The following is a 56,413-nucleotide window of genomic DNA, read 5'->3' on the forward strand; positions in this document are numbered from 1 at the left end:
AACGACCCGCGTCGCGATGGTGGCTTCACCATCTTCTACATGGGCATCAACCTCGGGGCCTTCGCCGCCCCGCTGGTGATCGGCACCGTCGGCCAGAGCGTCAACTGGCACCTCGGCTTCGCCCTCGCGGGCATCGGCATGGCGCTCGGCCTGTCCCAGTTCCTGCTGGGCACCCGCCACCTGAGCGCCAAGAGCGACGTGGTGACCTCGCCGATCTCGCCCGCCGAGAAGAGCGTCATCCTGCGCAAGGCCGGCCTGTGGCTGGCCGCCGCCGTGGTCTTCTACGGCGTGGTCGTGCTGACCGGTCACTTCACCATCAACTGGGCGATCTGGCCGCTGTCCATCGCCGGTATCGCGATCCCCGTGTTCGTCTTCGCCAAGGTGAAGCGCGACAAGGACCTCGACTCCGCCGAGCAGTCCAAGATGAGCGGCTACATCTGGTTCTTCGTCGCGGCCGCCGCGTTCTGGATGATCTACGACCAGTCCGGCTCCACGCTGAGCGTCTTCGCCGACGAGAACACCGCCTCCACGCTGTTCGGGATCGACTTCCCGTCCAGCTGGTTCCAGTCGCTGAACCCGCTCTACATCATGGCGCTGGCCCCGGTCTTCGCCTGGCTCTGGGTCTGGCTCTCGCGCCGCGGGAAGAACCCCAGCACCACCATGAAGTTCGCCTTCGGCCTGCTCATGGTCGGCGGTTCCTTCCTGGTCATGATGATGGCGATGGCCGCGGCCGGCGGCGGCGTCAAGGTCACGCCGCTCTGGCTGGCGATGGTCTACCTGGTCCAGACCGTCGGTGAGCTGACGCTCTCCCCGGTCGGCCTCTCCGTCACCACCAAGCTGGCCCCGGCGAAGTACGCCAGCCAGATGATGGGCGTCTGGTTCCTCGCCGTCACGGCGGGCGACTGCGTCGCCGCGATCATCCAGCTGGGCCTGGGCGACGCCACCGGCAGCACCTGGTACTTCGCCTTCCAGGGCGTACTGGCGATCATCGCCGGTCTCGCGCTGGCGATGTACCGCAAGAAGGTCGTCAGGCTCATGGGCGACGTGCACTGACACTCGCGCACTGACACCGCTCACGCCCGCGGCCCGGTACCGATCACTCGATCGGTACCGGGCCGCGGGCGTCGGGCGCTGCCTGCCCGGGACCTCAGACCTCCCGGACCCCGGCGCGCCAGACGGCGGCGGTGAGCGGGACGCCCGGGCGGTAGGCGAGGTGGACGTGCGAGGGGGCGTCCAACAGCAGCAGGTCGGCCCGGGCCCCGGGAGCGATCCAGCCAACGTCGGTACGGCGCAGGGCCCGGGCGCCGCCGGCGGTGGCGGCGTGCACGGCCTCGTCGGGGGTCATACCCATCTCCCGGACGGCGACGGCCACGCAGAAGGCCATCGAGCTGGTGAAGCTGGAGCCCGGGTTACAGTCGGTGGAGAGCGCGACGGTGGCGCCCACGTCGATCAGCCGGCGGGCGTCCGGATAGGGGGCGCGCGTGGAGAACTCCGCGCCGGGCAGCAGGGTGGCGACCGTCTCCGAGCCGGCCAGCGCCGCCACGTCCTCGTCGGTCAGGTGGGTGCAGTGGTCGGCCGAGGCCGCGCCGAGCTCGACGGCGAGCTGCACACCGGGGCCGTACGACAGCTGGTTGGCGTGCACCCGGGGGGTCAGCCCGCGCTTGACGCCGGCCGTCAGGATCGCCCTGGCCTGGTCGCCGTCGAAGGCGCCGTTCTCGCAGAAGACGTCCACCCAGCGGGCGTGCGGGGCGCAGGCGTCGAGCATCTCGCCGGTGACCAGCGCGACGTAGCCCGCCGGGTCGTCGGCGTACTCGGGGGCGACCACGTGCGCGCCGAGGTAGGTGGTCTCGGGCGTGTGCGCCGCGGCGATCCGCAGGGCGCGGGCCTCGTCCTCGACGGTCAGGCCGTAGCCGGACTTGCACTCGATGGTGGTGGTGCCCTGGCGCAGCGCCTCGCCGACGAACCGGGCCAGGTTGGCGTCCAGCTGCTCGTCGGTGGCGGCGCGGGTGGCGGCGACGGTGGTCCGGATGCCGCCGGCGGTGTAGGCCTGGCCGGACATCCGGGCGTTGAACTCGGCGGTGCGGTCGCCCGCGAAGACCAGGTGGGAGTGCGAGTCGACGAAGCCGGGCAGCAGCGCGCGGCCCGCGGCGTCGTGGCGGTCGTCGGCGGCGGGCGCGTCGACGGCCCGGCCGACCCAGGCGATCACGCCGCCGTCCACGATCACGGCCGCGTCGGTGAGCAGGCCGAGCGGGCCGCTGCCGTGGGCCGGGTCATTGGTGACCAGGCTGCCGATGTCGGTGATCAGGGTGCTCAACGGGGGCCCTCTCGGTGGATGTCACGGGTCGCTACGGGGGTGCCCCGGCCGAAGACGGGGGTGTGGCCGGACCGGTGTGGCCGGACGGGTGTCGGCGGCACGGGTGCGGCCGGACGGCCCGGGGGCCGCGGGCGGCGGGATCAGCCCCCGCGCCCACGGCCCCCCGGGGGCTTCAGGCGTTCAGCGCGGCGATCGAGTCGCGCAGCGCCGCGGGGACGTCGGACACCAGCTGGTGCACCCCGTCCCTGACGACCTGCCGGCCGCCGACCACCACGTGCCGGACGTCGGCGGCGGAGGCGGCGAAGACCGCGATCTCCGCGCCGAGCCGGAACGCCGGGCCGGCCGTGCGGACGCTGTCCAGGGCGAGCACGGTGAAGTCGGCGAGCGAGCCGGCCTCGATCCGCCCGGCCTCCGGCCAGCCCAGCGAGGCGTGGCCGTCCACGGTGCCGGCCCGCAGCAGCGCGTTGGCCGTCCAGTGGCCGCGGGTACGGGTGCGCAGCCGCTCGTCCAGCTCCAGCGCGCGGGCCTCCTCGAACGGGTCGATCACCGCGTGGCTGTCGCTGCCGAGCGTGATCGGGCAGCCGGCCGAGGCGAGCCGCCGGGCGGGGCCGATGCCGTCGGCGAGGTCCCGCTCGGTGGTGGGGCACATGCAGATGGTGGTGGAGGAGTCGGTGAGGAGCTTGACGTCCTCGTCGGTGAGATGGGTGGCGTGCACGGCCGAGGTGCGCGGGCCGAGCGCGCCGTGGTCGGCGAGCAGCCGGGTGGGGGTGACACCGTGCGCGGTGAGGCAGGCGTCGTTCTCCGCCGTCTGCTCGGAGAGGTGGACGTGCAGCGGCGCCTTGCGCATCGCCGCCCAGTGCGCGACGGTGCCCAGCTGGTCGGCCGGGACGGCACGCACGGAGTGGATCGCCGCGCCGATCCGGGCGTGCTCACGCGGCTTCAGCTCGCAGACCCGGGCGGCCCAGGCATCGGCGTCGCCGTCGCTGAACCGCCGCTGGGGCTTGGTCGGCTCGGCGCCGAAGCCGGAGGAGAGGTAGCAGGTGTCCAGCAGGGTGATCCGGATGCCGGCCCGCCCGGCCGCCTCGATCAGGGCCTCGCCCATCGCGTTGGCGTCGTTGTAGCGGGCGCCGCCGGGCGCGTGGTGCAAGTAGTGGAACTCCCCGACCGCGGTGATGCCGGCCAGCGCCATCTCCGCGTACACGGCGGTGGCGAGCGCCAGGTAGCTGTCCGGGTCCAGTGCGCCGGCGAACCGGTACATGGTGTCGCGCCAGGTCCAGAAAGTGCCGGAGCCGACCTGGACGTGGCCGCGCAGCGCGCGGTGGAAGGCGTGCGAGTGGGCGTTCGCCTGGCCGGGGACGAGCAGCCCCTCCAGCCGGACGGCCCCGGGCGGGCAGGGCCCGCTGTCCGGGGTGACCTTGGCGATCTTGCCACCGGCTCCGGTACCGATCAGCACGTCCTGCTCGACCACCGGCCCGTTGGCGTGCGGCAGCCAGGCGTACTGCGCCCAGTAGGTCACTGACACGCCAGATCCTCCAGTACGTCGGCCAGGGCGGCGACGCCCGCCAGGCAGTCGGCCTCCTCGGCGTGCTCGGCCGGGGAGTGCGAGACACCGCTCGGGTTACGTACGAACAGCATGGCGGTCGGAACGGCCGATGCCAGGATTCCGGCGTCGTGTCCCGCGCCGGTGGGCAGCACCGGCACCCCGCCGAGCCGCTTGGCGAGGCGGTCGCGCAGCGGGCCGTCGAAGTCCACCACCGGCGTGTACGACTCGCGGGTCAGCTCGACCCGGACGCCGTCGCGCTCGCCGCGCTCGTACGCGGCCTGGCGGATCTCCTCGACCAGCGCCGTCAGGGTCGGCTCGTCGGCCGCCCGGGAGTCCAGCCAGCCGCGGATCAGCGAGGCGATCGCGTTGGTGCCGTTGGGCTCCACGGCGACCTTGCCGAAGGTGGCCAGCGCCCCGGCCAGCTTCGCCCGCTTGCGGGCGGAGAGCACCGTGTTGGCGAAGGTCAGCATCGGGTCGCGGCGGTCCTCGATCCGGGTCGTGCCGGCGTGGTTGGCCTCGCCGTGGAAGTCGAAGCGCCAACGGCCGTGCGGCCAGATCGCGCTGGCCACGCCGACCGGGTGCTGCTCGGTCAGGTAGCGGCCCTGCTCGACGTGCAGCTCGACGAAGGCGCCGATCCGGGCGAGCCGCTCGTCGTCCGCGCCGATGGCGGCCGGGTCGTAGCCGGCCTTCTCCATCGCGTCGGGCAGCCGGACACCGTCGGCGTCGCGCAGCTCGTACGCCTGCTCGGGCGAGAGCACGCCGGCGGTGAGGCGGGAGCCGATGCAGGCGACGCCGAACCGGGCGCCCTCCTCGTCACCGAAGTTGACGATCGCCAGCGGCTTGTCGAACTCGGCGCCGCGGGCGCGCAGTTCGTCCAGCGCGGCGAAGGAGGAGACCACGCCGAGCGGCCCGTCGTAGGCACCGCCGTCCGGGACGGAGTCCAGGTGCGAGCCGGTGACGATGGCACCGGGGGCGGTCGGGTCGCCGAGCCAGGCCCACTGGTTGCCGTTGCGGTCCAGCTCGTACGTCAGGCCGCGGGCGCGGGCCTGCTCCTCGAACCAGGCGCGGCACTCGGCGTCGGCGGAGTTCCAGGCGAAGCGGCGGTAGCCCCCGGAGGAGGCGGAGCGGCCCACGGGGAGCAGCTCCGCCCACATCCGCTGGAAACCATCGGTGGACGGCACAGTGGTCACAGCTCACCCATGGGGACGCGCACCCCGCGCTCGGCCGCGACCTCGGTGGCGATGTCGTAGCCGGCGTCGACGTGGCGGATGACGCCCATGCCCGGGTCGTTGGTGAGCACGCGGCGGATCTTCTCGCCCGCGAGCGCCGTACCGTCGGCGACGGTGACCTGGCCGGCGTGGATGGAGCGGCCGATGCCGACACCGCCGCCGTGGTGGATGGAGACCCAGGACGCGCCGGAGGCGACGTTGACCATGGCGTTGAGCAGCGGCCAGTCCGCGATCGCGTCCGAGCCGTCCAGCATGGCCTCGGTCTCGCGGTACGGGGAGGCGACCGAGCCGCAGTCCAGGTGGTCACGGCCGATCACCAGCGGCGCGGACAGCTCGCCACTGGCCACCATGTCGTTGAAGCGCTCGCCGGCCTTGTCGCGCTCGCCGTAGCCGAGCCAGCAGATCCGCGCCGGCAGGCCCTGGAAGTGCACCTTCTCCTGGGCCATCTTGATCCAGCGGTGCAGCGACTCGTTCTCGGGGAACAGGTCGAGCACGGCCTTGTCGGTCTTGTAGATGTCCTGTGCGTCGCCGGAGAGCGCGGCCCAGCGGAACGGGCCCTTGCCCTCGCAGAACAGCGGCCGGATGTACGCGGGGACGAAGCCGGGGAAGTCGAAGGCGCGGGTGTAGCCGGCCAGCTGGGCCTCGCCGCGGATCGAGTTGCCGTAGTCGAAGACCTCGGCGCCCTTGTCCAGGAAGCCGACCATGGCCTCGACGTGCTTGGCCATCGACTCGCGCGAGCGCTGGGTGAACTCGGCCGGCTTGGCGGCCGCGTAGTCCGCCATGTCCTCGAAGGCGACGCCGATCGGCAGGTAGCTCAGCGGGTCGTGGGCGCTGGTCTGGTCGGTGACGATGTCGATCGGCGCGTCCATCGCCAGCAGCTGCGGGAAGAGCTCCGCGGCGTTGCCGAGCAGGCCGATGGAGAGCGGCTGCTTCTTGTCGCGGGCGTCGGTGGCCAGCTCCAGGGCGTGGGCGAGGCTGGTGGCCTCGACGTCCAGGTAGCGGTGCTCGATCCGGCGGGCGATCCGGGACGGGTCGCAGTCGATGCAGATCGCCACGCCGCCGTTCATGGTGACGGCCAGCGGCTGGGCGCCGCCCATGCCACCGAGACCGGCGGTGAGGGTGATGGTGCCCTCAAGGGTGTTGTTGACCAACTTCCCCATGGAGTGCAGCTTGGTGGCGACGGCGCCGAAGGTCTCGTAGGTGCCCTGGAGGATGCCCTGGGTGCCGATGTAGATCCACGAGCCGGCGGTCATCTGGCCGTACATGGTGAGCCCGAGGCTCTCCAGGCGGCGGAACTCCTCCCAGTTGGCCCAGTCGCCGACCAGGTTGGAGTTGGCGATCAGGACGCGCGGCGCCCACTCGTGGGTCTGCATGACGCCGACCGGCCGGCCGGACTGGACGAGCATCGTCTCGTCCTGCTTGAGCGTCTGCAGGGTGCGCACCATGGCGTCGTACGAGCGCCAGTCGCGCGCGGCCTTGCCGGTGCCGCCGTAGACGACCAGCTTGGACGGGTGCTCGGCAACCTCGGGGTCGAGGTTGTTCATGAGCATCCGCAGTGCGGCCTCCTGCTGCCAGCCCTGCGCCGTCAGCTTCGTCCCGCGCGCCGCGCGGACCTCGCGCGGGCCGCTGCCCGTCTGCTGCTGCACCATGTTCCCGGCCTCTCTGCGGATGGATTCATTCAGTGTTCGACACTCTGAATATATCCAATCAGTCCGCCTGCGGCCAGACCTGCGCGGCACGGCTTTGAACCGTTACCCGGGGATGCCCGCGCGCAACGGGCGCGACGGCTGCGCTCACGGGGTCGGCGGCGGCGGGGCACCGCCGTGCAGGGCGGCCAGCCTCAGCCGGTAGTCGTCGACGTCGATCTCGCCCCTGGCCAGCCGTTCCGCGAGCACCTGCTCGGGGGTGGGCGTGGGTGGCGGCGGCGCTGCGGGCCGGCCCCACACGGGCGCCGCACCCGGGCCGGCGGTCCGGTGGGCGAGCGTGCGCCACAGCAGGACCAGGACGGCGATCAGCAGCAGACCGAACAGCAGCATGGTGATTCCGGGCACGATCCACGTCCATGCCTCGTGGTACCCGTCATGCCAGTAGTGCCTCATCTTGCTCACCTGTCACAGACCGTGGGTCAGGTGGATATCCGCACGCTCCAGTGTCCCCCCGGTGCGCTCTGATCCGTATAAGCAGGACGACGGCGCGGCGGGCAGGCCCCGGCCGCCCGGGAGGCCGGACGCCGCTACGCGGCCGCGTCGCCGTCCCAGTCGATGCCGATCTCGGCCAGCCAGCGGCGGTCGTCCGCGTCCGCCTCGGCCGGGGCGGACGGGGTCGACGGGGCGGACGGGCGCGGTGGGCGGGGCACGTCCTGGACGGGGCCGAGTCCGTACCGCTCCGCGGCCTCGGCGGCGGACCGGGAGGCCTGCGGGTCGATCACACCGACGTGCACCGCGCCCTCGTCACCCGGATCGAGGACGGTCAGCTCGGGCTCGGGCAGCCGCCGCAGGGTGACCCGGCGGCCGCAGGTGGGGCAGGACCACTCGTCGGCGCCCGAGGCGAGCCGGCCGACCAGCTTCATTTCGTGGATCACTCGCATGCCGGACACCCCCGTCCGGCCCCCCGACAGGGCCTACCGGTGGGATGCCCGCAACGCGGACCGCTACTCCAGGAACAGGCCGCGAGCTGCCGCGGACTGCTCGATCGCCTCCAGCCTGGCCTCCGCGCCGGGCATCTCGTCGCACATGGTCTGCAGCAGCACCCGTCCGAGCATCATCGGCGCACAGGCGGTGTCGAAGACCAGCCCGGTGCCGACGGCCGCCGGCAGCAACAGATCGGAGAGCTTGGCGACCGGCGCGAAGGCGCTGTCCGCGACCGTCAGGACCGTCAACCCGCACTCCCTGGCGACCACCAGAGCGTCCATCAGCTCTCGCGGGTAGCGCGGCAGCGCGAAGCACAGCAGCGCGCTGGCGCCCGCCGCGGCGGCCTGCTCCAGCCGGTCGGCGAGCATGCTGCCGCCCTCGTCCAGCAGCCGGATGTCCGGGTGCACCTTGGCCGCGAAGTACGCGAAGCCACGCGCCTGGGCGGAGGCCGCGCGCAGGCCGAGCACCGGCAGCGGGCGGGAGGCGGCGAGCAGCCGGGCCGCGCGGACGATCGGCTCGGGGTCGGCGAGCAGCTCGGCGAGGTGGCGCAGATGGGCGATCTCGGCGAGCACCGCCTGCTGGTGCTCGTTGCGTACGGCGTCGTCGGGCGTCTCGGGGGCCGCGGGCTCCCCCGCGCCGAGTTCGCGCAGCTGCTTGCGCAGCGCCGGGTAGCCGTCGTAGCCGAGCGCGACGGCGAAGCGGGTGACGGAGGGCTGGCTGACGCCGGCGAGTTCGGCGACCTCGACGCTGGAGAGGAACGGCGCCTCCGGGGCGTGCCGGACCAGCGAGTGCGCGATCCGGCGCTGGGTCGGGGTCAGCCGGTGGCCCTCGAACAGGTGGAGCAGCCGGGCGGAGGGGCCGACGGCGGCGTCGTCCGCACCGGTGTCGCCCGCGCCGGTGCCGTCGGTGGCGGTGCCGTCGGCGGGGGTTCGATCGGTCGCGGTCATCGGTGGGATTCCTCCGGGTTCGGGCTGTGCGGACGACTGTGCAGCAGTCCCGCCCGGACGGGCAATGACGTCTCGTACGCCGGGACGGCCGGCCGCCGGGTGGTGCGGCCTCGGGGTGACCCCTGATTTCCCCCTGAGCCGCCCCGGAGATCACCGCGAAGCGGTGGACCGGGCACCCGGGCGGGGCGCAGGGTGGACAGCATGGAAACACGCCAGGACGAATTGAGGCGAGACCTCGACGCCGCCGTGCAGGCCCGCAAGGAGCTCGGCAAGGAGTACGAGTCGGAGCTCGTCGACTCGTTCCTGGCCCGGCTGGACTCCCGCCTGGACGCCCGGGTCGAGCAGCGGGTGTCCGAGCGGCCGGCGCCACCCGGGTACGGGCTCGGCCGCGAGCGGGGCGGACGCCGTGGCCGGGGCGCCCGGTTGCAGGTGTTCTCGCTGGTGATGGGCGTTCCGCTGTCGGGCATCGCGGCCGGCACCTCGGGCCTGATGGGCCTGGTGGTGTGCTGGGCCGGGATCGTCGGCGTCAACTTCTCCGCCGTGATGGCCGATCGGCGTGAGGAGCGCGGCAGCGGGAGCGAGCGCGGCAGGAGCGCCTGGGACTGACGCCCCTTCACTCCTGCCGCGCTCATGTCCGCCCCGGTCAGGCCAGCGGGCCGGTGACCCGCTCGACCGCGTGCAGCAGCTCGCCGGAGGCGACCAGCTCGGCGGCGGCCTCCAGGTCGGGCGCCAGGAAGCGGTCCCGGCCGGCCCCGCCGACCCCGGCCGCGCGGGCGGCGGCCATTGCGGCGGCGGTGGCCGGGGCGAGCGGGCCGCTGCCGTCGGGCTGCTGGCGGATCTCCAGGGCGCGGGCCGAGGCGGTCAGCTCGACGGCGAGGATCCGGCCGAGGTTCTCCACCGCCTGGCGGAGCTTGCGGGCCGCGGACCACCCCATCGAGACGTGGTCCTCCTGCATCGCGGAGGACGGGATGGAGTCCACCGAGGCCGGGACGGCGAGCCGCTTGTTCTCGCTGACCAGGGCGGCCTGGGTGTACTGGGCGATCATCAGACCGGAGTCCACGCCCGGGTCGTCCGCCAGGAAGGCCGGCAGGCCGTGCGAGCGGGCCTTGTCCAGCAGCCGGTCGGTCCGGCGCTCGGAGATCGAGCCGAGGTCGGCGGCGGCGATGGCGAGGAAGTCCAGCACGTACGCCACCGGCGCGCCGTGGAAGTTGCCGTTGGACTCCACCCGGCCGTCGGGCAGCACCACCGGGTTGTCGACCGAGGCGGCGAGCTCGCGCGAGGCGACCAGCCGGGCGTGCGCGAGGGTGTCGCGCCCGGCGCCGGCCACCTGCGGGGCGCAGCGGATGGAGTAGGCGTCCTGGACGCGCGGGGCGTCGTCCTGGTGGTGGCCGGTCAGGCCGGAGCCCTTGAGGACGGCCAGCATGTTGGCGGCGCTCAGCGCCTGGCCCGGGTGCGGACGGATCGGCGCGTGCAGCTCGGGGGCGAGCACCTTCTCGCTGCCGAGCAGGGCCTCCAGCGACATCGCGGCGGTGATGTCGGCGGTGGTGAACAGGCGGGCCAGGTCGGCGATGGCCATCACCAGCATGCCGAGCATGCCGTCGGTGCCGTTGATGAGGGCCAGGCCCTCCTTCTCCAGCAGCTCGACCGGCTCGATGCCGGCCCGGGCCAGCAGCTCACCGGCGTCGTGCTCGGCGCCGTCCGGGCCGTACGCGACGCCCTCGCCCATCAGCACCAGCGCGCAGTGCGAGAGCGGCGCCAGGTCGCCGGAGCAGCCGAGCGAGCCGAACTCGCGGACGACGGGGGTGATGCCGGCGTTGAGCAGGGCGGCCATCGTCTGGGCCACCAGCGGGCGCACCCCGGTACGGCCGGAGGCGAGGGTCTTCATCCGCAGGAACATCAGTGCGCGGACCACCTCGCGCTCCACGGCCGGGCCCATGCCGGCGGCGTGCGAGCGGACCAGCGAGCGCTGGAGCTGGGCGCGCAGCTCCGGACTGATGTGCCGGACGGCGAGGGCGCCGAAGCCGGTGGAGACCCCGTAGACGGGGCGCGGTTCGGCGGCGAGGGCATCGATCCGGGCGCGGGCGGACGCCATCTCGGCGAGGGCGTCGGGGCCGATCTCGACCCGGGCGTTGCCACGCGCGACGGCGAGCACGTCCTCGGCGCTGACGTCGGCCTTGCCGACCAGGACGAGGGGCGCGTCGGGGGCCACAGCACTGTGCATATCCATATACACAATCACACCAGGTGAATGAAGATATGACAACCGCCGGAGGCCTACCGGTCTCAGGAGATCGGCGCCGGCTCCATCATGACCACGGTCGGCCGCGGCCGCCGCCCGAGCCGCCCGGCACCCGGCACCCGGCACCCGGCACCCGGCACCCGGCACCCGGCACCGATTTCCGCTCCGGCGGCCCGATGGCGCACGCTGGGTGGCCAGGACAGTGAGTGGGAGGCGGCCGGGGATGGCGCGAGCGACGGCACGGCGCCGGGTGGTACGGCTGAGCGGCGGCGAGCGGGGCGCCCGGCCGGACGCACTGGCGGCCGAGGAGCCGCTGGAGATCAGGGTCGGCGGCGAGGCGCTCACCGTCACCATGCGCACCCCCGGACAGGACTTCGACCTGGTGGCCGGCTTCCTGGTGGGTGAAGGGCTGGTCCACTCGGCCGACGGCCTGGCCGCGCTGCGCTACTGCGCCGGGACGGACGCGGACGGCACCAACACCTACAACGTGGTGGACGCGACGCTGCGCGGCGGCGGCGCGCTGCCGCTCTCCGCGCACCGGAACCTGCTCACCACCAGCGCCTGCGGCCTCTGCGGCCGCGACACCGTCGACGCCGTCCGCACCCATGTGCGGTGGCCGGTCTCCGCCGACCCGCTGCGGGTCGAGCCCGCGGTGCTGTACGGGCTGAGCGAGCGGCTGCGCGCCGCCCAGCGCACCTTCGACTCCACCGGCGGGCTGCACGCCGCCGGCCTGTTCGACGCGGCGGGAGAGCTGCTCTGCGCCCGCGAGGACGTCGGGCGGCACAACGCGGTGGACAAGGTGATCGGCTGGGCGCTGCGGGAGGGCCGGCTGCCGCTGACCGGGCACCTGCTGCTGGTCAGCGGCCGGGCCTCGTTCGAGCTGACGCAGAAGGCGGCACTGGCGGGCATCCCACTGCTGGCGGCCGTCTCCGCGCCGTCCTCACTGGCGGCGGACCTGGCGGAGGAGCTGGGCCTGACCCTGGTCGGGTTCCTGCGCGGCGAGAGCGCCAACGTCTACACCCGTCCGGACCGCGTGCGCTGAGGCGGCGGCCGACGGGCCGACGGGCCGTCGTTCGTCACGGCGGGCCGGCGGCGCGCCCGCGCGGTCGCGCGGTCGCCGCCGGGGGCCGTCAGTCGCGGGTGCGGCGGCGGACGGCCAGCACGATCAGCACCACGACGACGATCAGGACGACCACCACCACCGCGCCGACGATGAGGCCGATGGCCTTGCTGAAGAAGCCCTTCTTCTTCTTGGACTTCTTCTTGTCCTTGGATGCGGCCAGCTGGGTGGCGTGCTCGGCCGCCGAGGCGCTCGTACCGCTCGCGGCAGCCGGCGCCGCGGCCGGCGCGACGGGCGCGGCCTGGGCAGCCTGGGCCGGCGACGCGCCCTGAGCGGTCGTCACGACGTAGGCGTGCGGTGCGGCCGCCTGCGCCGGGCCGGCGGCCAGCGCGGCACCCCCGCCCGCCAGCAACAGGGACAGGAACAGGCCCGTCAGACGCGTTCTCATCGACTCAACCCCCGATCCGGCCCGGCCCCGGTGGCCGCAGACCGGGGCCTACTGTCCCATGCGGGCCGCTGCCGCAACAGCCTGGGGGCGGCCTGTTCCCCGACCGCTACCACCCCGGAACCAAGCGGTCACCGAACCCGCACACCCCACCCCCGGACCAGCACCACCAGCACGATCAGCGCGAGCGGCCACCCGGCCGGCCCGGGTCGGCGGCCGTCAGGTGGGCGGCGGCGAGGCGGGCCCGGACAGGGCCACGGCGACGAGCGCCCGCAGCGGGGAGGCGACCTGGCCGAGCGGCAGGGTGGCGTCGTCGGCGAAGAGCTCCACCAGCCAGCCGCCGGCCGCGTTCTGACCGCCCGCCGCGACCATGCCGCGGTAGCCGCTGACCACCAGCACGGCCTCCTCCGCCGGGTCGTTGCCGGCCGCACCGGCCCGCAGCGCGAAGGCACCCCCGCGCACCGTACGGCGGGTGAGCGGGTAGTGGTGCAGGTCGAAGATGGCGTCCGGCGCCTCGATCCGGGCGCGCTGGGTCTCCGCGCGGCTGCTGCTCGGACCGCTGGTCATCCGGTAGACGGCGTGCCGGCAGGTGCGCATCAGCTGGGAGCCCGGCGGCACGTACGAGACCCACCAGCCCACCGCGTCCAGCAGGCGGGAGGCCGTCTCGGCGACGGTGGCCAGCCGGCTGAGGGTGTCGGCGGGGTGGGTGGCGCGGGTGAGGCCGTGCTGGTCGAGGGCGGCGAGCACGGCGGTCAGCAGCTGGCCCGCGTCGGCGCTGTGGGCGGCGCCGCGAAAGCGCCGACGGTCGCCGCCGGGCCGCGCACCGGGCCGGCCGCGGCCGTCGGCCCGGTGATGCGGGTCGGCGGCGTCGGCGAGCAGGACGGTCGGGTCCGGCGAGAAGCCGGGGCCGTGGCTGCGGCCGGCCACCACGGGGTGCGCGGCCCGGGCCGCCTTGGCGCGGTACTGGGCCGCGTCGGCCAGCCGGAACAGCCGGTCGGGGGTGGTGACGGGCCCGATCGAGTCACCGGTGGAGGCGACCCCGCAGGCCACCCCCTCGCCCTCGGCCAGGGTCAGCGCACGGGCGCACAGCTCCTCCGCGACGGCGACCACCTCGTCCGCCTTCTGGCCCTCGGCGAGCAGGCAGAACTCGTCGCCGCCGAGCCGCGCGGCGAGGCTTCCGGGCAGCTTGGCCGCGGCCAGCGAGAGCTGGTGGGCGAAGCGCTCCAGCAGCCGGTCGCCGACCTCGTGGCCGAGCTGGTCGTTGACCCGCTTCAGCCCGTTGACGTCGCAGACCACCAGGGAGACGACCGTGTTGTCCCGGTTGTGTGCCTGGAGCGCGCCCTCCAGCCGGGTGTCCACGGCCCGCCGGTTGGCCAGGCCGGTCAGCGGGTCGGTGAAGGCCAGCCGCCGCAGGTCGGCCAGCCGCTCGGTCTGGGCGAGCCCGGCGGAGATCTGGGCGGCGAGCAGGGTGCCGTAGTCGGCGTCCTCCTGGGTGAACTGCGTTAGGCCCGCGGCGCGGGCGAGGTAGAGCTCGCCCCAGGCCTGGCCGTGCAGCACGATCGGGGCGACCAGGCAGCACTCGCGGCCGCGCCGGCGCAGCCCGGCGGCCCGGTGCTGGCAGAACGCGCCGCCGCCCGGGTGCCCGTGGCTGCTGTGCGGGGTGGAGTTCTCGGCGGTCTGCAGCCAGGCGCGCGGCAGGCGTCCGGGCGCCCAGCGCTCCTCCAGATAGGTGACGATCTCGGGGAAGTCGGCGACCGGATAGGACTCGTCCTCCGGCAGCTCCTCCTCGCCGGGCGCCAGGTCCCCGTAGTTCACCAGGACCCGCAGCCGGCCGGACTCGCGGTCCCAGACCGAGACGGCCGCCATGGTGGCGTCCAGGGCGACCGTGGCCCGGACGGCGGCGGCCCGGATGGCTTCCAGCCGGGTGGCCGCGCCCGCCATGTCCTGCGCCAGTTCGACCACCGACTGCAGCCGGAGGTCGGAGGTGAGCGCCCCCTGCGGGAAGCCCGTCATGGTCGCCTCGCCGCTCACCGGCTCGCCTCGATCCCTGCGCTCGGTCCTGCACTCGCCCCGCACCCGGCCTCGTTCTGCACCAAGACTATGGCCGGTTCGCGCGCAAATGCGCTGTTTTGTCAGCGCGAATGTGTCGGCGCGGGAGCCCCCGGCACGGCCCCGCCGACCGGACACGCGGCAGCGGGTCCGAACCGGGCTGCACGGGCCGCACGGGCCGAGCCGCGCTGCGCAGGACGGAGCCGGCGCTCTCTCAGTCGCCGCGCGTGCAGCGCGAGAGCAGCCAGGGCTCGACCAGCCCGAGACCGCGGACCGGGCGGCGCCACATCGGTTGCAGGTGGAAGCGGTGGTCGGGCGCGGTGTCGGCCCCCGTGGACGGGCCGGACTCCGCCACCAGGGCGCCGCCCTGGCCCGCGCCGTCCAGGTCCACCGGGGCGGCGCTGCCGTTGTGCTCCAGCGCCGTCGCGAACTCGCCGTCGATGAGCACCGCGTCCTTGGGCGCGATCGAGGTGAGCCGGCTGGCCAGGTTGACGGTGGTGCCGAAGACGTCGCCCATCCGGGAGGTGACGGTGCCGAACGCCATCCCGACCCGCAGCTCCGGCATGGTGTCGTTCTCGGCGAGCGTCTCGACCAGGCCGAGGGCGATCTCGGCGGCCGTCGCCGGGTCCTCGGAGACGTACAGGATCTCGTCGCCCAGGGTCTTGATGACCCGGCCGCCGAGCCCGGCGATCATGTCCGCGCAGGTGTTCTCAAAGGACTCGACCAGCTCGCCGAGCTCCTCCTCCTCCAGCCGGCGCGACAGTCGGGTGAACCCGACCAGGTCGGCGAAACCCACGGCCAGCTTGCCGCTGGTGATCTCGGCGTCCTCGGCGGCCTGCACCACCCGGCCGGTCACCGCGGCCAGCTGACGGCGCCAGACGTACACCAGGAACTGCTCCAGCTCCGGCAGCAGCAGCTCCACCAGCGGGTACGCGACCTCGGCCCGGGTCAGGCCCGGCTCGACGGGCTGGGTGAGGTTGTCGAGGAAGGTGTCCATCTGCCAGCCGGCCAGCCGGGCCGTGGTCTGGCCGGTGGACCGCGCCACCTGGATCGCCATCGACTCACTGAGCAGCCCGGACTCCACCAGGCCCGCCAGCCGGCGCAGCGCGATCACGTCGCTGTCGTTGAGCGCCCTGGACTGGCCGATGTCCGGGAAGCCCATCGCCCGCCAGAACCGGGTGGCCAGCTCCATCGGCACATCGGCGGCCCGGGCGGCCTGGTACGGGGTGTAGCGACGTGGTGCGTCCAGGATCAGCCGTTCGAGGTCCAGTGCGACCGTCAGGTCGTCGGAGCCCGCCGTACCGCCGCTGCTGCCGTCCTCTGCCACCGGTCCGTCCCCGTGCGGTTGCCGCACTTGCCTCATGTCCCGCCTACTCGCCACCTAGCCGGTGGCGCGCGCCGGCCACCCCGCGGGTAGTGGCGCGCCTCACACCGCTGCCAGGTGGAATGTTCGCACGGAATCGCGTAATCCGGGGCATCCGGCCCAGCCGGGCGCCGCCGGCGGCCGGGGAGCGCCCCGGCGGGTGCCCGCGCGGCACCCCGCCCAGGGCCTCAGGACGCCGCCGGGGCCCCGGAGCCCTCGGGCCGCACATGGACGACGTCCCCGGCGGCGACGGACTGCCGGGCGCCGTCGGGCGTACGGACCACCAGTCGGCCGTCCGGGTCGATCGCCACCGCCTCGCCGGTCAGCTCGCGATCGCCCGGCAGCTGCACCCGGACGGCCCGGCCCAGCGTGGAGCAGCGGGCCGCGTACGCCGGCAGCAGCCCGCTGGCGTGCGGATCCCCGGCGGCCGCCGTCCATTCGCCGTACAACTCGCCGAAGGTGCGCAGTACGGCGCGCAGCAAGGTCCCCCGGTCGGTGACCTCGGCGCCGGCCAGGGCGAGCGAGGCGGCGGCCGGGACGGGCAGTTCGTCCTCGCGCAACGTCACGTTGACGCCCAGGCCGGCCACCACGGCGCCGCCGCTGAGCTCGGTGAGGATGCCGCCGATCTTGCGCTCGGCGCCGTCGACGCTGACCTGGAGGTCGTTGGGCCACTTCAGCGCGACCTCCACCTCGGCGATCCGCTCGATCGCGCTCGCGGCCGCCACGCCGACCAGGATCGGCAGCCAGCCGAACCGTTCGACCGGCACACCCGAGGGGCGCAGCAGCAGCGAGAGGAAGAGTCCGGAGCGTGGCGGAGCCGTCCAGTTGCGCTCCAGGCGGCCGCGGCCGGCGCTCTGCGCCTCGGCGATCAGCACCGCGCCCTCGGGCGCGCCGTCCCTGGCCCGGGCGGCGAGGTCGCTGTTGGTGGAGCCGGTCTCCTCGACCACGTCCAGCGCGCTCCAGAGCCCTCCGGGGACGAGGATGTCGCGGCGCAGCGCGTCGGCGTCCAGCGGCGGGCGGTCCAGATCGGTCCAGGGGGAGGGCCCGGCGTGGCCGAAGCCACGCAGACCACTGCGGCGGGGGCGGGGGGCCTCGGGCTCGGGCTCGGTCACCGGCTCAGCGTACCCAGGAGCGCCCGGTACCGCCCGGGGACGAGGGAGCCTCGCGCGGCGCGCTCGCCCCGACGGCCGTAGGCCGCCCCATCCTCGCGCAGAACGCTCGTTGACACACTGTGTCGCTGGCCATAACGGGAAACCCTCCGCGCTGGCTACGCTACTCAACGGTAGTTCGTTGCGCCGCCCTGCCCTCACCCGTAGCACTGACAGGTCGCGGCCCATCTGATTCAGGGAGAGCCACCGGATGACCGAGGCCCCGTACGACCCCCACACCACCGCCGGCAAGCTCGCCGACCTGCGGCGCAGGCTGGACGAGGCGGTGCACTCCGGCTCCGCCGCGGCCGTCGAGAAGCAGCACGCCAAGGGCAAGCTGACGGCCCGTGAGCGGGTCGTGGAGCTGCTGGACGAGGGCTCCTTCGTGGAGTTCGACGAGTTCGCCCGGCACCGCTCGACCAACTTCGGGCAGGCCAAGAACCGCCCGTACGGCGACGGCGTGGTCACCGGCTACGGCACCGTCGACGGCCGTCAGGTCGCCGTGTTCGCCCAGGACTTCACCGTCTTCGGCGGCTCGCTCGGCGAGGTGTTCGGCGAGAAGATCGTCAAGGTGATGGACTTCGCGCTGAAGACCGGCTGCCCGGTCATCGGCATCAACGACTCCGGCGGCGCCCGGATCCAGGAGGGCGTGGTCTCGCTCGGCCTGTACGGCGAGATCTTCCGCCGCAACGTGCACGCCTCCGGGGTGATCCCGCAGATCTCGCTGATCATGGGCCCGTGCGCGGGCGGTGCGGTCTACTCCCCCGCGATCACCGACTTCGTGGTGATGGCCGACCAGACCTCGCACATGTTCATCACCGGCCCCGACGTGATCAAGACCGTCACCGGTGAGGACGTCGGCATGGAGGAGCTGGGCGGCGCGCGCGCCCACAACGCCAAGTCCGGTGTCGCGCACCACCTGGCGGCCGACGAGAAGGAGGCCATCGAGTACGTCAAGAGCCTGCTCTCGTACCTGCCCTCCAACAACCTGAGCGACCCGCCGGCCTACCCCGAGGAGGCCGACCTCACCGTCACCGACGAGGACCTCGAACTCGACACCATCGTGCCCGACTCGGCGAACCAGCCGTACGACATGCACAAGGTGATCGAGCACATCCTGGACGACGGCGAGTTCCTGGAGACCCAGGCGCTGTACGCGGGCAACATCCTCACCGGCTTCGGCCGCGTCGAGGGCCACCCGGTCGGCATCGTCGGCAACCAGCCGATGGACCTGGCCGGCTGCCTGGACATCGCGGCCAGCGAGAAGGCCGCCCGCTTCGTGCGGACCTGCGACAGCTTCAACATCCCGGTGCTGACCTTCGTCGACGTGCCCGGCTTCCTGCCCGGCACCGGCCAGGAGTGGGACGGCATCATCCGCCGCGGTGCCAAGCTGATCTACGCCTACGCGGAGGCGACCGTCCCGCTGATCACCGTGATCACCCGCAAGGCCTTCGGCGGCGCGTACGACGTGATGGGCTCCAAGCACCTCGGCGCGGACCTCAACCTGGCCTGGCCCACCGCACAGATCGCCGTGATGGGCGCCCAGGGCGCCGTCAACATCCTGCACCGCCGCGAGATCGCCGAGGCCGAGGCCGCCGGGAACGCCGACGCCAAGCGCGCCGAGCTGCTCGCCTCGTACGAGGACACCCTGCTCAACCCGTACCTGGCGGCGGAGCGCGGCTACGTGGACGCGGTGATCGCGCCCTCCGAGACCCGCCGGCACATCGTGCGGGGCCTGCGGGCGCTGCGCGGCAAGCGCGAGGTGCTCCCGCCGAAGAAGCACGGCAACATTCCGCTGTAGGCCCGGCCGCGAGAGGATTGAGACATGCCACCGATCCACGTGCTGCACGGGCAGCCGACCCCCGAGGAGCTGGCCACCGTCCTGGCGGTGGTCTCAGCCCGGGCCGCCGCCGCGCAGGCCGCCGCCGAGGCCGCCCGCCGGGCAGGCGCCGGCCCGGCGTCCCCGTGGAACGACCGCGCCCGGCGGCTGCGCAGCACCCCCAGGCCCGGGGCGGGCGTCTGGCGCACCTCCGGCTGGGCGGGCTGATCCGCCCGGAGCGGGAAGTCGGCCCGGCCGGCTTCCCGCTCCCTGGCATGCCCGCGGCCGGAGCGGCCCGGGCCCGCACCGGGCACGGCTCGGGCGTGTGAGAACGACCCGCATCGCCCCGAAACCTGAGTACGGGTACTCAGGCGCAACGCCGGAGCGCCGTCGCACCCTGGAACGGTGCTCTGGTCAGACCCCCGCGACGAGCCCTCCCCCGAGACCCGCCGGGTGCAGCAGAGACTGCACCGGGCCGGGCCCGTGCTCGCCGTTCTCACCGTGCTGATGGCCGTCCTGATGATGCTCTGAAACGCCGGGCCGCGGGTGCCCGGCCCACGGCACCCCCTACCCTGATGGACATGACCGACCGCCGCGCCCTCGTCCTCGCCTCCGCCTCCCCCGCCCGGCTCGGGCTGCTGCGCCAGGCGGGCCTGGACCCGCGCGTACTGGTCAGCGGCGTCGACGAGGACGCGATCAGCGCCGCCACCCCGGCCGAGCTCGCGCTCGTCCTGGCCGAGGCCAAGGCGAAGGCCGTCGCGGCGGAGCTGAGCGGCGGCGAGCTGGTGATCGGCTGCGACTCGGTGCTGGAGCTGGACGGCCGGGCGCTGGGCAAGCCGGCCGACGCCGCCGAGGCACTGGCCCGCTGGCAGTCGATGCGCGGGCGCTCCGGCGTGCTGCGGACGGGGCACTGCGTGATCGACACCGTGACGGGCGAGCAGGTCTCGGAGACCGCCTCCACCACCGTCCGCTTCGGCACCCCCGACGACGGCGAGATCGCCGCGTACATCGCCTCCGGCGAGCCGCTGCACGTGGCGGGCGCGTTCACCCTGGACGGGCGCTCGGCGCCGTTCGTCGAGGGCATCGACGGCGACCCGGGCAACGTCATCGGACTCTCGCTGCCGCTGCTGCGCAGGCTGCTGGCCGCCCTCGGGGTGCGGATCACCGACCTCTGGGCCTGAGCCGTCCCGGGGGCCCGAGCCGTCGCGGGGGCCCGAGCCGTCGCGGGGCCGGCCCGTCGCCGGGAAGTGCGGCGCCTCCGGCAGCGCGCCGTCACCGCCGAACGGCATCCCGCCTACACAACCGGGAGGTCACCGCCCTGCCGGATCCGACAGATCCTCGGCCGCACATCTGTGCCCCGGATCCAGCCCGCACGGCCGTGCGACGCCGATAGGCTGGCCGCGCCGCCGATCCGGGAAGGGGAACGCCGATGACCGACAGCGTGCTCAACGTACTGCTCGGCCTGGTCGCCAGCGCCATCAGTGCCGCGCTGGGCTGGCTCGCGCAGACCCTGCGCCGCCGGCGGCGGACCGCCAGGGTCCGGACGTTCTTCGGCATGCCCGGCGGCACGGAGTGCCTGCTGGTGGTCAACCGGCACGCCAGCGCCGCCAGTTCCAAGAGCGTGCAGCGCAACGACGTGTACGCGCTGATGGAGCTGTCCGCACTGGTCAAGGAGTGCGGCGCGCGGGCCGAGATCGTGGCGCACGACCAGGTGCGCCAGGGGCTGGGCGGCAAGGCCGAGTTCTGCCTCGGCGGCCCGGTCAGCAACGACCGCACCGCGGCCCACCTCGCCTCCTGGCTACCGGGCGTCAGCTTCGCCCCCCGGGAGCGGAGCGCCGAGTTCGACCACGGCGATCTCGCGATATCGGTGGGCGACGAGGAGTTCCGCTACCAGCACGGCACCGAGGTGCCGGGCGGGCGGACCTTCGCGCTGCTGGCCCGGCTGCACGCCGGACCGGGCAGCCGGCCGGTGTTCCTGATCGCCGGTCAGACCGCGATGTCCAACCACGCCGCCGTCCGCTACCTGGTCGCCAACCACCGGCAGCTGGCCCGCCGGCACGGCACCGACGGCACCTTCGCGCTCGTCCTGCGGGTGATCAACCCGGGCGCGTACGGACCGGACGTGGTCGAGGTCGCCTCGGACGTCACCGCCAAGGCGACCGTCCGACCGGTGGAGGCCGCCGTATGAGCCGCCCCGCGGCCCCGATGTGGCGAAGGCCACGACGCGGGCGGGGCCGGCGGCGCGCGCTCCGGCCGGGGGCGCGTAGCGTCTCTACCTGCGGAGCCTCCCGCTCCGTGCACACCTGATCACGAATTCGCGTCACACTCCGTGTGGGATAGCTCACCACCTGGGGCTACTCGCCGGTACCACCCCGTAATCCCTAGACTCGACGAGGTTCAAGAAGGGAGCCACAGTGCGCAAGGTGCTCATCGCCAACCGCGGAGAAATCGCCGTCCGCGTCGCCCGGGCCTGCTCGGATGCCGGTATCGCCAGCGTCGCCGTATACGCCGAGCCGGACCGGGATGCGCTGCACGTCCGCGCGGCCGACGAGGCCTACGCGCTCGGCGGCGACACCCCCGGCACCAGCTACCTGGACATCGCCAAGGTGCTCAAGGCGGCCGCCGACTCGGGAGCGGACGCCGTCCACCCCGGTTACGGCTTCCTCTCCGAGAACGCCGACTTCGCCCAGGCCGTCATCGACGCGGGCCTGACCTGGATCGGCCCGCCGCCGCAGGCCATCCGCGATCTCGGTGACAAGGTCACCGCCCGGCACGTCGCCCAGCGCGCCGGTGCCCCGCTGGTCGCCGGTACGCCGGACCCGGTCTCGGGTGCGGACGAGGTCGTCGCGTTCGCCCGCGAGAACGGCCTGCCGGTCGCCATCAAGGCCGCCTTCGGCGGCGGCGGGCGGGGCCTCAAGGTCGCCCGCACGCTGGAGGAGATCCCGGAGCTGTACGAGTCGGCCGTCCGCGAGGCCGTCGCCGCCTTCGGGCGCGGCGAGTGCTTCGTCGAGCGCTACCTCGACAACCCGCGGCACGTGGAGACCCAGTGTCTCGCCGACAGCCACGGCAACGTGGTCGTCGTCTCCACCCGTGACTGCTCGCTCCAGCGCCGGCACCAGAAGCTGGTCGAGGAGGCGCCCGCGCCGTTCCTCACCGCCGAGCAGAACGCCGAGCTGTACCGGGCCTCCAAGGCCATCCTCAAGGAGGCCGGTTACGTCGGCGCCGGCACCTGCGAGTTCCTGGTCGCCCAGGACGGGCTGATCTCCTTCCTGGAGGTCAACACCCGCCTCCAGGTCGAGCACCCGGTCTCCGAGGAGGTCACCGGCCTCGACCTGGTCCGCGAGATGTTCCGGATCGCCGACGGTGAGGCGCTCGGGTATGACGACCCCGAGGTGCGGGGTCACTCGATCGAGTTCCGTATCAACGGCGAGGACCCGGGCCGCAACTTCCTGCCCGCGCCCGGCACCGTGACGCTGTTCGCGCCGCCGTCCGGCCCGGGCGTGCGGCTGGACGCCGGCGTCGAGAGCGGCTCGGTGATCGGCCCGGCCTGGGACTCGCTGCTGGCCAAGCTGATCGTCACCGGCGCCACCCGCAAGCAGGCGCTGCAGCGCGCCGCCCGTGCGCTGGCCGAGTTCAAGGTGGAGGGCATGGCCACCGCCATCCCGTTCCACCGCGCGGTCGTCACCGACCCGGCGTTCGCGCCGGAGGTGCACGGTGGCGAGGGCCCGTTCAAGGTCTTCACCCGCTGGATCGAGACCGAGTTCGAGAACACCATCCCGGCGTTCACGGGTGCGGGCGGCGAGGCCGAGGAGGCCGACACCCGCGAGACCGTGGTGGTCGAGGTCGGCGGCAAGCGGATCGAGGTCTCGCTGCCGTCCTCGCTGGGCGTCTCGGCGGCTCCGGCCGGCGGCGGCGCGGCGGGCGCCAAGGCCAAGCGCCGGGTCGGCGCCAAGAAGGCCGGCTCGGCCGTCAGCGGTGACACGCTGGCCTCGCCGATGCAGGGCACCATCGTCAAGGTCGCCGTCGAGGAGGGCCAGGTCGTCGCCGAGGGCGAGCTGATCGTGGTCCTGGAGGCGATGAAGATGGAGCAGCCGCTGAACGCCCACAAGGCGGGCACCATCGTCGGCCTCAAGGCCGAGGTGGGCGCGAGCGTCAGCAGTGGCGCGGCGCTCTGCGAGATCAAGGACTGACGTCCGCACCACCGACCGGCCCGTACGCCCCGAGGCGTGCGGGCCGGTCGGCGTTCCGGACCCCTGGGCCCGGAACGCCGAGGACCGCCTCAGACAGGCCCTAACGGCCGCGGGGGAGGCCGAGTTCGGCGAGGCGGGCCGGCGGCTGCCCGGGCGGGCCGCCGTGGACGCCGGGGCGGCGCTGACCCGGGAGCGGCGCGCCACCGGGCGGCGGCGCGACCCGGCGCGGCCCGACCCCGGCGGGGGCCTGGTGCACCGGCCCGGTACCCGTGCCGTGCACGGGCGGCTCACCGGTCAACCCCAGCGAGGCGACGGCGATCTGCACCCCGCAGTCCGCCAGGGCGTCCAGCTGACGGGCGGTGTGGTCGTCGGCGGTCGCCTGCTCGTCCGTCACCAGGCGGGTGATGGCCTCGGTCGGGACGGTCTGGAACATGGTGTCCGCGCCGAGCTTGGTGTGGTCGGCGAGGACGATGACCTCGGCGGCCGACTGCACCAGAGCCCGGTCCACGCTCGCGGAGAGCATGTTCGTGGTCGACAGGCCGCGCTCGGCCGTCAGCCCACTGCCGGAGATGAACGCCTTGGAGACCCGCAGCCCGTGCAGGGACTGCTCCGCGCCACTGCCCACCAGCGCGTAGTTGGAGCCTCTGAGGGTGCCACCGGTCATCACCACCTCCACCCGGTTGGCATGCGCCAGCGCCTGGGCGACCAGCAGCGAGTTGGTGACCACCGTCAGACCGGGCACCCGGGCGAGCCGGCGGGCCAGCTCCTGGGTGGTGGTGCCGGCGCCGACCACCACGGCGTCGCCCTCCTCCACCAGCCCGGCCGCGAGATCGGCGATGGCGCTCTTCTCGGCGGCGGCGAGGTGGGTCTTCTGCGGGTAGCCGGGTTCGCGGCTGAAGCCGCCGGGGAGCACCGCACCGCCGTGCCGGCGGTCGAGGAGCCCTTCTGCCTCCAGTGCCCGTACGTCTCGACGGACGGTCACTTCGGAGGTCTGGACGACGCGGGCCAGCTCGCGGAGCGAAACGGCTCCGTTGGCGCGCACCATTTCGAGGATCAACTGGCGACGTTCTGCTGCAAACACAGAACCGACGGTAACCTGAATGACCGTCTGCTTTCAGGCGTTTGCAGCTGGTAACGGGAATTGCTCACCCCGGTGCGGCGCGTGACCGTACAATACGCGCCGTCAGCAACGCCGGCCCGCGCCCGCCGTACGGGTGAAGGCCGGTGGAACGCGAGGGGGCGGCCACCCGTCGGCGACCGCCCCCAACTGCGCCCGCAGTGCTCAGGATTCGCCGTCGGCCCGCTTGCGGATGTGCAGCTGGCGCGCGGCCTCGGCGGTGGAGCCGGACACCGACGGGTAGACGGTGAACGCGCTGGCCACCTGTTCGACCGTCAGATTGGCGTCCACGGCGAGCGAGATCGGGTGGATCAGCTCGCTCGCCCGCGGCGCGACCACGACGCCGCCGACCACGATGCCGGTGCCCGGGCGGCAGAAGAGCTTCACGAAGCCGTCGCGGATGCCCTGCATCTTGGCGCGCGGGTTGCCGCGCAGCGGGAGCTTCACCTCGACGGCGTCCATCTTCCCGCAGGAGACGTCGGCGGCGGTGTAGCCGACGGTGGCGATCTCCGGGTCGGTGAAGACGTTGGAGGCGACCGTCTTGAGGTTGAGCGGCTGCACCGCGTCGCCCAGCGCGTGGTACATCGCGATCCGGCCCTGCATGGCGGCCACGGAGGCCAGCATGAAGACGCCGGTGCAGTCGCCGGCCGCGTACACGCCGGGGGCGGTGGTACGCGAGACCCGGTCGACGTGGATCTGGCCCCAGTCGTTGAGCTTGACCCCCGCCTCCTCCAGGCCCATCTCGGCGGTGTTGGGGATCGAACCGACCGCCATCAGGCAGTGCGTGCCCCGGATCACCTGGCCGTCGGCGAGCGTCACCTCGACGTGGTCGTCGACCCGCTTGGCACCCTCGGCCCGGGAGCGGCTCATCACGTTCATGCCGCGGCGGCGGAAGACCTCCTCCAGGACCTCGGCGGCGTCCGGGTCCTCGCCCGGCAGCACCCGGTCGCGGCTGGAGACCAGCGTGACCTTGGAGCCGAGCGCCTGGTACGCGCCGGCGAACTCCGCGCCGGTGACACCGGAGCCGACCACGATCAGCTCGCGCGGCAGCTCCTCCAGGTCGTAGACCTGGGTCCAGGTGAGGATCCGCTCGCCGTCCGGCTGGGCGTCCGGCAGCTCACGCGGGTGCGCGCCGGTGGCGATCAGCACCGCGTCGGCGCGCAGCGACTGGACGGTGCCGTCGGGGGCGTCCACCAGCACCTCGCGGGAGCCGTCCGCGGCCTGCCCGCCGGCGCCGAGCCGGCCCCGGCCGCGCAGCACGGTGACACCGGCCCGGGTCACCGACTGGGTGATGTCGTGCGACTGGGCGATCGCCAGCCGCTTCACACGGCGGTTGACCTTGCCGAGGTCCACACCGACCACCCGGGCCGCCTGCTCCAGCGGCGGGGTGTCGTCGGCGACGATGATGCCGAGTTCCTCGTACGAGCTGTCGAAGGTGGTCATCACCTCCGCGGTCGCGATCAGGGTCTTGGACGGCACGCAGTCCGTGAGCACCGCCGATCCGCCCAGACCGTCGCGGTCGACGACGGTCACCTCCGCGCCGAGCTGGGCCGCCACCAGGGCCGCCTCGTATCCGCCGGGTCCGCCACCGATGATCACGATCCGAGTCACGTCCACCATTGTCCCGCACGCCGGGGCCGTCGCCACGCCGGGGTCGGGGCTCGGACGCGGGGTGCGGGCGCGGGGTGCGGGCGCCCGCGCCCCGGCGCCGCTCGGGCGCCGCCGAGGCGCCCCCGGATGCCGCTGCGGCGCCGCCCGGATGTGACGAGGGCCACTCCTACCCCCGGGCGCCGACCCGCGCTCCCGTAGGCTGACGCCCATGCCCCTCTACGCCGCGTATGCCACCAACCTCGATGCCCGGCAGATGACCCGCCGCGCCCCCCACTCCCCGCTCCGCGGTACCGGCTGGCTGGACGGCTGGCGGCTCACCTTCGGCGGCGAGCAGCTGGGCTGGGAGGGCTCGCTCGCCACCGTGGTGGAGGACGAGAAGGACCAGGTGTTCGTCTCCCTCTACGACGTCTCCCCGATGGACGAGGAGGGGCTGGACCGCTGGGAGGGCGTGCAGCTCGGCATCTACCGCAAGATCCGGCTGCGGGCGCACACCCTGGACGGCGACATCCCGGTGTGGACGTACGTGCTCAACGACTACGAGGGCGGCCTGCCCGCGGCCCGCTACCTGGGGCTGATCGCGGACGCCGCGGAGAGCGCCGGCGCGCCGGACGACTACGTGCTGGACCTGCGCCGCCGGCCCTGCTGAGCCGGCCGCCACCCGTCACCCGCGCCCCGATGCCGGGCCCGCGCCGTACGGCCGGGCCCAAACCGGCCCGCGCCTTCCGCCGGTGAATTGGTACGAACATCCGATTGCACAGCGTGGCAATCGGCTGGTTCCAGCCGCTCTCGGTAACAATCCAGCATGGCTCGGGCTCATCTTCTACGCGCGTAGCCGATTCCCGTCTATCCTCGACAACGTGAACGCATCTCCTCAGTCGGTCGTCTCCACCGACCCCTACGCCGCCGCCCAGGCCGCCGCCGAGCGCCTGCGCGAGCTGACCGGTGCCGAGCGCCACGACGTCGCCCTTGTGATGGGCTCCGGCTGGGTGCCCGCCGCCGACGCGCTGGGTGATCCTTCGGCCCCGGGCAACTTCGAGTTCCCGGTCACCGAGCTCCCCGGCTTCCCCGAGCCCGCCGTCGCGGGCCACTCCGGCAAGATCCGGTCCGTGAAGATCGGCGACAAGCGCGCCCTGATCTTCCTCGGCCGCAACCACTACTACGAGGGTTACGGCGTGGCCACCGTGGTGCACGGTGTGCGCACCGCCGCCGCGGCCGGCTGCGAGACCATCGTGCTGACCAACGGCTGCGGTGGTCTGCGCGAGGGCTGGGTGCCCGGCCAGCCGGTCCTGATCAGCGACCACATCAACCTCACCGCGGACTCCCCGATCGTCGGCGCCAACTTCGTCGACCTGACGGACCTCTACTCCAAGAAGCTGCGCGACCTGTGCCGCGAGGTGGACTCCTCCCTGGACGAGGCCGTCTACGTCCAGTTCCGCGGCCCGCACTACGAGACCCCGGCCGAGGTCCACATGGCCCGGGTGCTCGGCGGAGAGCTGGTCGGCATGTCCACCACGCTGGAGGCCATCGCCGCCCGCGAGGCCGGCGCCGAGGTGCTCGGCATCTCGCTGGTCACCAACCTGGCCGCCGGCATCACCGGCGAGCCGCTCAACCACGCCGAGGTGCTGGAGGCCGGAAAGGCCTCCGCAGAGCGCATGGGCGCGCTGCTGGCCAAGGTCCTTGAGCGGATCTGACCGGATCTGACGCAGAATCATGCGTGACGGGGTCTGCGGGGCACCTCCCGCAGACCCCGTCCGCTTGCCCCCCTGGCGGACCTCCCCTGCCTGACCCGTAGGAACCTCCCCGATGGAGCTGGAAGCATGACGCAGGCACCCACCACCGACCTCCTCGCCCGCGCCCGGGCCTGGCTGGCCGAGGACCCCGACCCGCAGACCCGCGAGGAGCTGGCGGCCCTGCTGGCCGCCGCCGAGGGCCCCGACGCCGAGTCCGGTGAGAAGATCGCCTGGTCCCACCTGGCCGAGCGGTTCGCGGACCGCCTGCAGTTCGGCACCGCCGGCCTGCGCGGCGAGCTCGGCGCCGGCCCGATGCGGATGAACCGCGCCGTGGTGATCCGCGCCGCCGCGGGCCTGGCCGCGTACGTCAAGCGCGAGCAGCTCGGCGACCTGGTGGTCATCGGCTACGACGCCCGCCACAAGTCGTACGACTTCGCCCGTGACACCGCCGCCGTGATGGTCGGCGCCGGCCTGCGCGCCGCGCTGCTGCCGCGCGCCCTGCCGACCCCGGTGCTCGCCTTCGCGATCCGCCACCTCGGCGCGGCCGCCGGCGTCACCGTCACCGCCAGCCACAACCCGCCGCAGGACAACGGCTACAAGGTCTACCTCGGCGACGGCTCGCAGATCGTCCCGCCCGCCGACGCCGGCATCGCCGCCGAGATCGACGCGATCGGCTCGCTGGCCGAGGTACCGCTCGCCGACGGCGGCTGGGAGGTGCTCGGCGAGGACATCGTCGAGGCGTACCTGGCCCGCGCCGTCACGACCGTCGACCCGCACGGCGCGCGCGACCTGGACGTCGTCTACACCCCGCTGCACGGGGTCGGCCGGGACGTGCTGGTCGCCGCCTTCCGGAAGGCCGGCTTCCCCGCCCCGACCGTGGTCGCCGCGCAGGCCGAGCCGGACCCGGACTTCCCGACCGTGGCCTTCCCCAACCCGGAGGAGCCCGGGGCGATGGACCTCGCGTTCGAGACCGCCGCCTCCGCGGGCCCGGACATCATCATCGCCAACGACCCGGACGCCGACCGCTGCGCGGTGGCCGTGCCGGACGCCACCGCCGAGAGCGGCTGGCGGATGCTGCGCGGCGACGACGTGGGCGCGCTGCTCGGCGAGGCACTGGTCGCCAAGAAGGCCGTCGGCACCTTCGCGACCACCATCGTCTCCTCCACCCTGCTGGGCCGGATCGCGGCCGCCGCAGGCCTCGGCTACACCGAGACGCTGACCGGCTTCAAGTGGATCGCCCGCGCCGAGGGCCTGCGCTACGGCTACGAGGAGGCGCTCGGCTACTGCGTCGACCCCGAGGGCGTGCGCGACAAGGACGGCATCACCGCCGCCCTGCTGGTCGCCGAGCTCGCCGCCAACCTCAAGCGCTCCGGCCGCACCCTGGGCGACCTGCTGGACGACCTGGCGATGGAGCACGGCCTGCACGCCACCGACCAGCTCTCGGTCCGGGTGCAGGACCTCTCGCTGATCGCCAACGCCATGCAGCGGCTGCGCGAGCAGCCGCCGGTCTCGCTGGCCGGGCTGCTGGTCACCCAGGCGGACGACCTGACGGCCGGCTCGGCCGACCTGCCGCCCACCGACGGCCTGCGCTACTACCTGGCGGGTGAGGGCGTGCGCTCGGCGCGGATCGTGGTCCGCCCCTCGGGTACCGAGCCCAAGCTCAAGTGCTACCTGGAGGTCGTGCTGCCGGTCGGCTCGGCCGCCGACCTCGCCGGGGCGCGCGAGCGGGCCGCCGGCGTGCTCGCCGAGATCAAGCGCGACCTGGCCGCCGCCGCGGGCATCGAGGCCTGATCCCCCGCGGGGGGCTGCCCCCGCGACGGCCGATGGGCCCGTACCCGGTGCGGTGCCGGGCACGGGCCCATCGTGCTGTCCACGGCCAGGGCCTGCCTGACCGGCCCGCGGTCAGTACAGCTAGGCCGCCGCGATCACGGCGATCAGCGCGACCAGCCCGGCGAGCGTCGGCGCGATGATCCACCAGCACCAGGAGATCCGCACCGCACCGGCCGCCTCCGCCCGTCCGGCGTTGCGCTCGGCCAGCTCCTGGAGCACCCCCACCACCTGGTCCGACCAGGCCCTGGTCGGGTCGGGCGCGTCCGGCAGCACCGTCCGCGGCGGGCGCGTCGACATGCCCAGCCGGGACGCGTGCAGGCTGCCCGAACCGCCCTTGGCGAGCTCGCGGTTGGCGCGCTTGCGCTGGCGCAGCGACACCGGCACGGCCCACACCTGGAACTTCTTGCCGGCCGCGAAGAGCTCGACCGAGTAGCCGGCCCGCAGGCCCTCGACCGCCGCCCACGGCGCGTCGATGGTGCGCAGCGGGTTGCGGACCAGCAGCCGGCGGTCGTTGGCCAGCACGGCCGGGCGCAGCGTGTACGCGATCACCGGGGAGGCGAAGACCGGGACGGCGGCCAGCGCGACCCAGGGCGTCTTGCCGGTGCCGTTCAGGACGGCGTCGCCGATCAGCCAGCCGGCCACCAGCAGCAGCAGGACGCCGGAGATGACGCCGGGCATGGAGCGGTACACGCGGTCCGCGTAGATCGGCTCGCCGTCGGGGGCGGCGGAGCCCGGGTGGGGCGTGCCGTCGGATTCGGTCATGGTCCCGATTCTGCCCCATGGCCCCGGCGATCTACAGGGTCCGCGACCGCCCTGTCGGCCGAGCGCGGCACCGGGCGCCGCCGCACGCCCCGCTCCCGCCCGGCCGGGGGCGCGGTCGGGCGGTCAGGCCGTACGGCGGCGCAGGGTGGCCGCGCCCAGCGCGAGCGCCAGCAGGGCCGAGCCCGCGATGACGGCGAGGTCCCCGAGCAGCTCCCCGCTGACGCCCGCCGTGCCGGTCAACCGGGTCATCGCGTCCACCGCGTAGGAGAGCGGCAGCACGTCGGAGGCCCAGCGCAGGACGGGGGCCATGTTCTCGCGCGGGACGAACAGCCCGCAGAGCAGCAGCTGCGGCAGGATCACGGCCGGCAGGAACTGCACCGCCTGGAACTCGGTCGTCGCGAAGGCGGAGACCAGCAGGCCGAGGGCCATCCCGAGCAGCCCGTCGCCGAGCGCGACGGCGAACAGCAGCCAGGTCGGCCCGGCGACGTCCAGCCCGAGCAGGCCCAGGGTGAGCGCCGAGGCCAGCGCCGCCTGGACGAGTGCGACGAGGCCGAACGCGAGCGCGTAGCCGAGCAGGAGGTCGAGCTTGCCGAGCGGCATGGTGAGCAACCGCTCCAGCGTGCCGGTGGTGCGCTCGCGCAGCATCGCCACCGAGGTGACCAGGAACATCACCAGCAGCGGGAAGACGCCGAGCAGGGCGGCTCCGATCCGGTCGAAGGTCTGCGGCTGCCCGTCGAACATGTACCGGAGCAGGGTGAGCAGCAGGCAGGGCACCACCAGCAGCAGTGCGACGGTGCGCGGGTCGCTGCGCAGTTGGGCCAGCACGCGGCGGGCGGTGGCCGGCGTCCGGCCGGTGTGGAGGGCGGTCACGAGGTCACTTCCGTTCTGCCCGCCACCAGGGTGAGGAAGGCGGTGTCGACGTCGGCGGCCCCGGTGCGGCGGAGCAGCTCGGCGGGGGTGTCGTCGGCGAGCAGGCGGCCGTCGCGCATCAGCAGCAGACGGTCGCAGCGCGAGGCCTCGTCCATCACGTGGCTGGAGACCAGCAGGGTGCGCCCGGCCTCGGCGAGGGTCCGGAAGAGCCGCCAGAGGTCCTGGCGCAGCAGCGGGTCGAGCCCGACCGTCGGCTCGTCCAGGATCAGCAGCTCGGGCCGGCCGAGCAGGGCGGCGGCGAGCGAGACCCGGGCACGCTGGCCGCCGGAGAGGCGGGCGACGAGGTCGTGCTCGTGACCGGTCAGGCCGACCTCGGCGATGACCCGCTCGGGGTCGCCTTTGGGCGCGCCGAGCACGGCGGCGAAGTAGCGCAGGTTCTCGGCGACGCCGAGGTCGCTGTAGACCGAGGGCGCCTGGGTGACGTACCCGACCCGGTGGCGCAGGGCTGCGCTGCCCGCCTCGGCCCCGAGCACCTCGACCCGGCCGGCGGCGATCCGCTGGACGCCGACGATCGAGCGCAGCAGCGTCGTCTTGCCGCAGCCGCTGGGGCCGAGCAGGCCGGTGATCGACCCGGCGGCGATGTCGAGGTCAAGGCCGTGCAGCACCGTGGTGCCGCCGCGCACGACGGTCAGCCCGGTGACCCGGATCGCGGGGCTTGCCCCCGCCAAGGAATTCATCATGCGATGAGTTTCCTGCCGCGGCCGGGCCCCGTCAAGCTCCCGCACACCGCGGGCCGAGCCGAGCCCAGCCCCGGCTCAGGCCCCGCCCAGGTATCCCTGGAACGTCGGCGCCAGCAGCGGCAGCAGCTCCTCGCGGCTCGCCGAGGCCAGCGGCTCGACCCCGATCACATAGCGCGCCATGGCCAGCCCGATCACCTGCGAGAGCATCAGCTCGGTGCGCAACTCCGGCTGGTCGAGGCCCAGTTCGGCGGCGGCCCGACGCACCAGCTCCTCCTGCACGAACTCGCGCATCAGCTGCGCCACCTGCTCGGTGGTGGCCGCGGCGCGCAGCAGCGCCAGCATCCGGTCCAGTACGCCGGGCTGCTCCCAGAGCCCGAGCAGGAACTCCGCCAGCCGCACCCCGACCGTCGCCCGGTCGCCGGCCAGCACCAGTTCGACGACGGCCTTCGGCTCGACCGGGAACTCCAGCGCCGCCATGAACAGCCGGTCCTTGCTGCCGAAGTAGTGGTGCAGCAGCGCCGCGTCCACCCCGGCCGCCCGCGCGATCGCCCGCATGCCGGCCTTCTCGTACCCGCGCGCCGCGAACTCCGCCCGCGCCGCCTCCAGTACCGTCCGGCGGGTGTCGGCGCCCCCGGGGCGGCGGCCGGTCTTCTTGCGGGGGGTGGGCTGCTCTGCGGTCGTCACCGCACCATTGTCCGCACAAGCGCCCGAGGGCCACGCGCCCCGGGCCGGACGGGCAGCGCCCATTCCGCGGAGCGGTGCACCGCCCCCCACCGGCGACTCCACCGGCCCCGCCGGCGTGTCGCACGAGGCGCCCGAGGAGCACGGAGCCGGGTGTGCCGCAGCGCGCCCGGGCCGGGTGGCAAGGTCTCGGTCCGGCATCGAAAGAGGGGCCGCCTAGCGCTTGGCTACGCGCGTAGATATGCTGCTCTGGTGACTATGTCCACTGTTACAGCCAACGCCCTCGGCGCTGCGGGCGGCGGCCTGAGTGACGTCGCGTCCTCCGAGGCCTCGCTCCGCCGCTTCCTCCACGGCCTGCCCGGTGTCGACCAGGTCGGCCTGGAAGCCCGCGCCGCCGCCCTCGGCACCCGTTCGATCAAGACCACGGCGAAGGCGTATGCCATCGACCTGGCGATCTCGATGATCGACCTGACCACGCTGGAAGGCGCGGACACGGTCGGCAAGGTGCGCGCCCTGTGCATCAAGGGCAGGAACCCCGACCCCACCGATCCGACCACCCCCCGTGTCGCCGCGATCTGCGTCTACCCGGACATGGTCGCGACCGCGAAGGCGGCCCTGAAGGGCACCGACATCCAGGTCGCCTCGGTCGCCACCGCCTTCCCCGCCGGGCGCGCCGCGCTCCCGGTGAAGCTGGCCGACACCGCCGACGCGGTGGCCGCCGGCGCCGACGAGATCGACATGGTGATCGACCGGGGGGCCTTCCTCTCCGGCCACTACCTGTCGGTCTTCAACGAGATCACCGCCGTGAAGGAGGCCTGCCGGCGCCCCGACGGCACCTCGGCCCACCTCAAGGTGATCTTCGAGACCGGCGAGCTGCAGACGTACGACAACGTGCGCCGCGCCTCCTGGCTGGCGATGCTGGCCGGTGCCGACTTCATCAAGACCTCGACCGGCAAGGTGGCCGTCAACGCCACGCCCCCCGTCACCCTGCTGATGCTTGAGGCCGTCCGCGACTTCAAGGAGCAGACTGGTATCCAGGTCGGTGTGAAGCCCGCCGGTGGCATCAAGACCACCAAGGACGCCATGAAGTACCTGGTGATGGTCAACGAGACCCTCGGCGACGACTGGCTGACCCCGCACTGGTTCCGCTTCGGCGCCTCCAGCCTGCTCAACGACCTGCTGATGCAGCGTCAGAAGCTGACCACCGGCCGGTACTCCGGTCCCGACTACGTGACGGTGGACTGAGAACCATGGCCAAGAACAACAAGAAGGCGGAAGAGCCCGTGCGCAAGAACGGCCTCTTCGAGTACGCCCCCGCACCCGAGTCCCCCGCCGCCGCGGGTGACATCGCGACCTCGTACGGCCACTTCATCGGCGGCGAATTCGTCGACTCCAGCGGCAGCGAGGCCCTGAAGACGGTCAACCCGGCCACCGAGCAGGTGCTCGCCGAGTTCGCCCAGGGCACCGAGGAGGACGTCGACCGCGCGGTCGCCGCCGCCCGCAAGGCGTTCACCGACTGGTCCACGCTGCCCGGCAGCGAGCGCGCCAAGTACCTGTTCCGGATCGCCCGGATCATCCAGGAGCGCTCGCGCGAGCTGGCCGTCCTGGAGTCGATCGACAACGGCAAGCCGATCCGCGAGACCCGTGACGTCGACCTGCCGCTGGTCGCCGCTCACTTCTTCTACTACGCGGGCTGGGCCGACAAGCTCGACTTCGCCGGCTACGGCGCGAACCCGCATCCGCTCGGTGTGGCCGGCCAGGTCATCCCGTGGAACTTCCCGCTGCTGATGCTGGCGTGGAAGATCGCCCCGGCGCTGGCCACCGGCAACACGGTCGTCCTCAAGCCGGCCGAGACCACCCCGCTGACCGCGCTGCGCTTCGCCGAGATCTGCCGCCAGGCGGGCCTGCCCAACGGCGTCGTCAACATCGTCACCGGTGACGGCCGCACCGGCGCCGCGCTCACCGCGCACCCGGACGTCAACAAGGTCGCCTTCACCGGCTCCACCCCGGTCGGCCGGGCCATCGCCAAGCAGCTGGCCGGCACCCGCAAGAAGCTCTCGCTGGAGCTCGGCGGCAAGGCCGCGAACATCGTCTTCGACGACGCGCCGATCGACCAGGCGGTCGAGGGCATCGTCAACGGCATCTTCTTCAACCAGGGCCACGTCTGCTGCGCGGGCTCGCGCCTGCTGGTCCAGGAGTCGATCCAGGACGAGCTGCTGGACGCCCTCAAGCGCCGGATGGACACCCTGCGGGTCGGCGACCCGCTGGACAAGAACACCGACGTCGGCGCCATCAACTCGGCCGCCCAGCTGGCCCGGATCACCGAGCTGACCGCCGCCGGCGAGGCCGAGGGCGCCGAGCGCTGGTCGCCCGCCTGCGAGCTGCCCGGCTCGGGCTTCTGGTTCAAGCCGACCCTGTTCACCGGCGTCAGCCAGGCCCACCGGATCGCCCGCGAGGAGATCTTCGGCCCGGTGCTGTCCGTGCTGACCTTCCGCACCCCCGCCGAGGCGGTGGAGAAGGCCAACAACACGCCGTACGGCCTGTCGGCCGGCATCTGGACCGAGAAGGGCTCGCGCATCCTGTGGACGGCGAACCAGCTCAAGGCCGGCGTCGTGTGGGCCAACACCTTCAACAAGTTCGACCCGACCTCGCCGTTCGGCGGCTACAAGGAGTCGGGCTACGGCCGCGAGGGTGGCCGGCACGGTCTGGAGGCCTACCTCGATGTCTGACATCACCGCGCGTCTTGACGTCTTCAAGACCTACAAGCTGTTCGTCGGCGGGAAGTTCCCGCGTTCCGAGAGCGGGCGGGTGTACGAGGTGACCGACAGCAAGGGCCAGTGGCTGGCCAACGCCCCGCTCGGCACCCGCAAAGACACCCGCGACGCCGTCCTGGCCGCCCGCGCGGCGGTCAAGGGCTGGTCGGGCACCACCGCCTACAACCGCGGCCAGGTGCTCTACCGGGTCGCCGAGATGCTCCAGGGCCGGCGCGAGCAGTTCGCCGCCGAGGTGGCCGTCTCCGAGGGCATCGGTGCCAAGAAGGCCGCCGCCCTCGTCGACGCCGCCATCGACCGCTGGGTCTGGTACGCGGGCTGGACGGACAAGGTCGCCCAGATCGCGGGCAACGGCAACCCCGTCGCCGGGCCCTTCTTCAACCTGTCCGTACCCGAGCCGACGGGCGTCGTCGGGATCGTCGCCCCGCAGGCCGGGTACGGGCACTCCTTCCTGGGCCTGGTCTCGGTGATCGCACCGGCCATCGCCACCGGCAACACGGTGGTCGTGGCGGCGGCCGCCGACGCCCCGCTGCCCGCCCTGTCCCTGGGGGAGGTGCTGGCGACCTCCGACCTCCCGGGCGGCGTCGTCAACCTCATCTCGGGCCGCACGGCGGACATCGCCCCGACGCTGGCCTCGCACCAGGACGTCAACGCGGTGGACCTCACCGGTGCCATCGCGGCCGACGGTCCCGGCGCGGCGGCGGCCCTGGAGGCCTCCGCCGCCGATACCCTGAAGCGAGTCATCCGGCCGGAGCTGGACCCGTTCGCCCAGGACTGGACCGATTCGCCCGGAACGGACCGGCTACTCTCCTTCCTGGAGACCAAGACGGTCTGGCACCCGATCGGGATCTGACCGACCCCGACCCGGTAGCCGACAACTCCACAGACTGGCCGTCCCCAGTGCCCTACCCCCCCGGGGCCCGGACGTGCCATGACGGACCCGCGCCTCTCCCCCCTGGCGCGGGTCCGTCGACCTTGCGGCCCGGCCCCCGCCGTCAACTTTCGTCGCACCGGCGCAAGCCGATCGGCGCTCCACCGGGCCCCTCGGACGACGGACGATAGGGGCTCACCAGCGGAGGGGGCCCCATGGGGGAGATCATCGGCGAGCTGATGACGCTGCTCGCGAGCGACACGTTTGTCAGGCTGAGCGCCAGGAGGATCCGGCGGCGGCTCAGCGCCGGACGGCCGGCCCGGATCCCCTGCACGGCCCGCGCCGACCGCCCGGGCTGGCCGTCCGAGTACGCGACCGGCCACCTGCTGGTGACCCCCGGCCAGGATGTGATCTTCGGCTCACGCGCACACGGCGACCTCGCCCTCCCCACCGGCGGCAGCTTCCACGACCCGGAGCCCGATGAGTGGCACAGCCTCGACTGGGCCGCCACCTGCTACCAGCCGCCCGGCGGCGGAGAGCCGGTCAATCTCCAGGTGGACAGCCAGTTCCTGCCCGCGCTGCACCTCGTACTCGGCGCCCCCGCACAGCTGCGGGCGGCCTGATCCGGGCAGCCGCCGGCCGCCGCACGCGCACAGAAAGGGGACTCCGGCCGGTTTCGGCATCGCCCCTCGATGCGTCAGACTGGTTTCCCGTGAGTGTCTCCCCGCTGAACCCTGTGCCGAGAGCCCGTGCCCGGGTCGTCCTGCTGTCCGGGCCGTCCGGATCGGGGAAGTCCTCGCTGGCCGAGAGCACCGGCCTCCCGGTGCTCCAGCTCGACGACTTCTACAAGGACGGGGACGACCCGACCCTGCCCACCCTGCCCGACGGCAGCGCCACCGACTGGGACTCCCCGCTCGCCTGGCACCGCGAGCAGGCCGTGGGGGCGATCCGGCAGCTGGTCGAGCACGGCAGGGCCGAGGTGCCCGTCTACTCGATCCCCGACAACGGCTGCGTGGGCACCCGCACGCTGGACCTCGCCGGGGCGAGCGCGTTCATCGCCGAGGGCATCTTCGCCGCCGAGATCGTCGCGCAGTGCGCCGCCGAGGGCCTGCTCGGGGACGCGATCTGCCTGCGCAACCGCCCGACCACCACCGCCTGGCGCCGGCTGCGCCGGGACGTCCGCGAGGGGCGCAAGTCACTGCCGGTGCTGCTGCGCCGCGGCTGGCGCCTGATGCGCGCCGAGCGGGGCATCGTGGCCCGCCAGATCAGCCTGGGCTCGTACGCCTGCGCCCGCCCCGAGGCCGAGCGACGGGTACGCGACGTCGTGGAGCGGCCCGCGCTGACCGCGGTCTAGCCCGGCCCGCGGCGCCCCCACGACACCCCCGCGCGGCGGACAGCGATACGACGACGGACCCGGTGCTTCTCCCCCGCACCGGGCCCGCCGTCGTCGTGCGGCCGCAGGCTCCCCCTGGCGCCCCTCCCCCGAGCGGCACCGCGATCCCACAGCCCTATTCACCCGTCCCCCGACGGGAGTCTCTGTCGTGCCTAGGCGACCAGCTCGCCGAAGGCGTGCGCGGTGTCACCCGTGCGGTTGAGCTGCTCGTCATCGCGCAGCCGGCGCAGCGCGCGCCAGATGCTGCTCTTGACGGTGCCGACGCTGATGCCGAGCACGTCGGCGATCTCCGGGTCGGTCTTGCCCTCGTAGTAGCGCAGCACGAGCATGGTGCGCTGGTTCTCCGGGAGCTTGGCGAGCGCCTGCCAGAGCACGGCGCGCAGCTCCGTGCCGCCCATCGCGTCGGTGTCGCCGACCGTCTCCGGCAGCTCCTCCGTCGGGTACTCGGCGACCTTGCGGCGCCGCCAGGCGGAAATGTGCAGGTTGGTCATGGTGCGGCGGAGGTAGCCCCCGACCGCGGCCTTGTCGGTGATCCGGCCCCAGGCGCGGTAGGTGCTGAAGAGCGCGCTCTGCAGCAGGTCCTCGGCCTCGTAGCGGTCACCGGTCAGGTGGTACGCGGTGGCGTACAGGGAGGCGCGGCGCTCGCGCACGTACGCGGTGAACTCCGTGATGTGGTCCTCCGCGGCGGCCGAGTGCTCCCCCTGCGCGCCTCCCTGCCCGCTCCCGGTCGCGCGCCCCGCCGCGGGGGTCAGCCGCAGCAGCGTCGCGCCTGCGGCCTCGCGTCCGGCCGGCTCCCCCGAGCCGACCGCGCGAAGACCGCTTCCGGCGGCCGCCGGAACGTCGTGCCCCTCGACGCGTACGGGGAGGATCCCCCGCAGCGTGAGGGTGCTGCTGGTGTCGGCCGCACTCCCCTTGCGGCCGATCCCGTACAGCTCCCCCTGCCTGCCGCCGCCGCTCACCCGGCGAACAGCAGTGTTTCCACCGGTGCTGTGTGCGCACCCCCGTACGATCACGGCACCGGAGGTCTCATCGGTCCTGACCTCGTACCTGGTCCGGTGGGACCCGGCTGAAGAACGCGCGTCCCGGGCAGCCGGGTTGCTCCTGGTCTGAAGCATTGCGTTCATCGTGCGCCCCCTTGATCGGTACGAGCGGTTCCTGGCGCCGCCTTCACAACCGGCCTGTTGGCCTGCCGTGTTGCGGCGACATGGAAAATCCTGCCCGCCGGTTGTGATGGGGCTGTCCCCCGACTGTCACAGGGCTGTCACAGCGCCCGGGATCTTCGACTCCCGGGCCGTCCGCCACCCATGACGCACACGCGTCGCCACCCGGTTCCCGCGCGCCCGTTCCGCTCCCGCACGCCCTCGGTGACGACCCGCGGGGGTGATTCGGCGCGCCGGGTGGGCCAGAATGAGGCCGTGCCTTTCCTCCTTCTGATCGAGGACGACGACGCCATCCGGACCGGCCTCGAACTCGCCCTCACCCGCCAGGGCCACCGCGTGGCCGCCGCCGCCTCGGGCGAGGACGGACTGAAGCTCTTCAAGGAGCAGCGTCCGGACCTGATCGTGCTGGATGTGATGCTGCCCGGCATCGACGGTTTCGAGGTCTGCCGCCGCATCCGGCGCACCGACCAGCTGCCGATCATCCTGCTCACCGCCCGCTCCGACGACATCGACGTCGTCGTGGGGCTGGAGTCCGGCGCGGACGACTACGTCGTCAAGCCGGTCCAGCCACGCGTCCTCGACGCCCGGATCCGGGCCGTACTGCGGCGCGGCGAGCGGGAGAGCTCCGACTCCTCCGCGTACGGGAGCGTGGTGATCGACCGTTCGGCGATGACCGTCACCAAGGACGGCGAGGACCTCCAGCTCACGCCGACCGAGCTGCGGCTGCTGCTGGAGCTGAGCCGGCGCCCCGGCCAGGCGCTCTCCCGCCAGCAGTTGCTGCGGCTGGTCTGGGAGCACGACTACCTGGGCGACTCCCGGCTGGTGGACGCCTGTGTGCAGCGCCTGCGGGCGAAGGTGGAGGATGTCCCCTCGGCGCCGACGCTGATCCGCACGGTTCGCGGGGTCGGCTACCGGCTCGACCCTCCGGCATGACCATGACGGCGATACTCGACGGCGGAACAGGCAATTGACTGAACATCAGACGTCCCGGCGGTTCGGCTCGGGGCCGTGGCGAAGGCTGCGCTCGTTGCGGGTGCGACTGATCGCGGTGTTCGCCGTGGTCGCGCTGACCACCGCCGTCTCCGCCTCCGGGATCGCGTACTGGCTGAACCGGGACGCGGTGCTCAAGCGCGCCCAGGACACCGCGCTCAACGACTTCCGGGTCTCGCTCAGCCGCAACGTCTCCGAGCTGCCGCTCAAGGCGACCTGCGACGAGCTGAACCGGCTCGCCAACCAGGTGGCCAGCTCCGGGCTCAGCTACGACGTGGTGGTGGCCGACGAGGCGCAGCCCGACTGCACCGCCTCCTCCGACCCCTCGCGCTACACGATCGCCCAGGTGCCGGCCGCCCTGCGCAACACCGTCGCCAAGCCCCGGGAACTGAGCAACGGCAACCCGTACGCATACCACCTGTACTGGCAGCGGCAGAACCTGGAGGGCCGGCCGTTCGTGATCGGCGGTACCAAGGTCGTACCGACCGGGCCGACCGCCTACATGTTCAAGTCGCTGGAGAACGAGCGCGCCGACCTCAACACGCTGGGCTGGTCGCTGGCGATCGCCACCCTGCTCGCGCTGATCGGCTCGGCCCTGCTCGCGCAGGCCGCCTCGGCGACCGTGCTGCGCCCGGTGAAGCGGCTCGGCGACGCCGCCCGGCGCCTGGGCGAGGGCCACCTGGACACCCGCCTGGAGGTCGAGGGCGCCGACGAGCTCGCCGACCTGGCCCGGACCTTCAACCGCACCGCGCAGTCGCTGCACGAACAGGTCGAGGAGCTCAGCGCCCGGGAGGCGCAGAGCCGGCGGTTCGTCGCCGACATGTCGCACGAGCTGCGCACCCCGCTGACGGCGATGACGGCCGTGACGGACATCCTGGAGGACGAGGCCGAGTCGCTGGACCCGATGATCGAGCCGGCCGTCCGGCTCGTCGTCAGCGAGACCCGTCGGCTGTCCGACCTGGTGGAGAACCTGATGGAGGTGACCCGCTTCGACGCGGGCACCGCCAAGCTGGTCGCCGACGAGGTGGACATCGCCGACCTGATCATGTCCTGCATCGACGGCCGTGCCTGGTACGACGCCGTGGAGCTGGACGCGCCACGCGGGATCCGGGCGGTGGTGGACCCGCGCCGCCTCGACGTGGTCTTCGCCAACCTGATCGGCAATGCGCTCAAGCACGGCGGCTCGCCTGTCCGGGTGAAGGTCCGCCAGGACGAGGACGAGGTGGTGGTCGAGGTCTCCGACAGCGGCCCGGGCATCCCCGAGGACGTCCTGCCCCACGTCTTCGACCGCTTCTACAAGGCCGACAAGGGCCGGGCCCGCTCCGAGGGCAGCGGGCTCGGGCTGTCGATCGCGATGGCCAACGCCCAGATCCACGGCGGAACCATCACCGCCGCCAACGGCGGGAGCGGCGCGGTCTTCACCCTGACCCTGCCGGTCACCCAGCCCCCACCGGCCGACCAGAACACCGAGGATCCGCGATGAAGGCACGACCCGGGCTCCGGCGCAGAGCGGCGACGGTCCTGGTGCTGCTCGCGGCCCTCGCCACGGCCTGCGGGATCCGCCCGACCGCTGTCCCCGTGGATGCGGGCGCGCCCGCCACCAGGACGGCCTGCCCGACCCCGGTGCAGGTCCCCTCCGCGGCGAGCACGCCCTCGCCGTCCCCGGCGGTGACCAGGGCGCCCGCCGGCAAGCAGCCGACCGGTGCCGGACCGGCGCTCTCCCCGGCGCTCTCCCCGACGGGGCGGGCGGCCGGTACGGCTTCGTCGTCCCCGTCGGCCGGCCCGTCGGCCTCCCCATCGGCCCCTACGACGGCTGCTGCGACGCCGAGCGCCGGGGCGGCCACCGCCCCGGCGGACGGCCTGTTCAGCGCGCTGCCCACGCCGTCGCCCTCGGCGAAGCCGGGGACGGGCTGCCCCTGACGGCCGCCGGGGCCGGCCACCGGCCGTCCCGGGGCCCGGACGTTCGCGTCGGCACCTTCCCGCCGGATCGCGGAACCGCCCGCCCGCCGGGCGGCGTCATCCCCGGTGTGCAGCGAGATGGCACCACAGCACGCGCCGAGCGTGCCGACGTGCGGACCGAGAACGAGCCGACCCGACGGGTGCCGGCTCCGCCGTCCGCCGTCGGGGTGTCCCGACCGCTGCGGGCGGCCGGGATCGGCACCCTGATCCTCTATCTGACGGTGGTCGGCTGGCTGGTGCTGCGTCCGCTTCCGGTGGCCTGGGTGTACGACGCCAACCTGACCCCGCTCGCCTCGGTGCGCCAGGCGCTGACCTTCGGCGGCTCCGCCGGCCTGCTCCAGGTGGCCGGCGAACTGCTGCTGCTGGCCCCGCTCGGGGTGCTGCTGCCACTTGCCGGGGGCCGGATCCGCGCGCCGTGGCTGCCGTCGTTCCTGCGGGTGGCGGGGGTCTCCGCGCTGCTCGCCACGGGGCTGGAGTTCCTCTCGTCCTGGGCCCCCGGGCATGTGCTGAACGTCGATCACATACTGCTCGGCGTGGCGGGCGTCGCGCTCGCGCATCTGGCCGTGGTGCCCGCGGCTCGCTCGCTGCTGCGCACCCGGGCCCTCCCGCACCCGCGGCCCGCCCCGGCCCCCGTACCCGCCCAGGCCCCCGTACCGGCGCCGGCGCGTACCGCGCTGCCCGCCGCGTACGGCCGGCCCGCCTCCCGGGCCCGCTGACCCGACCGCCCCTCGCCCCCCGTCACCGGCCGCACCCCGGCCCGTACCCCGCCAAGCGGCGCGGCCCTGCCGCGCCCGCGGCACAGGAAGTCGGCGGACCCGACTTCTCACTCCGGGCTCAGCGGCCCGCACGCTGTGACAGCGCCGGCGCGAGTGGGTCTCGGGGGCGACCCTGAGGCCGACCCCGAGAGTGGGGTGGTCCCGTCCGAGGAGATCTCGGGGCCGCAGATCCCCTTGCGGGCTGAGGCTTTCGCGGGCCCGCCGCCGGAGTATTGAGGTACGCCCACCGGAGAGTCCGGCACCGGGCCGCGACACCTCGGAGACCGTCATGAGCCGCCTCGCCCGCCCCCGCCACAACCGCGTCATCGCCGGCGTCTGCGCCGGGATCGCCGAGCGCTTCGGCCTCACCCCGTGGACGGTCCGGCTGATCTTCATCCTGTCCTGCCTGCTGCCCGGCCCGCAGTTCCTGATCTACCTGGCGCTCTGGCTGGTGCTCCCGCAGGAGCCGTGAGTCGTGAGCCACAGGCCGTGGCGCAACGCAGCAGGGCCGCCGCCCGCACCGGAGTCCGGTACGGGCGGCGGCCCTGTGTCGTGCCGTGCTCCGGGTGTCAGCCGCCGACGCCGGGGAGCGGGACGGGCAGGGTGTGGGTGAGACCGCTGAGCGGGGTGCTCTCCACGCCGATGCCACGGGTATCGGCACCCTGGGTGACGGACGCGGCGGCGTCGGCGACCGGAGCAGCCGCGGCGGGCACCGCCTGGCCGGCGCTGGGGGCGAGCGGGCCGAGCGTGCTGGTGACCTTGTCGCCTGCCGGCGCCTTGCTGACGACGTCGGTCACGGCGCTGGTCGCACCGGGGTTGGTCGCCGTGCTGAGCGGGCTGCCGAGCCCGCCACCCGACGCGGCCGAGGCCGATCCGGCGGCGGCAGCCGCCATGGCGACGCCGAGAGCCGCGACGCCGGCAGCCTTGAGAGTGGCCTGCTTCATGAGTGGGTCCCCTTGAATCCTCGTCGGTGGCAGGCGTACGGGCGCGCCTGAGGGCGTCCGCCGCTACACCGTGTCAGCACTGACTGGCTCACCGTAGTGAGTCGGTCGCGCGCGGATCAAAGTCCTTCACTCACAAGACTGACTTGTCGGATGATCGGTACGAGCCCGGCCGGGCCCGCACCGATCGTCCTCACGTCATCACCGCAGCTCAGGCACCCGCGCTGAACAGCCACTCCGCCTTGAGCTCGGCGTAGCCCGGCTTGATCACGTCGTTGATCATCGCGAGCCGCTCGTCGAAGGGCAGGAACGCCGACTTCATCGCGTTCACCGTGAACCACTCCATGTCGCCCAGGGTGTAGCCGAAGGCGTCCACCAGGTGGCCGAACTCCTGGCTCATGCTGGTGCCGCTCATCAGGCGGTTGTCGGTGTTGACCGTCACCCGGAACTTGAGCCGGCTGAGCAGCCCGATCGGGTGCTCGGCGTACGAGGTCGCGGCCGCGGTCTGCAGGTTGGAGGTGGGGCACATCTCCAGCGGGACGCGCTTGTCGCGCACGTACGCGGCCAGGCGGCCGAGCTCGACGCTGCCGTCCTCGCCCACGGTGATGTCGTCGATGATGCGCACGCCGTGACCCAGGCGGTCGGCGCCGCAGCACTGCAGCGCCTCCCAGATCGAGGGCAGGCCGAAGGCCTCGCCGGCGTGGATGGTGAAGTGGTTGTTCTCGCCCTTGAGGTAGTCGAAGGCGCCCTGGTGGCGGGTCGGGGGGTGGCCCGCCTCGGCGCCGGCGATGTCGAAGCCGACCACGCCGTGGTCGCGGAAGCGGTTGGCCAGCTCGGCGATCTCCTGCGAGCGGGCGGCGTGGCGCATGGCGGTGAGCAGGGTGCCGACGCGGATCCGGTGGCCGGCCGCGCGGGCGTTGGCCTCGCCCAGGCGGAAGCCCTCGTTGACGGCCTCGACGACCTGGTCGAGGGTCAGGCCGCCTTCCAGGTGCTGCTCGGGGGCGTAGCGGACCTCGGCGTACACGACGCCGTCGGCGGCCAGGTCCTCGGCGCAGTCGGCGGCGACCTTGACCAGCGCCTCGCGGGTCTGCATCACGGCGCAGGTGTGCGCGAAGGTCTCCAGGTAGCGGACCAGCGAGCCGGAGTCGGCGGCCTCGCGGAACCAGACGCCGAGCTTGGCCGGGTCGGTGGTGGGGAGCCCGTCGTAGCCACTGGCAGCGGCCAGCTCGACGATCGTCTCGGGGCGCAGCCCGCCGTCGAGGTGGTCGTGCAGGAGCACCTTCGGGGCGCGGGCGATCTGCTCGGGGGTGGGGATGCGGGGGCCGGTGGTGCCCGCGGTGGCCGGGATCTGCTTCTCCATTGCGAAAGTGTAGCGCCTACGCGCGTAGATCTCTTATCACGATCATGCCCGTACGAAGAACCCGCCCCAGGATTGCTCCGAACGGGCGATCCCACCCGCCCGACGAGCAGCCCGAACAACCTGCCCCGACGAACACCCCGCCTCGACGAACGTCCCCTCCCGCGGGGCGTCGCCCCGGAGATCGCCTCAGTCGTGGTCCAGCAGCCGGCCCCGCCGCCCGAGCACGAAGTCACGGAACGCCGCCGCCGGCGGGGTCATCGGACGGCCGGCCATCCAGGCCAGCCCGATCGCCCGCCGGGTCCGCGGAGCCGTCACCTCCAGCTCCACCACCCCCGGCCGGGCCACCAGCGCGGGCGGCAGCAGCGCCACCCCCAGGCCGGCCGCGACCAGCCCGCGCAGCGTCTCGGCCTCCTCCCCCTCGAAGGCGATCCGCGGCACGAAGCCGGCCTCCGCGCAGAACGCGTCCGTGATCGCGCGCAGCCCGTACCCCCGCTCCACCGCCACGAACGGCTCCCGGGCCACCTCCGCCAGCCGGATCCGGCGCCGCCCGGCCAGCCGGTGGTCGGCCGGGACGACCAGCGGCAGCCGTTGCTCGTCCAGCGGACGGGCCGTCAGGTCCGGGGCGTCCGGCAGCGGCGCGACCAGGCACAGGTCCAACTCGCCCGCCCGCAACCGCTCCAGCATCGCCGCCGTGTAGTCCTGCACCAGCTGGAAGCGGACCTGCGGATGCCCCGCCCGGAAGCCGCGCAGCAACGCCGGCACCGCATCCGTCCCCATGGTGTGCAGGAACCCGAACGCCACCCGGCCGGCCGCCGGATCGGCCTCCGCCCGGGCGGCCTCCGCGCCGCGCTCCAGCTCCGCCAGCGCCCGCTCCACCGAGCTGAGCAGCAGCCGCCCGGCCCTGGTCAGCCGGACGGTCCGCCCCTGACGGGCCAGCAGGTCGACCCCCAGCTCTTCCTCCAGCCGGGCCACCGCCCGCGACAGCGTCGGCTGCGGCATGCCCAACAGCTGGGCCGCCTGCGTCACATGCTCCAGCCGGGCCACCGCCGCGAACTGCGCCAGCCGGGGCGCCAGCTGCGCGACCGGCAGCTCGGGTCCGAGTTCGGCGAGCCTGATCGGCGGCTCCACCGCCGGCTCCACGAGGTCGCCCATCCGCCCTGCCCTCCGCCCCGGCGGCCGTCGGGGCGCGCCACCTGTACTCATACCCAGCAGCATCGATTATCGGCCAATCATGCATTGGACGCATCAGCTGCGGCGGTCCTACCGTCGTGCCATGCCCGCAGCCAGTACCGGGGCATCCGCGGCCACCGTGCCGACGGGTGCCCTCACCTCGCCGTCCCCTGTCGCCGACTCCACCGCCCCGGCCGACCCGGCCGCCGACTCCACCGGCGCCGCGGCCACCGCGGCCACCGCGCCCACCGCGCCCACCGCCGCCGCCACGGACCAGCGGATGCGCCCGGGCAACCGGACCTTCCGGCGCGCCAACCTCGCCCTGTTCGCCGCCGGGATCGCGACCTTCGTCCTGCTGTACTCCACCCAGGGCCTGCTGCCGATCCTCTCCGCCGACCTCGCCCTCACCCCCGGCCAAGCCAGCTGGACCGCCTCGGCCGCCACCCTGGGCCTCGCCCTGGCCCTGCTGCCGGCCAGCGCCCTCTCGGACCGCTACGGCCGCACCGCCGTGATGACGGCCTCCATGGTCGCCGCCTCCGGCCTCGCCCTGCTGCTGCCGTTCGCGCCCGACCTCACCACCCTGGTCGCGCTGCGCGTGCTCCAGGGCGCCGCGCTGGCCGGCCTGCCCGCCACCGCGATGGCCTACCTCGCCGAGGAGGTCCATCCGAGCGCGCTGGCCGCCACGATGGGCCTGTACGTGGCCGGCAACAGCATCGGCGGCATGGGCGGCCGGCTGGTCTCGGGCTGGGCCGCCGCCGGCTTCGGCTGGCGCTGGGGCCTGGCCGCCTCCGCCGCGCTGGCCCTGCTCGCCGCGCTGGCCTTCCGGCTGCTGATCCCCGCCGCCCGGCACTTCACCCCCGCGCCGGTGGACGCCCGGGCGCTGGCCCGAACCGTCGGCACGCACCTGCGCAACCCGCTGCTGGTGCGGCTGTACGCGCTCGGCATGCTGTTCATGGCCGTCTTCGGCGCCGTCTACAACACCGTGGGCTACCGGCTGGTCTCCGCGCCCTTCAGCCTGCCCGAGTCGGTGGCCGCCTCGATCTTCGTGGTCTACCTGGTCGGCACCGGCACCTCGGCCGCCGCCGGACGCCTGGCCGGACGCCTCGGGCGGCGCGGCGCCCTGTATGTCGGGATCGGGGTGACGGCGTCGGGCCTGCTGCTGTCGCTCGCCGACTCGCTGCTCTGCGCGCTGCTCGGTCTGGTCCTGATCACCGCCGGCTTCTTCGCCGGCCACGCCACGGCCTCGTCCTCGGTCGGCCGCACCGCCACCCACGGCCGCGCCCAGGCCTCCGCGCTCTACCTGATCGCCTACTACCTCGGGAACAGCCTCGGCGGCACCATCGGCGCCGACGCCTACCACTCGGTTGGCTGGGACGGCTCCGCCGCCGTCGGCCTCGCCGCGATGGCTCTGGCCGCGGGCGTCACCCTCTACGCGACCCGGCAGGCCGTACACGCCCGACGGTCGGTGGCCGTCGATACACTCCGAGTATGAGCACCGATCCGGCTGTATACGCCCGGTTGCGCGAGATCGCGGATCAGCTTCCGCAGGTGCCGGGGATAGGGAAAGTGGAGATCGCCGACGGCGAGATCGTCATGATGATGTCGCCTGTCAACCGACACGAGCTCGCGGTGCTGCGGATCGCCCGGCAGCTCAACGCGCAGCTTCCGCAGACCCACCCCGGGTACGTCGCCCACGGTGGCGCTGATCTGGAGGACGCCGGACTCGGCAGACTGCGGAATCCGGACCTCATGGTATTCCCCGAGGCAGCCCTGGACACCGAGAAGCCGGCGCTGCTGCCCCATCAGGTGCTGCTGGTCGTCGAGATCGTCTCCAAGTCCGACCCCGAGAACGATTACAAGAACAAGGTGCACGACTACGCAGTCATGGGAATCCCGCTCTACCTGCTCATCGACCCGCGCAAGGGCACCGGAGTCGTGCACGATCTGCCCGGCTACGAGTCCCGCAAGGACTTCACCTTCGGTGACACCGTCACCGTCGGCCCGTGGTCGCTCGACACCAGCGTCCTGCGCACGTACACCTGAGAAGGCGTACGTGCGCAGGGCCTCACCTCACGCGATGCGGTCGAGCACGATCGGGTTCGGGGTGAAGGCGGTGCCCGCCGGGGCGACCTCGATGCCGTCGACCAGGGCCTCGATCGCGTACGCGTAGCGCTCGGGGGTGTCCGTGTGCAGGGTCAGCAGCGGCTGGCCGGCCACCACGGTGTCACCGGGCTTGGCGTGCATCTCGACGCCGGCGCCGGCCTGCACCGGGTCCTCCTTGCGGGCGCGGCCGGCGCCCAGGCGCCAGGCGCAGACACCGATCGCGTAGGCGTCGAGCTTGCTCAGCACGCCGGAGGTCGGGACGGTGATGACGTGCTGCTCGCGGGCGACCGGCAGCGGGGCGTCGACGTCGCCGCCCTGGGCGCTGATCATGCGGCGCCAGTGGTCCATCGCCGACCCGTCGCGCAGCGCGTCCGCCGGGTCCTTGCCGTGCACGCCCGCCGCGGCGAGCATCTCGCGGGCCAGCGCGAGGGTGAGCTCGACGACGTCGGCCGGGCCGCCGCCGGCCAGCACCTCCACCGACTCGCGGACCTCCAGCGCGTTGCCCGCGGTCAGGCCGAGCGGGGTGGACATGTCGGTGAGCAGGGCGACGGTGTTGACGCCCGCGGCGGTGCCCAGGCCCACCATGGTGCGGGCCAGCTCCCGGGCGTCGGCCAGGTTCTTCATGAACGCGCCGGAGCCGACCTTGACGTCCAGGACCAGCGCGCCGGTGCCCTCGGCGATCTTCTTGGACATGATCGAGCTGGCGATCAGCGGGATCGCCTCGACCGTACCGGTGACGTCGCGCAGCGCGTAGAGCTTCTTGTCGGCGGGCGCCAGGCCGTCGCCGGCGGCGCAGATGACCGCGCCGGAGGAGCGCAGCACGTCCATCATCTCGTCGTTGGAGAGCAGCGCGCGCCAGCCGGGGATGGACTCCAGCTTGTCCAGGGTGCCGCCGGTGTGGCCCAGGCCCCGACCGGAGAGCTGCGGGACGGCGGCGCCGCAGGCGGCGACCAGCGGGGCGAGCGGCAGGGTGATCTTGTCGCCGACGCCGCCGGTGGAGTGCTTGTCGGAGGTCGCGACACCCAGCGAGGAGAAGTCCATCCGGACGCCGGAGCGGATCATCGCGTCGGTCCAGCGGCTGATCTCGCGCAGGTTCATGCCGTTCAGCAGGATCGCCATGGCGAGGGCGGACATCTGCTCGTCGGCCACCTCGCCGCGGGTGTAGGCGTCGATCACCCAGTCGATCTGAGCGTCGGTCAGCTCTCCGCGGTCACGCTTGGTCCTGATGACGGAGGGGGCGTCCATGGGGTTCTCCAGTGGGGTGAAATGCGAAGAGTGTCGCGAGTTGACTGGGTATGACAGTCCTCTCGCGACACTCTACGCGCGTAACAATCAGATCGGCCAGAGCCCGCGGTCAAACCGCGCCGGGCCGGTCGGGGCCGGGAGCCGAACGGCCCCTCAGAGCCGCTCGGGCCCGAAGGCGTCCGGCAGGACCTCGCTCATCGGCTTGACGCCGGAGGCCAGATCCACCAGCAGCTCGGGGCCGCCGTGCTCGTACAGCAGCTGACGGCAGCGCCCGCACGGCATCAGCAGTTCGCCGGCGCCGTCCACGCAGGTGAAGGCGACCAGCCGGCCGCCCCCGGAGGCGTACAGCGCCGAGATCAGCCCGCACTCGGCGCAGAGCGCGAGCCCGTACGAGGCGTTCTCGACGTTGCAGCCGGTGACCGTCCGCCCGTCGTCCACGAGGGCGGCGGCACCGACCGGGAACTTGCTGTACGGCGCGTACGCCCGCGTCATCGCGTCGCGGGCAGCCTCGCGCAGCAGTTCCCAGTCGATCGCCGGGACGGACGTCACTTGCCCTGCCCCTTGCGGTAGATCTGGCCGTCGGCCTTAGGCGGCCGCAGCCGCTGCGAGGCCAGCGCGAGGACCACCAGGGTGATCACGTACGGGGTGGCGACGATCAGCGGACGCTGGACCTCATCGGTCAGCGAGTACCAGGCGGCCAGGCCACCACAGGCGACGAAGCTGATCACGGCACCGGTGATCTTGCGGCGGTAGACCTGCCACAGGCCCAGCAGGCCCATCGCGATGGAGACCACCAGCAGCAGCACGTGCACCGAGCCCGGGTCGCGCAGCTGGAGGCTGTCGGTGAAGCCGAACAGGCCGGCGCCGACGGCGAGGCCACCCGGCATCCAGTTGCCGAAGATCATCGCCGCGAGGCCGATGAAGCCTCGGCCGAGGGTCTGGCCGTCCTTGTAGAAGTGCGCCGCGACCAGCGAGAGGTACGCGCCGCCGAGACCCGCGAAGCCGCCCGAGGCGATGACCGCGAGGTACTTGTACTTGTAGACGTTCACGCCCAGCGACTCGGCCGCCGTCGGGTTCTCACCGCAGGAGCGCAGTCGCAGGCCGAACACCGTACGCCAGAGCAGGAAGTAGCTGACCACGATCAGCGCGGCCGCCAGCACGATGACCACCGACAGGTTGGTGACCACGCCGCCGACCACACCGGCGACGTCGGAGACCACGAACCAGTGGTGGTTCTCGATGTCCTTCAGCCACGAGGAGAGCCCGGGGATGGTGATGTACGGCAGCGGATCGGCCGGCGGCGACTGGTTCGCACCGGCGCCCACCGCGATGTAGTCCTTGTAGTAGATCCGGTTGACGTACGCGCAGATACCGGGGATCAGCAGGTTGATGCCGACGCCGGAGACGATGTGGTCGACGCCGAAGGTGACGGTGACGATCGCGTGCAGCAGACCGCCGAGCGCACCGCCGATCATGCCGGCCAGCAGACCGAACCACGGGCTGACCAGGTAGCCGCCCCAGGCGCCGCAGAAGGTGCCGGCGACCATCATGCCTTCGAGACCGATGTTGACCACGCCGGCCCGCTCGGACCAGAGTCCGCCGAGACCGGCCATGCCGATCGGTACCGCCGCGCCGAGCGCCGCGGTGATCTGGCCGGAGGAGGTCAGGCTGTGGTTGTCCGTGATCATCCCGACCACGGAGACCAGCACCAGGGCGCCGGCGATCAGCAGCAGCACCACCGGCCAGGTGATCTTGTTCTTCTTCGCGGGCGAGGCGCCCGGCGTCTTGGCGCGAGCGGCCGTGGCGGTGCTCATGCGGAGACCTCCTTCTTCGCTGCGGCCGCGGCCTGGGCGGCGAGCTGGGCGCCGACCTTCTGCTGCTGGCGCTTGAGGCCGTAACGGCGCACCAGCTCATAGGCGACGACGACGCTGATGACGATGGCACCCTGCATGACCGCGACGATCTCGAACGGGAAGTTCCCCTCCGAGCGCGGCAGCTTGCTACCGGTGGTGTCCAGGAAGGCGAACAGCAGCGCCGAGAAGACCATGCCGATCGGGCTGTTGCGCCCGAGCAGCGCCACCGAGATCCCGGTGAAGCCGAGGCCGGCCTGGAAGCTCTGGCCGTAGTTGAACGAGTTCTGCAGCAGCTCGGGCAGACCGATCAGGCCGGCCAGTGCGCCGGAGACCGCCATGCTGATGAGCACCATGCGCTTGACATTGACGCCCGACGCGGTGGCGGCCGACTCCGAGCGGCCGGTGGCGCGCAGGTCGAAGCCGAAGCGGGTGCGGTTCAGGGTGAACTGGAACGCGACACCGACGATCACCGCGACCACGATGAAGCCGTACAGCTTGCCGCCGGCCGTCTCGAAGGAGAAGAAGTGGCTGGAGGCCGAGATCGGGGCGGTCTGGATCGAGTTGCTCGTGGCGCTCTTCTCCGGCGCGAAGATGCCGGGGACGAGCAGCAGACCGACCATGGCGCTGGCGATGGCGTTCAGCATGATGGTCGAGATGACCTCGCTGACGCCCCGGTAGACCTTCAGCAGACCGGCGATGCTCGCCCACATACCGCCGACGGTCATCGCGACCACCAGCAGCAGCGGGATCTGCAGGAACGCGGGCAGGTCGACCTGGCTGCCGACGTACGCGGCGAACAGCGCGGCGATCCGGTACTGGCCCTCGACACCGATGTTGAAGAGGTTCATCCGGAAGCCGAAGGCGGCGGCCGCGGCGGCCACGTAGTAGACCGTGCTGCGGTTGAGGATCGCCACCTGGCCGTCGGACGTACCGGCGTAGGTGAACATCACGTCGAACGCCTCGGCCGGGTTCTTGCCCGAGGACAGCAGCAGGACCGAGCAGACCGCGACGGAGAGCAGCACGGCCAGCACCGGCGCGGCGAGGCCGAGCAGGATGCGCTCGACGTCGAAGCGGCTGCTGAACGAGCGCTTGGCGGGCACACCCCGGGCAGGTGCGCCCGGGGCGGGGTTGGGACTGGTCATATGGGTTACTCCCCCGCCTGCGGGTCGTCGGCGGTGTCGGTGGTCTCGTCGGCCTCGGCCTCGGTACCCTCGGCGGCGATCGCCCGGTGCTCGGCCACGTCCTCCGGCTCCGACTCGATGTGGCCCGCGGCCGCACCGGTCATCGCGGTGCCGAGGTCCTCGGCGGTGACGGTGGCCGGGTCCGCGTCCGCGACCAGCCGGCCGCGGTAGATCACCCGGATGGTGTCGGAGAGCCCGATGAGCTCGTCCAGGTCGGCGGAGATCAGCAGGACGGCCAGGCCGTCGCGCTGCGCGCCCCTGATCTGCTCCCAGATCTGCGCCTGCGCGCCGACGTCCACACCCCGGGTGGGGTGGGCCGCGATCAGCAGCTTCGGCTTGTGGCTCATCTCGCGGCCGATGATCAGCTTCTGCTGATTGCCGCCGGAGAGCGAGGCCGCGGTGACCTCGATGCCGGGGGTGCGGACGTCGAACTCCTCGACGATCCGCAGGGTGTCCTTGCGGGCGCCGGCCGCGTCGAGCAGCGGGCCCTTGGAGTTCGGCGCCTCGGTGACGTGACCGAGGATCCGGTTCTCCCAGAGCGGGGCTTCCAGCAGCAGGCCGTGCTTGTGACGGTCCTCCGGGATGTACCCGATGCCGGCCTCGCGGCGGCCGCGGGTCAGCGTGCCGGAGAGGTTCTTGCCGTCGAGCGTGATGTCACCGGCGTCCAGCGGCAGCATGCCCATGACCGCCTCGACCAGCTCGGCCTGGCCGTTGCCCTCGACACCGGCGATGCCGAGGATCTCGCCCTTGCGGATCCGCAGCGAGATGTCGTCCAGGACGACGCGCTCGATGCCCTCGGCGTCCGTCTTGGCGATCCGCAGGCCGTCGACCTTGAGCATCTCCGTCTCGGTGACGGTGGACGCGCGGCTCTCCGGGGAGGGCAGCTCGGCGCCGACCATCAGCTCCGCGAGCTGGCGGGCGGTGACGGACTTCGGGTCGGCGTCGCCGACCGTGGTGCCGCGCCGGATGACGCTGATCGCGTCGGCGACGGAGAGCACCTCGTGCAGCTTGTGCGAGATGAAGATGACGGTGACGCCTTCGGACTTCAGCTCACGCAGGTTGGCGAAGAGCGCGTCCACCTCCTGCGGAACCAGGACGGCGGTGGGCTCGTCCAGGATCAGGATGCGGGCGCCGCGGTAGAGCACCTTGAGGATCTCCACGCGCTGGCGGTCCGCGACGCCGAGGTCCTCGACCAGTGCGTCCGGGCGGATGCCCAGACCGTACTGGTCGGAGATCTCCTTGATCTTCGCCTTGGCCTTCGCTCCTATGCCGTGGAGCTTCTCGCCGCCCAGGACGACGTTCTCCCAGACGGTGAGGTAGTCGGCGAGCATGAAGTGCTGGTGCACCATGCCGATGCCGCGCGCGATGGCGTCGCCGGGGGTGTGGAACTCCACCAGCTCGCCGTCGACGGCGATGGTGCCCTCGTCGGGACGCTGCATCCCGTAGAGGATCTTCATCAGCGTCGACTTGCCGGCGCCGTTCTCACCCATCAGGGCGTGCACGGTACCGCGGTTCACGGTGAGGTTGATGTCGTGGTTGGCCACGACGCCGGGGAATCGCTTGGTGATTCCGCGCAGTTCGACGGCCGGTGTCGCCGTCCCCGCGCTGGGGGTGCCGCCCTTGCTCAGGGCGGGGTCGGAAGCGGTGATGGCGATCTCCTGATGGTCGGGAGGCGCGTCGTTGCGCTGGAGGGCCAAGGGTGGTGGGGGAAAAGGTGGGGCCCGGGGGTACGCGTTCCGCGCACCCGCCCGGGCCCCACCCTGATGCTGTGTCAATCATCCCGCCGCCAGGCAGGCGGCAGCGGTAGCGACGTCCGCTACGCGAGTCCTACTGGGCCGGCGCGGTGGGGACGGTGGTGGCGCCGGTGGTGATCGCCTTGGCGGCGTCGTCCAGCTTGCCCTTGATGTCGTCGATGTGACCACCGGTGGTGGCCAGCGACAGACCCTCGGCCTTGAGGTCGAAGTTCTTGACGCCGGTGAAGGCGTTGCCCTTCTTGACCGAGTCGATGTAGCTGTAGACCGCGGTGTCGACGTTCTTCACCATGGAGGTGAGGATGCTGTTCTTGTACTTCGCCAGGGCCGGCTGGGCGGCCTGGTCGGAGTCGACACCGATCGCCCAGGCGCCCGCCTTCTGCGAGACGGCCTCGATCGAGCCGTTGCCGGAGGAGCCGGCGGCGGCGTAGATGACGTCCGCGCCCTTGTCGAGCTGGCCGAGGGCGGCCTCCTTGCCCTTGTCGGGCGAGGCGAAGCCGGAGAAGTCCGGCGGGGTGGTCAGGTAGGTCACCAGGACGTTGACGTCCTTGTTGGTGGCCTTGACGCCCGCGGTGTAGCCGGCCTCGAACTTCTTGATCAGCTCGGTCTGCACGCCACCGATGAAGCCGACCGTCTTGGTCTTGGTCTTGCTGGCGGCGGCGACGCCGGCGAGGTACGAGCCCTCCTGCTCCGAGAACGTCAGCGAGGTGACGTTGCCGGGCTGGGTGGCCGACGCCGAGTCGATGATCGCGAACTTGACGTTCGGGTTGTCCTTGGCGACCTTCTCGACGGCGCCCTGGTACACGAACCCGACGGCGATGACGGGGTTGTAGCCGCTGCTGACGAGGTCCCGCAGACGGGACTCCTTGTCGGCCTCGGCCTCACCGGTCTTGGCGTCGGCCTCGGTCACCGAGACGCCGAGGTCGGCCTTGGCCTTGTCGAGGCCACGGGCGGCGGAGTCGTTGAACGACTGGTCGCCACGGCCGCCGATGTCATAGGCCATGCCGACCTTGAGGCCGGAGCTGCCGGAGGCCCCGGCGGTAGCAGTGTCGGTGCTCTTTGCGCCGCAAGCGGCGAGCGAGGCCATGCCCAGGGAACCCGAGAGCACAACCGCGGCGAGCTTCATTGAACGGCGCAAGGGAGTATCTCCTTCTCACACGCACCCGATTAGCGTGGTCGGACGCCACCGTAACGCGCGTAGAACACGGTTGGGTCACGGGCCGCCGGAGCAATCGGGTTGTTACCAAACCGTGGTTCTCACGGCTTCCCGAATTCGGGCATACGCCATCATCCCTCACAATTTCCCCGAGCCGAAACGCCGTCCCGGCCACGCTCAGGCACCGCAAGGCAAAATCAGCCCCACGCATCCGCCCGCCACCGGAGGTCCGCGGGCACGGGGCCACCAGGATGATCATGTCATCCGCGGGGCGGGCCGGCGCTACTGGTGGCTGGTCGCGGTCGGTCGCACGACGTAGATCACCCGGTGCTCGGCGTCGGCCGGCGGCCCGTCCATCCGCATCCCGTAGCGGTCCGCCAGCGCGAGGAAGAACGCGGCGGTCGGGTCCGGGTCGATCCACTCGACCGTGCCGCGGACCTCCAGGTACCGGTACGGCTGGTCCGGATCGTTGACCGAGAAGGCCACCCTGGGGTTGGCCGTCACGTTGCGGTACTTGTAACGGGTGGTGGTGTTGGTGAAGCGGACGAACTCGCCGTCCCAGTGGAACCACATCGGGTTCACCTGCGGCAGACCGTCCGGCCTGATGGTGGCCAGGTGCGCGAAGAGGGGGCGTTCCAGCAGATCCCGGTAGCCCTCGGGGATGATCGACAAGGCGGTCACTCCTGATGCGGTCGCTGCTGATGCGAGTCGATGACGCTGCTGAGCTGCTGACGCCCGTGATGGCGCCGGTGGGCGGCCCGCCGCAGCGGGCCGCCGCCCCGGCGGACCGGAGTCGGTCCTCCCAGCTTGGACCAGGCCGCCGCCGACGGCCTCCGGGATCAGACCCGGCCGTGCTCCAGGGCCAGCGAGGCGAACAGCTCGACACCGATGCCGATCGACCGCTCGTCCACATCGAAGCGGCCCTGGTGCAGGTCCCGGACACCGCTCTCGTGCGGGGCGCGCACCCCCAGCCGGGCCAGCGCGCCGGGCGCGTGCTCCAGGTACCAGGAGAAGTCCTCGCCGCCCAGGCTCTGCTCGGTCTCCTCGACCACCTGGCCGGTGCCGCCGAAGCGGGCGGTCATCGCCGTCTCGAACTGGGTGATGGTGACCGCCTCGTTCACCACCGGCGGCACACCCCGGTGGTAGTCCAGTGCCCACTTGGCCCGGTGCGTCTCGGCCACCTTGGCGATCAGCTCGTGCAGCAGGTCCGGCGCCTCGCGCCAGCCGGGCAGCTCCAGGCAGCGGACGGTGCCCTCCAGCTCGGCGTGCTGGGGGATCACGTTCGGCGCCGAGCCGGCCGCGATCCGGCCCCAGACCAGGCTGACGCCCCAGCGCGGGTCCATCCGGCGGGCGAACAGGGCCGGCAGGTCGGCGGCCATCCGGGCGATCGCGGTGACCAGGTCGGTGGTCAGGTGCGGGCGGGCGGTGTGGCCGCCC

The 56,413-nt window shown here is 73.0% G+C and carries 53 protein-coding genes and 1 pseudogene (2 of these 54 cut by a window edge); 24 read left to right on the forward strand and 30 right to left on the reverse strand.

The window, feature by feature from the left end:
* Positions 1-1,053: the 3' portion of a peptide MFS transporter gene (locus ACIBH3_RS12395; protein WP_396311897.1), read on the forward strand. Its footprint begins 453 nt before the window's first position; the window shows 1,053 of its 1,506 coding nt (coding positions 454-1,506); its start codon lies beyond the left edge, outside the window; its stop codon occupies positions 1,051-1,053.
* Between the two features lie 94 nt (positions 1,054-1,147).
* Here the strand turns inward: ACIBH3_RS12395 and hutI are convergent, their stop codons facing one another.
* From hutI to ACIBH3_RS12430, 7 genes are all read right to left on the reverse strand, one after another.
* Positions 1,148-2,314 (reverse strand): imidazolonepropionase, encoded by a 1,167-nt coding sequence (gene hutI / locus ACIBH3_RS12400; RefSeq protein WP_396311898.1) that lies wholly within the window; start codon positions 2,312-2,314, stop codon positions 1,148-1,150.
* A 172-nt stretch (positions 2,315-2,486) separates the two neighbouring features.
* Positions 2,487-3,836, reverse strand: a complete 1,350-nt coding sequence (locus tag ACIBH3_RS12405) for a formimidoylglutamate deiminase (RefSeq protein WP_396311899.1) — start codon at positions 3,834-3,836, stop codon at positions 2,487-2,489.
* Complete coding sequence (locus ACIBH3_RS12410; protein ID WP_396312076.1) at positions 3,827-5,011, reverse strand: allantoate amidohydrolase; 1,185 nt, start codon at positions 5,009-5,011, stop codon at positions 3,827-3,829. The genes ACIBH3_RS12405 and ACIBH3_RS12410 overlap by 10 nt, the downstream gene beginning before the upstream one ends.
* Positions 5,012-5,043: 32 nt before the next feature.
* Entirely contained in the window at positions 5,044-6,735 is a 1,692-nt protein-coding gene (gene hutU / locus ACIBH3_RS12415) for a urocanate hydratase (RefSeq protein ID WP_396311900.1), read from the reverse strand.
* A 144-nt stretch (positions 6,736-6,879) separates the two neighbouring features.
* Positions 6,880-7,185, reverse strand: a complete 306-nt coding sequence (locus ACIBH3_RS12420) for an SHOCT domain-containing protein (protein WP_396311901.1) — start codon at positions 7,183-7,185, stop codon at positions 6,880-6,882.
* Between the two features lie 134 nt (positions 7,186-7,319).
* The gene (locus ACIBH3_RS12425) at positions 7,320-7,673 is read right to left on the reverse strand and encodes a hypothetical protein (RefSeq protein WP_396311902.1); all 354 of its coding nucleotides are present in this window, start codon (positions 7,671-7,673) and stop codon (positions 7,320-7,322) included.
* A gap of 63 nt (positions 7,674-7,736) precedes the next feature.
* Positions 7,737-8,663, reverse strand: a complete 927-nt coding sequence (locus tag ACIBH3_RS12430; protein WP_396311903.1) for a MurR/RpiR family transcriptional regulator — start codon at positions 8,661-8,663, stop codon at positions 7,737-7,739.
* A 201-nt stretch (positions 8,664-8,864) separates the two neighbouring features.
* On the opposite strand from ACIBH3_RS12430, the gene ACIBH3_RS12435 reads away from it, so the two are divergent.
* On the forward strand, positions 8,865-9,269 hold the full coding sequence (locus ACIBH3_RS12435; protein WP_396311904.1) for a hypothetical protein: 405 nt from the start codon (positions 8,865-8,867) through the stop codon (positions 9,267-9,269).
* Positions 9,270-9,306: 37 nt separating this feature from the next.
* On the opposite strand, the gene hutH is transcribed toward ACIBH3_RS12435, so the two are convergent.
* The gene (gene hutH, locus ACIBH3_RS12440; protein WP_396312077.1) at positions 9,307-10,884 is read right to left on the reverse strand and encodes a histidine ammonia-lyase; all 1,578 of its coding nucleotides are present in this window, start codon (positions 10,882-10,884) and stop codon (positions 9,307-9,309) included.
* Positions 10,885-11,125: 241 nt separating this feature from the next.
* Between hutH and fdhD the strand changes: the two genes are divergently transcribed.
* Positions 11,126-11,944, forward strand: a complete 819-nt coding sequence (fdhD, locus tag ACIBH3_RS12445) for a formate dehydrogenase accessory sulfurtransferase FdhD (protein WP_396311905.1) — start codon at positions 11,126-11,128, stop codon at positions 11,942-11,944.
* An 88-nt stretch (positions 11,945-12,032) separates the two neighbouring features.
* Here fdhD and ACIBH3_RS12450 read toward each other — a convergent pair whose 3' ends face one another.
* The 4 genes and pseudogenes from ACIBH3_RS12450 to ACIBH3_RS12465 all read right to left on the reverse strand — a co-directional run bounded on the left by ACIBH3_RS12450 (position 12,033) and on the right by ACIBH3_RS12465 (position 16,886).
* Positions 12,033-12,410 carry a hypothetical protein gene (locus ACIBH3_RS12450; protein WP_396311906.1) on the reverse strand — a complete coding sequence of 126 codons (378 nt, stop codon included), beginning with the start codon at positions 12,408-12,410 and terminating at the stop codon, positions 12,033-12,035.
* A gap of 783 nt (positions 12,411-13,193) precedes the next feature.
* A pseudogene (locus tag ACIBH3_RS12455) lies at positions 13,194-14,420 on the reverse strand (diguanylate cyclase domain-containing protein); the annotation flags it as partial.
* Between the two features lie 250 nt (positions 14,421-14,670).
* Complete coding sequence (locus ACIBH3_RS12460) at positions 14,671-15,819, reverse strand: adenylate/guanylate cyclase domain-containing protein (RefSeq protein ID WP_396311907.1); 1,149 nt, start codon at positions 15,817-15,819, stop codon at positions 14,671-14,673.
* A 188-nt stretch (positions 15,820-16,007) separates the two neighbouring features.
* Complete coding sequence (locus ACIBH3_RS12465) at positions 16,008-16,886, reverse strand: biotin--[acetyl-CoA-carboxylase] ligase (protein WP_396312078.1); 879 nt, start codon at positions 16,884-16,886, stop codon at positions 16,008-16,010.
* A 292-nt stretch (positions 16,887-17,178) separates the two neighbouring features.
* Between ACIBH3_RS12465 and ACIBH3_RS12470 the strand changes: the two genes are divergently transcribed.
* From ACIBH3_RS12470 to ACIBH3_RS12495, 6 genes are all read left to right on the forward strand, one after another.
* Entirely contained in the window at positions 17,179-18,768 is a 1,590-nt protein-coding gene (locus ACIBH3_RS12470) for an acyl-CoA carboxylase subunit beta (RefSeq protein WP_396311908.1), read from the forward strand.
* A gap of 24 nt (positions 18,769-18,792) precedes the next feature.
* Positions 18,793-19,014 (forward strand): acyl-CoA carboxylase subunit epsilon, encoded by a 222-nt coding sequence (locus tag ACIBH3_RS12475; protein WP_396311909.1) that lies wholly within the window; start codon positions 18,793-18,795, stop codon positions 19,012-19,014.
* Between the two features lie 177 nt (positions 19,015-19,191).
* A complete protein-coding gene (gene mmpB, locus ACIBH3_RS12480) occupies positions 19,192-19,317 on the forward strand; it encodes a morphogenic membrane protein MmpB (protein ID WP_396311910.1) in 126 nt (41 codons plus the stop codon).
* Between the two features lie 50 nt (positions 19,318-19,367).
* Positions 19,368-19,967: a nucleoside triphosphate pyrophosphatase gene (locus tag ACIBH3_RS12485; protein ID WP_396311911.1), complete on the forward strand. Its 600-nt coding sequence runs from the start codon at positions 19,368-19,370 to the stop codon at positions 19,965-19,967.
* A gap of 248 nt (positions 19,968-20,215) precedes the next feature.
* A complete protein-coding gene (locus tag ACIBH3_RS12490) occupies positions 20,216-20,974 on the forward strand; it encodes a hypothetical protein (RefSeq protein ID WP_396311912.1) in 759 nt (252 codons plus the stop codon).
* A 226-nt stretch (positions 20,975-21,200) separates the two neighbouring features.
* Positions 21,201-22,976, forward strand: a complete 1,776-nt coding sequence (locus ACIBH3_RS12495) for an acetyl/propionyl/methylcrotonyl-CoA carboxylase subunit alpha (protein ID WP_396311913.1) — start codon at positions 21,201-21,203, stop codon at positions 22,974-22,976.
* 100 nt (positions 22,977-23,076) lie between these two features.
* Here ACIBH3_RS12495 and ACIBH3_RS12500 read toward each other — a convergent pair whose 3' ends face one another.
* Both ACIBH3_RS12500 and ACIBH3_RS12505 read right to left on the reverse strand, forming a co-directional pair.
* Positions 23,077-24,021, reverse strand: coding sequence for a DeoR/GlpR family DNA-binding transcription regulator (locus ACIBH3_RS12500; RefSeq protein WP_396312079.1), 945 nt, complete (start codon positions 24,019-24,021; stop codon positions 23,077-23,079).
* Positions 24,022-24,258: 237 nt separating this feature from the next.
* Positions 24,259-25,713, reverse strand: a complete 1,455-nt coding sequence (locus ACIBH3_RS12505) for an NAD(P)H-quinone dehydrogenase (RefSeq protein WP_396311914.1) — start codon at positions 25,711-25,713, stop codon at positions 24,259-24,261.
* 199 nt (positions 25,714-25,912) lie between these two features.
* Here ACIBH3_RS12505 and ACIBH3_RS12510 point away from each other — a divergent pair, with 199 nt between their 5' ends.
* The 3 genes from ACIBH3_RS12510 to ACIBH3_RS12520 all read left to right on the forward strand — a co-directional run bounded on the left by ACIBH3_RS12510 (position 25,913) and on the right by ACIBH3_RS12520 (position 29,225).
* Positions 25,913-26,350, forward strand: a complete 438-nt coding sequence (locus ACIBH3_RS12510) for a gamma-glutamylcyclotransferase (RefSeq protein WP_396311915.1) — start codon at positions 25,913-25,915, stop codon at positions 26,348-26,350.
* A 211-nt stretch (positions 26,351-26,561) separates the two neighbouring features.
* On the forward strand, positions 26,562-27,395 hold the full coding sequence (locus ACIBH3_RS12515) for a purine-nucleoside phosphorylase (RefSeq protein ID WP_396311916.1): 834 nt from the start codon (positions 26,562-26,564) through the stop codon (positions 27,393-27,395).
* Positions 27,396-27,521: 126 nt separating this feature from the next.
* Positions 27,522-29,225: a phospho-sugar mutase gene (locus tag ACIBH3_RS12520; protein WP_396311917.1), complete on the forward strand. Its 1,704-nt coding sequence runs from the start codon at positions 27,522-27,524 to the stop codon at positions 29,223-29,225.
* Between the two features lie 120 nt (positions 29,226-29,345).
* Here ACIBH3_RS12520 and ACIBH3_RS12525 read toward each other — a convergent pair whose 3' ends face one another.
* From ACIBH3_RS12525 to ACIBH3_RS12540, 4 genes are all read right to left on the reverse strand, one after another.
* Entirely contained in the window at positions 29,346-30,026 is a 681-nt protein-coding gene (locus ACIBH3_RS12525) for a PH domain-containing protein (RefSeq protein WP_396311918.1), read from the reverse strand.
* A gap of 123 nt (positions 30,027-30,149) precedes the next feature.
* Entirely contained in the window at positions 30,150-30,896 is a 747-nt protein-coding gene (locus tag ACIBH3_RS12530; RefSeq protein WP_396311919.1) for an ABC transporter permease, read from the reverse strand.
* On the reverse strand, positions 30,893-31,633 hold the full coding sequence (locus ACIBH3_RS12535) for an ABC transporter ATP-binding protein (RefSeq protein ID WP_396312080.1): 741 nt from the start codon (positions 31,631-31,633) through the stop codon (positions 30,893-30,895). Before ACIBH3_RS12535 ends, ACIBH3_RS12530 begins: the two co-directional genes overlap by 4 nt.
* Before the next feature lie 78 nt (positions 31,634-31,711).
* Positions 31,712-32,320, reverse strand: coding sequence for a TetR family transcriptional regulator (locus ACIBH3_RS12540; protein WP_396311920.1), 609 nt, complete (start codon positions 32,318-32,320; stop codon positions 31,712-31,714).
* A gap of 255 nt (positions 32,321-32,575) precedes the next feature.
* On the opposite strand from ACIBH3_RS12540, the gene deoC reads away from it, so the two are divergent.
* The 5 genes from deoC to ACIBH3_RS12565 all read left to right on the forward strand — a co-directional run bounded on the left by deoC (position 32,576) and on the right by ACIBH3_RS12565 (position 37,313).
* The gene (gene deoC, locus ACIBH3_RS12545) at positions 32,576-33,562 is read left to right on the forward strand and encodes a deoxyribose-phosphate aldolase (RefSeq protein WP_396311921.1); all 987 of its coding nucleotides are present in this window, start codon (positions 32,576-32,578) and stop codon (positions 33,560-33,562) included.
* 5 nt (positions 33,563-33,567) lie between these two features.
* Positions 33,568-35,046 carry an aldehyde dehydrogenase family protein gene (locus tag ACIBH3_RS12550; RefSeq protein ID WP_396311922.1) on the forward strand — a complete coding sequence of 493 codons (1,479 nt, stop codon included), beginning with the start codon at positions 33,568-33,570 and terminating at the stop codon, positions 35,044-35,046.
* Positions 35,039-35,941 carry an aldehyde dehydrogenase family protein gene (locus tag ACIBH3_RS12555; protein WP_396311923.1) on the forward strand — a complete coding sequence of 301 codons (903 nt, stop codon included), beginning with the start codon at positions 35,039-35,041 and terminating at the stop codon, positions 35,939-35,941. The genes ACIBH3_RS12550 and ACIBH3_RS12555 overlap by 8 nt, the downstream gene beginning before the upstream one ends.
* A 233-nt stretch (positions 35,942-36,174) precedes the next feature.
* On the forward strand, positions 36,175-36,582 hold the full coding sequence (locus ACIBH3_RS12560) for a hypothetical protein (protein ID WP_396311924.1): 408 nt from the start codon (positions 36,175-36,177) through the stop codon (positions 36,580-36,582).
* Positions 36,583-36,671: 89 nt separating this feature from the next.
* A complete protein-coding gene (locus tag ACIBH3_RS12565) occupies positions 36,672-37,313 on the forward strand; it encodes an ATP-binding protein (protein WP_396311925.1) in 642 nt (213 codons plus the stop codon).
* A gap of 191 nt (positions 37,314-37,504) precedes the next feature.
* On the opposite strand, the gene ACIBH3_RS12570 is transcribed toward ACIBH3_RS12565, so the two are convergent.
* On the reverse strand, positions 37,505-38,365 hold the full coding sequence (locus tag ACIBH3_RS12570) for a SigE family RNA polymerase sigma factor (RefSeq protein WP_396312081.1): 861 nt from the start codon (positions 38,363-38,365) through the stop codon (positions 37,505-37,507).
* A 402-nt stretch (positions 38,366-38,767) separates the two neighbouring features.
* Here ACIBH3_RS12570 and ACIBH3_RS12575 point away from each other — a divergent pair, with 402 nt between their 5' ends.
* The 5 genes from ACIBH3_RS12575 (at position 38,768) to ACIBH3_RS12595 (ending at position 42,688) form a co-directional block, all read left to right on the forward strand.
* Positions 38,768-39,445: a response regulator transcription factor gene (locus ACIBH3_RS12575; RefSeq protein WP_184918780.1), complete on the forward strand. Its 678-nt coding sequence runs from the start codon at positions 38,768-38,770 to the stop codon at positions 39,443-39,445.
* Between the two features lie 34 nt (positions 39,446-39,479).
* Entirely contained in the window at positions 39,480-40,985 is a 1,506-nt protein-coding gene (locus tag ACIBH3_RS12580) for an ATP-binding protein (RefSeq protein ID WP_396311926.1), read from the forward strand.
* On the forward strand, positions 40,982-41,422 hold the full coding sequence (locus ACIBH3_RS12585) for a hypothetical protein (protein ID WP_396311927.1): 441 nt from the start codon (positions 40,982-40,984) through the stop codon (positions 41,420-41,422). Before ACIBH3_RS12580 ends, ACIBH3_RS12585 begins: the two co-directional genes overlap by 4 nt.
* 149 nt (positions 41,423-41,571) lie before the next feature.
* A complete protein-coding gene (locus ACIBH3_RS12590) occupies positions 41,572-42,177 on the forward strand; it encodes a VanZ family protein (protein WP_396311928.1) in 606 nt (201 codons plus the stop codon).
* A 328-nt stretch (positions 42,178-42,505) separates the two neighbouring features.
* A complete protein-coding gene (locus ACIBH3_RS12595; protein WP_396311929.1) occupies positions 42,506-42,688 on the forward strand; it encodes a PspC domain-containing protein in 183 nt (60 codons plus the stop codon).
* Positions 42,689-42,785: 97 nt separating this feature from the next.
* Here the strand turns inward: ACIBH3_RS12595 and ACIBH3_RS12600 are convergent, their stop codons facing one another.
* The 3 genes from ACIBH3_RS12600 to ACIBH3_RS12610 all read right to left on the reverse strand — a co-directional run bounded on the left by ACIBH3_RS12600 (position 42,786) and on the right by ACIBH3_RS12610 (position 45,669).
* Positions 42,786-43,160, reverse strand: coding sequence for an ATP-binding protein (locus tag ACIBH3_RS12600; RefSeq protein ID WP_396311930.1), 375 nt, complete (start codon positions 43,158-43,160; stop codon positions 42,786-42,788).
* Positions 43,161-43,368: 208 nt separating this feature from the next.
* Complete coding sequence (locus ACIBH3_RS12605) at positions 43,369-44,517, reverse strand: adenosine deaminase (protein WP_396311931.1); 1,149 nt, start codon at positions 44,515-44,517, stop codon at positions 43,369-43,371.
* Between the two features lie 186 nt (positions 44,518-44,703).
* Entirely contained in the window at positions 44,704-45,669 is a 966-nt protein-coding gene (locus ACIBH3_RS12610) for a LysR family transcriptional regulator (protein ID WP_396311932.1), read from the reverse strand.
* Between the two features lie 121 nt (positions 45,670-45,790).
* Here ACIBH3_RS12610 and ACIBH3_RS12615 point away from each other — a divergent pair, with 121 nt between their 5' ends.
* Both ACIBH3_RS12615 and ACIBH3_RS12620 read left to right on the forward strand, forming a co-directional pair.
* Positions 45,791-47,179 (forward strand): MFS transporter, encoded by a 1,389-nt coding sequence (locus tag ACIBH3_RS12615; protein WP_396311933.1) that lies wholly within the window; start codon positions 45,791-45,793, stop codon positions 47,177-47,179.
* Positions 47,176-47,730 (forward strand): Uma2 family endonuclease, encoded by a 555-nt coding sequence (locus ACIBH3_RS12620; RefSeq protein WP_396311934.1) that lies wholly within the window; start codon positions 47,176-47,178, stop codon positions 47,728-47,730. The genes ACIBH3_RS12615 and ACIBH3_RS12620 overlap by 4 nt, the downstream gene beginning before the upstream one ends.
* Positions 47,731-47,757: 27 nt before the next feature.
* Here the strand turns inward: ACIBH3_RS12620 and ACIBH3_RS12625 are convergent, their stop codons facing one another.
* The 8 genes from ACIBH3_RS12625 to ACIBH3_RS12660 form a co-directional block, all read right to left on the reverse strand.
* The gene (locus tag ACIBH3_RS12625) at positions 47,758-49,035 is read right to left on the reverse strand and encodes a thymidine phosphorylase (protein WP_396311935.1); all 1,278 of its coding nucleotides are present in this window, start codon (positions 49,033-49,035) and stop codon (positions 47,758-47,760) included.
* 153 nt (positions 49,036-49,188) lie between these two features.
* On the reverse strand, positions 49,189-49,584 hold the full coding sequence (locus ACIBH3_RS12630) for a cytidine deaminase (protein WP_396311936.1): 396 nt from the start codon (positions 49,582-49,584) through the stop codon (positions 49,189-49,191).
* On the reverse strand, positions 49,581-50,849 hold the full coding sequence (locus ACIBH3_RS12635) for an ABC transporter permease (protein WP_396311937.1): 1,269 nt from the start codon (positions 50,847-50,849) through the stop codon (positions 49,581-49,583). Before ACIBH3_RS12635 ends, ACIBH3_RS12630 begins: the two co-directional genes overlap by 4 nt.
* A complete protein-coding gene (locus ACIBH3_RS12640; protein WP_396311938.1) occupies positions 50,846-52,030 on the reverse strand; it encodes an ABC transporter permease in 1,185 nt (394 codons plus the stop codon). Before ACIBH3_RS12640 ends, ACIBH3_RS12635 begins: the two co-directional genes overlap by 4 nt.
* Before the next feature lie 5 nt (positions 52,031-52,035).
* Positions 52,036-53,559 carry an ABC transporter ATP-binding protein gene (locus tag ACIBH3_RS12645; protein WP_396312082.1) on the reverse strand — a complete coding sequence of 508 codons (1,524 nt, stop codon included), beginning with the start codon at positions 53,557-53,559 and terminating at the stop codon, positions 52,036-52,038.
* Positions 53,560-53,896: 337 nt separating this feature from the next.
* Positions 53,897-54,958, reverse strand: coding sequence for a BMP family protein (locus ACIBH3_RS12650; protein ID WP_396311939.1), 1,062 nt, complete (start codon positions 54,956-54,958; stop codon positions 53,897-53,899).
* A 300-nt stretch (positions 54,959-55,258) separates the two neighbouring features.
* The gene (locus ACIBH3_RS12655; protein WP_396311940.1) at positions 55,259-55,648 is read right to left on the reverse strand and encodes a PPOX class F420-dependent oxidoreductase; all 390 of its coding nucleotides are present in this window, start codon (positions 55,646-55,648) and stop codon (positions 55,259-55,261) included.
* A gap of 167 nt (positions 55,649-55,815) precedes the next feature.
* Positions 55,816-56,413 carry the 3' portion of an amidohydrolase gene (locus ACIBH3_RS12660; protein ID WP_396311941.1) on the reverse strand. 650 nt of this gene lie beyond the right edge of the window, so only the last 598 of its 1,248 coding nucleotides appear in the window; its start codon lies beyond the right edge, outside the window — the gene reads right to left on this strand; the stop codon is at positions 55,816-55,818.

This window comes from Kitasatospora sp. NPDC050543 (assembly GCF_044457565.1).
Classification (GTDB): Bacteria; Actinomycetota; Actinomycetes; order Streptomycetales; family Streptomycetaceae; genus Kitasatospora.

Coding starts and splice junctions, on each gene's coding strand:
- ACIBH3_RS12410 (WP_396312076.1), bottom strand. CDS start 5,011: ATGTGGGCGGAGCTGCTCCCCGTGGGCCGCTCCGCCTCCTCCGGGGGC.
- hutU (WP_396311900.1), bottom strand. CDS start 6,735: ATGGTGCAGCAGCAGACGGGCAGCGGCCCGCGCGAGGTCCGCGCGGCG.
- ACIBH3_RS12420 (WP_396311901.1), bottom strand. CDS start 7,185: ATGAGGCACTACTGGCATGACGGGTACCACGAGGCATGGACGTGGATC.
- ACIBH3_RS12425 (WP_396311902.1), bottom strand. CDS start 7,673: ATGCGAGTGATCCACGAAATGAAGCTGGTCGGCCGGCTCGCCTCGGGC.
- ACIBH3_RS12430 (WP_396311903.1), bottom strand. CDS start 8,663: ATGACCGCGACCGATCGAACCCCCGCCGACGGCACCGCCACCGACGGC.
- ACIBH3_RS12435 (WP_396311904.1), top strand. CDS start 8,865: ATGGAAACACGCCAGGACGAATTGAGGCGAGACCTCGACGCCGCCGTG.
- hutH (WP_396312077.1), bottom strand. CDS start 10,884: ATGCACAGTGCTGTGGCCCCCGACGCGCCCCTCGTCCTGGTCGGCAAG.
- fdhD (WP_396311905.1), top strand. CDS start 11,126: ATGGCGCGAGCGACGGCACGGCGCCGGGTGGTACGGCTGAGCGGCGGC.
- ACIBH3_RS12450 (WP_396311906.1), bottom strand. CDS start 12,410: ATGAGAACGCGTCTGACGGGCCTGTTCCTGTCCCTGTTGCTGGCGGGC.
- ACIBH3_RS12460 (WP_396311907.1), bottom strand. CDS start 15,819: ATGAGGCAAGTGCGGCAACCGCACGGGGACGGACCGGTGGCAGAGGAC.
- ACIBH3_RS12470 (WP_396311908.1), top strand. CDS start 17,179: ATGACCGAGGCCCCGTACGACCCCCACACCACCGCCGGCAAGCTCGCC.
- ACIBH3_RS12475 (WP_396311909.1), top strand. CDS start 18,793: ATGCCACCGATCCACGTGCTGCACGGGCAGCCGACCCCCGAGGAGCTG.
- ACIBH3_RS12485 (WP_396311911.1), top strand. CDS start 19,368: ATGACCGACCGCCGCGCCCTCGTCCTCGCCTCCGCCTCCCCCGCCCGG.
- ACIBH3_RS12490 (WP_396311912.1), top strand. CDS start 20,216: ATGACCGACAGCGTGCTCAACGTACTGCTCGGCCTGGTCGCCAGCGCC.
- ACIBH3_RS12500 (WP_396312079.1), bottom strand. CDS start 24,021: ATGGTGCGCGCCAACGGAGCCGTTTCGCTCCGCGAGCTGGCCCGCGTC.
- ACIBH3_RS12505 (WP_396311914.1), bottom strand. CDS start 25,713: ATGGTGGACGTGACTCGGATCGTGATCATCGGTGGCGGACCCGGCGGA.
- ACIBH3_RS12510 (WP_396311915.1), top strand. CDS start 25,913: ATGCCCCTCTACGCCGCGTATGCCACCAACCTCGATGCCCGGCAGATG.
- ACIBH3_RS12520 (WP_396311917.1), top strand. CDS start 27,522: ATGACGCAGGCACCCACCACCGACCTCCTCGCCCGCGCCCGGGCCTGG.
- ACIBH3_RS12525 (WP_396311918.1), bottom strand. CDS start 30,026: ATGACCGAATCCGACGGCACGCCCCACCCGGGCTCCGCCGCCCCCGAC.
- ACIBH3_RS12535 (WP_396312080.1), bottom strand. CDS start 31,633: ATGAATTCCTTGGCGGGGGCAAGCCCCGCGATCCGGGTCACCGGGCTG.
- deoC (WP_396311921.1), top strand. CDS start 32,576: ATGTCCACTGTTACAGCCAACGCCCTCGGCGCTGCGGGCGGCGGCCTG.
- ACIBH3_RS12550 (WP_396311922.1), top strand. CDS start 33,568: ATGGCCAAGAACAACAAGAAGGCGGAAGAGCCCGTGCGCAAGAACGGC.
- ACIBH3_RS12555 (WP_396311923.1), top strand. CDS start 35,039: ATGTCTGACATCACCGCGCGTCTTGACGTCTTCAAGACCTACAAGCTG.
- ACIBH3_RS12560 (WP_396311924.1), top strand. CDS start 36,175: ATGGGGGAGATCATCGGCGAGCTGATGACGCTGCTCGCGAGCGACACG.
- ACIBH3_RS12585 (WP_396311927.1), top strand. CDS start 40,982: ATGAAGGCACGACCCGGGCTCCGGCGCAGAGCGGCGACGGTCCTGGTG.
- ACIBH3_RS12595 (WP_396311929.1), top strand. CDS start 42,506: ATGAGCCGCCTCGCCCGCCCCCGCCACAACCGCGTCATCGCCGGCGTC.
- ACIBH3_RS12600 (WP_396311930.1), bottom strand. CDS start 43,160: ATGAAGCAGGCCACTCTCAAGGCTGCCGGCGTCGCGGCTCTCGGCGTC.
- ACIBH3_RS12605 (WP_396311931.1), bottom strand. CDS start 44,517: ATGGAGAAGCAGATCCCGGCCACCGCGGGCACCACCGGCCCCCGCATC.
- ACIBH3_RS12610 (WP_396311932.1), bottom strand. CDS start 45,669: ATGGGCGACCTCGTGGAGCCGGCGGTGGAGCCGCCGATCAGGCTCGCC.
- ACIBH3_RS12615 (WP_396311933.1), top strand. CDS start 45,791: ATGCCCGCAGCCAGTACCGGGGCATCCGCGGCCACCGTGCCGACGGGT.
- ACIBH3_RS12620 (WP_396311934.1), top strand. CDS start 47,176: ATGAGCACCGATCCGGCTGTATACGCCCGGTTGCGCGAGATCGCGGAT.
- ACIBH3_RS12625 (WP_396311935.1), bottom strand. CDS start 49,035: ATGGACGCCCCCTCCGTCATCAGGACCAAGCGTGACCGCGGAGAGCTG.
- ACIBH3_RS12635 (WP_396311937.1), bottom strand. CDS start 50,849: ATGAGCACCGCCACGGCCGCTCGCGCCAAGACGCCGGGCGCCTCGCCC.
- ACIBH3_RS12640 (WP_396311938.1), bottom strand. CDS start 52,030: ATGACCAGTCCCAACCCCGCCCCGGGCGCACCTGCCCGGGGTGTGCCC.
- ACIBH3_RS12645 (WP_396312082.1), bottom strand. CDS start 53,559: ATGGGTGAGAACGGCGCCGGCAAGTCGACGCTGATGAAGATCCTCTAC.